The organism is Paenibacillus sp. J31P13 (genome assembly GCF_056269295.1).
On record NZ_JBWDNR010000001.1, the window covers coordinates 1,153,432 to 1,211,102 of the forward strand.

Genomic DNA, 57,671 nt, shown 5'->3' on the forward strand with positions numbered 1-57,671 from the left:
TTTGATTTTGCACAAGTCGACGAACTTTCTCAAGCAGATATAGTCATAGATGACTTACTTGAGCTAAAAACAATAGTGTCACAGTTGAAAAAATAGGTGTTCAACTAACGGGAATCGCTAGTTCAATAGGTAAGGAGAATATAACCTTTCTAACTAGAGGGCAGAATAATTGTAGACATGAAATATAATCTCTATAATTGAAATAATAAAATGAAGTATTAGTCACCTGAATGTAATATAGATTCAATAAATTGGGGAATCCTAATTTACTGGAGTTTAGGCTCATATTAGCGTCAAGCAATATATCATCCCAATCAAATAAGACATAAAGGAGATAGAGATATGACGGAATTCTGGGAATCAAGTTTTATAGAAAAACAAACGATGTGGGGATTTGAACCTACAGACTCCGCAATCGTGACAAAGGACTTCTTCCTTGAAAGGAATGTTAAGGACATACTGGTACCAGGTATTGGATATGGCAGAAATGCTAAGGTTTTTGTTGACAATGGAATAAATGTAACAGGTATTGAGATTTCAAAAACAGCGATTGATTTGGCAAGGCAAAATGGGATTGATTTTAATATTTTTCATGGTTCAGTAACTGACATGCCTTTTGATAACAAACTCTACGACGGTATATTTTGTTATGCACTGATTCACTTATTGAATAATGATGAGAGAGATAAGTATATTAAGGATTGCTATAATCAGTTAAAGCCAAATGGATATATGATTTTTACAACTGTTTCAAAAGAAGCCCCAATGTTTGGAAAGGGCAAACAATTGGCTAAAGACTATTTCGAGATAATGGATGGCGTAAAAATGTTTTTTTATGATTCTGATTCCATAAAACAAGAATTTGAAAAATATGGACTGGTAGAGTTTTCAGAAATAGACGAGCCAAGTAAGCACATAAATAATAAACCTCCAATAAAATTTATAATGGTAAAATGCAAGAAAGAACTATAAAGATAATAATATCTTCAACACTATTTTTAAAAAAAGCCTTATAGAAAAAAGTATATTACACTAAAGAGCAGGATAGTTGTAAGAACATTCAGAATTAAAACATGTAATTTATGAATGGGAAGTGCTATTTAAATTTATTAAGTAGGTGGAAGAATGGGATTATTCGATTTTTTAAAGAAACAGAAAAATTCTGAACTTGTAGCAAGTAAAGTAGATTTACAAGATGTTGAGAATTTTTTATCTTTACAAGAATTATTAGAGCGATACAGTGGTATTGCTCTTGAGAAACAACTATCAATGACCGAGTCAATCGGCAACCTCGATTGGAATGTTGATATGAGTGCAGGAACAGCGACATTTGGTAAGCATTTAACGTTCCCAATTCAAATGTTGGGTAGTGTTTCGCATCAATCAAACACTTGGTTATGGGCTTGGGCAAACGCTCAGGCACAGATTTCCTCGGATTGTTTGACACAAGCACTTCAATTGAAAGCTTATGGTAATAAGAACAACATTCCTGAACTGACAGAAAAAACAATCTCTGCGACCGATAATGAAGGACATGTAATTGCAAGTATTGCTTCTGGAATGTTTAAAAACCGGTTTTATTATGCAGGCAACTATGGTGCAGGAACAGCATTTTTCACTATTGATGTAACAGAAGAAGATCTAATGGAACAACCCGAATCTGTATTGACCGTATTTCCACAACTGATTATGGCATTTGAACTCAATCACAAAAAAGCATTAAGCTTTTATCTGAAAGACAAAAACTTTAAAGTTTTTGAATCGAATGACAGTCTAAAAGGCGTTTCTGCTAAACTTACGATTACAGCACATTTCGATGAGCTGAATCGAATGACCAACCTAGAAGCATCTCATAAATAAAAGTGTTGGTCATTGAACTAACGGGTAACGAAAGCTCCACGATTGATTACTCAATGAACATAAGAAATGTCGGAGGACAACAACATATATAGATAATAATCCGTGCCCAGCACGGCTTTTTTTATTTTAACCATATAAGTTCTTGTCTTTTACTAGCTGGATAAAGCTTTATCCGAAAAACAGGCGAATCGAAGTACTTGAACCTTACTTCTAAATGATGTATAGTATTTTTTACATTGACATTACAGCAGGTCTAAAAAAGGAGGAGCCATGTCACCACGTACCAAAGAACAGAATGATGCGATCCGGGAGATGCGGATGAACCAAATTATGCAAGCGGGTGCGGAAGTATATTTGGAGAAGGGCATTCAATTGGAAATACGCGATGTTGCGGTCAAGGCAGAGCTCGGCTACGGAACCGTGTATCATTACTACAAAAATAAGCACATGCTTTTGGAAGATTTACTGTGGGATGCCCTGAATCGAACGGAGTCGGCAGTACTGCCCGCTATGATGGGGGACGGCGGCGGTTTGCTTAAAGCTGAGTCGTTCTCCAGGCTGCTCCTGCGGAAGTGTATCCAGGATCCTTCCGTGTTTATTTTGCTTAAAACAGTTGCGGATAATTTTCATCACTTCCCGGGAAACCGGTTCATCAAGCTATTTGACGATTTTCAGGAAAGGGTCTATTTGCCGTTTGTGGAAATGATTCGTGAAGGAATCGGTTCCAAATCACCGGAGAAAACAGCTAATTTGATATTTGGTTCGCTTGTTGGCTGCACAGCATTGAACATCCACCACAATATGCGGAACGAGATGGATGTGGATGGGATCGTCAATATGATTTTTTCAGGCATACAGTCAAAGGAGAGATAAATGGAATGGTCATCCTGAAATCAAGAGCAGAAATTGAAGAAATGAGAAAAGCCGGCCGAATTGTCGCTGCTTTTCATAAAGCAATCGCAGGTATGATCCGGCCGGGTGTCACGACGCTCGATATCGAGTCGTTCGCAGTGCAGTTCCTGAAGGAGAATGGCGCCAAGGCTTATACGATAGGCTACAACGGCTATCCGTTTGCGACATGTGCATCTGTCAACGACGTCATTGCGCATGGTTTTCCGAGCCAGAAGCCGCTCAAGGAAGGCGACATCGTCAAAATCGACATCGTCGCGGAAGCGGACGGCTGGATCGGCGATTCAGCTTGGTGTTATGAGGTTGGCGAGGTGTCGGAAGAAGCCCGTAATCTGATGCGGGTAACGAAAGAATGCTTATATCTTGGTATCGAAAAAGCTGTCGTCGGAAACCGGATCGGCGATGTGATGCACGCGGTTCAAACCCATGCCGAGCGAAATGGATTTTCGGTGGTGCGCGATCTGCTAGGTCATGGCGTAGGAAGGGAGATGCACGAGGAACCTAATTATACCCACGTTGGGAATCCGGGCAAAGGGTTCCGTTTGAAGGAAGGGATGGTTTTTACGATCGAGCCGATGATAAATGCCGGAAAAGCGTTAATGACGATTGATGCAGACGGATGGACCGCCAGAACCGCTGACGGCTCGCTTTCCGCACAATACGAGCATACGCTCGCCATTACTGCGGATGGCCCGATTATACTGACCGCACAATAGAATTCAATCCTTTTATTAGTTCAAATTTGATTTTGAGCAGTGATTTCCTCTTCCAGATTTCAAGTAAATAAAATCGGCCACTGTTCGCGGTTTTGAACACAACAAGGCTGCCGATTGATTCTTGCTTACGGCAGCCTTCTGTATGTTACGGTCTGGGGCCTTTGTTTAATTATTTATTGGCTCTTCGTAATACCGTTATGTTAGGGTCGACGATGTGGATGGAATGATTGAACGAATCTTGAAGCGCGACGGTAAAATAGGCAAGCGAGTAATTAACCTCCTTGGCTCACACAGAAGGAACGAGAATAAATCGGTTTAACGCCGATCCCTTTGCAAATAGAGCTGAGCAGTGAGCGTTATTATATAATTGCTGGAGCCAAATAGCTAATAGAATTCAACACGATGTAAGACGTGAAAATGATAAGTAAGGTGTCCCCTTGAGCTGATCAACCAGCAGCTTTGAGGGGACATTTTTTTTATAAATGAATGAGTCAGAAGTTGTTCGAGGCTATATTCAGTTATAATAATGATATACAAGTGATAAGCAATTTGATGTTATTGGAGAAGGCGAGGTAATGATTTGAAGAATAGCATTATTGAATACTGTTTAAAGAAGAAAGGAGCGACTAAGAATTATCCTTTTGGATCCGATCCTATGGTGATCAAAGTTGCAGGTAAAATGTTCGCACTTATTTTTGAGAACAAAGGGGATTATTCTTACATAAACTTAAAATGTGACCCGGTAATTGCAGAAAATTTGAGAGAGCAACATGAGAACGTTAAACCAGGGTACCACATGAACAAAAAACACTGGAATACGATTACAATGGATGACTCATTGCCAGAGTCGGATATCTTTGTAATGATTGATCACTCTTACGATATGGTTATCAAAAACCTTCCTAAGAGTCTCCAAGAATCTATATCGACTACTACTAAAACATGACGCTGATATAAATGCTCAATGTGAAGGTGAAATACGACGAGGCTTTACACCATTAGAATATGCTATTGAGCGAGGTATCATCGAAATAGCAGATACCATAACTCCTACAAAAAGAGTATAGGAAGTGAAGTGCCTTGAGGCTGCCTGTAATTAATCAAGAACTTGCTGAAAAAATCCAACAATCTGAAATCGATTATTTATCCTCAAGAATCAACTCAATTCGCGAACGTGAGGGGAATCCAGAGGGGGTTGAAATCGTTAAATTCGGCCGAACTACAGCGTATTACATAAATACAATGCCTTGGGGCATATTTAATTCAGTAAAAGGCATCTCTGATGACGATATTGACAAGCTAGGAGATATAAAACAGTTTTACCAGTCAAAAGATAGAACATTTCAGATTGATGTAAATCCAATTCATTGCAGCGCCAAGCTTTTTCAAAGCTTATCCGAGCATGGTTTTTATCAAAGTAACTTTCATTCCGTACTATATGGGTCCCCTATAGAAGAACTTCCTAAACTACCTCCCCATATAAAGATTGTGCAAATCGATAACGAAAAAACGTTTGATTCATATGCTGAGATACACTGTCTCGGTTCTGGCATGTCATTATCCGATAAACATCATTTTATAAAAAACAATATAGGTTTGTTGAATAGATCTGGATGGAAGCTATTTTTAGGATACTTGAATGACATCCCAGCTGGGGTGGCTGTCATGCACATAAACAACAACATTGCATCTTGCACATTAGCTGCTACAACTCCTCAATATAGAAAAAGTGGATTGCAAACTGCACTCTTACAAAGAAGGATGTTCGAAGCTTACAAAGCAGATTGTAAACTTGTAGTAGCACAGGCGAGTTTCGGGTCTACGAGCCAAAATAATATGGAACGAGTAGGTTTTCAAATGGCTTGGACAAGATCTATTTGGGTGCCTCACTCAAATAGTTAAGAGAGTGGAATGTGAAATCCTAAAAGTTTGGATTTAATAATCCGCGCTTAGCGCGGTTTTTTTATTATAAAAGGAAGGTCGGACCAGGGAATTGACAGGACACCAATTGGTGTCCTATAATCAATATGACTACAAATGGTGTCCTATTAGGTTGTTATGGCGTTTAATCGGTGAAACAACAGGAAATAATTATGAAAAGGTGGGGGTGATTTTGAAAGATAAAAGTCAAGTGAGGGATGTTTATGACGCTATTGCCGATCCAACAAGGCGGAAATTAATTCAAATTTTGGCAGATGTTAAAGAATTACCCCTACATGAAATAACAATTCATTTTCAAATGGGTCGAACAGCAGTATCTAAGCACTTGAGTATTCTTAAAGAGGCCGGACTGGTACTTGATCGAAAAGTCGGAAGAGAAACACGATTTAGACTAAACGCCTCTCCACTTAGAGAAATTCAAGATTGGGTATCATTTTACGAAGGATTCTGGAAAGAAAGAATCGTTAAATTAAATCTATTATTGGAGGAAAATAAATGAAACCAGATGTATCATTAGATTTTCAATTTACAAGCTCAATTGAAAAGGTGTGGAACGCTTTAACCGATTCGGATACTCTTGCGAAATGGATTTGGGATAATGATTTTAAACCGGTCGTTGGACATAAGTTTCAGTTTCGCTCAGTGCCATCCGAATGGTGGAATGGAATTGTAGATTGCGAGGTACTCGAAGTGGATGAGCCTCATACATTATCTTACACATGGTTAAGTGCTGGAGAAAGCACAACGGTTACATGGACTCTGAAAAAAGGTTCAGATGGAATTATTCATCTACATCTTGATCAATCTGGATTTAGTGAAGAAACGAAAGCCCGTCAAGGGGCGATCGAAGGAGCTAAATACGCTTGGATGAATATGAGTGGCCAGCTCGAAAAAGTGTTAGCATAGGCATATAATTATTAACTTTAATCGGTTTATACAAATAATTCATTATTAAAAAAAGAGTACAATTCCTTAGTAAGAATTGTGCTCTTTCTTTATGAGAAGGGCGCATCTATGAAGAAAGATAGGCACCCTATAAGTTTAGAGGATCGAGAGGATATCACTATGAAGATAAATCAATTAATTGCAAATAATATTAATAAACTAGATACAGTTCTGCCTGTAGATAAATCATTAGGAATTGCTGGTTTGTCTGGATCTGGTAAAACAACTTTTTGCCAAGCAATTGGAGAAGAATCCAAGAAGCGCCTCGTTTCTTTATTGCCAAAGGCTGAATATCAGTATTTATTTCCGAATATTATGGAAACCAATTTCAGTGCCATCAAGATGGAAGAAATGCCACTTGTACTTTTTCTAGGCAGATCATCCATTTCCTCAAATCCACGTTCAACAATTGGCACACATACTGGCGTGTTTACAGAGATTCGAGTTACTCTTGCTGAAAAATATAATCTTTCTCCAGAAGTTTTTTCATTTAATAATGAATTAGGCTGGTGTCCAGATTGTAAAGGTCGCGGAACTACTAAAAATATTGAATGTAAAAAGTGTAAGGGCAATCGCTACAATCAAGAAGTTGAACAATATAAATTTGAATTATTTGATCAAGCACAGAGTATTTCCGATATCAACGACTTAAGCATTGAAACCATTTTTTCACTAGCAGAAGTTTTAAAGATTAGTGAAGGTAAACAACAAATTCTAAAAAATATAATCAATATGAATATTGGTTACTTAACATTAAATCGCATTATGGGTACATTGTCAGGTGGAGAAGTAACACGACTTTACTTGGCAGAATTTATGGCAACAAGTGAAAATACGGTTATTATCATTGATGAAATCTCTGTGGGTCTCGATCACCAAACACTATTGAAAATATTAGCAGAGATTAGACAATTAGGGTTTAAGAATCAAATTTGGCTTATTGACCATTCTGACGCGGTACTCGACACAGCGGACAAGCATTTGTTCTTTGGACCTGGTAGTGGTAAATACGGCGGGAAAATTGTTGAAGAATCACCACGTCCAAAACCAATTATTGGGGAACGCATGAAGGAAACACCAACAGAATACTATCAATTCCATGATCTTTACTGTCGCAACATTCAAATGACAGAAATTCAGATTCCCAAAAATAGACTCGTAACTTTTACGGGTGAGTCTGGATGTGGTAAATCTACACTTGTTAATGAGTGTATGTCCAAAGATTTTTTGAAGCGATATCCCAAAGATAAACTGGTAATGGTTGGGCAAGATCGAAACCAATCGATTACAAGTCGGTCAACTGTTGCGACTTTTCTTGATATTAAAAAGAAGCTCACAAAATACAGTGAAGATATTGATGATATTTTTCAGCGATCGATTGAAGATATTATTGATGAACTGCCAAATGAAGATATTGCTCATAAACGCTTGAGCTTATTGATCAAACTTGGGCTTGGTTATTTGACGTTGGAAAGAAAAACACAATCCTTATCAACAGGTGAATTTCAATGTGTCCATTTAGTTTCAGAGCTGTTTGCAAACTCAAGAAACCCACATACACTTTTTATTTTTGACGAGCCATCAAAAGGTTTATCACAAAACATTTTAAATCAATTCATTGATAGTGTTAGGGTCATTCTACAGGATGAATCCGTCTCAATGATTTTGATTGAACATAACTCGTATATGCTGGAAAGCTCTGATTTTATCGTTGATTTTGGTAAAAGACAGCTTGCGCCTGTGGAGCATCTTGATGTTGTCAGTCATGATGATTACTATCGTCAACAAAACAGTACAGATAGTGTGGCACCATTGCAAATTCCTTCAATTCTCAATCAACAAAATGGAGTTAACTACTTAAAAGAAAAACACATTGCCTATTTTAAAAATGCAGAAAACGTCTATAAGGGCGGCATCTTAAAAAGCTTATCATCGATGGCCCGTCTGATTTATGGTGAATACGAATCTGAAACCATTGCACCTGTCATCGCCATTGATCTGGAACGGCACCTGTATAGTCAATATAGTTTTCTCTTCGAAATTGGTGGCTTGATCAACCATATGGTGGCGGCGCATCCAAACAATAAAGATACCAATAGCTTCGATTTCTATAATCAAGAAAATCATTGTCCATGCTGTTCGGGACGCAGAGTGATTGAAAAATTTGATTTTGATATTGTTATTCAGGACAAAACCGTACCATTCTGGGATGGCTTATTGCATCCGGATGCGATGGAGATTTTAAAATTTTATCAATTTCCAAAAATAAAATTCATCTTTGATGAGATTAAAAATGAGCTCGGTCAGGATTTAAGCAAAAGTTATAATGAGATGACAGAAGCAGAAAAGCATACCTTCTTATACGGGTATTGGGAAAAATCATTCTATGATAAAGTAGGAAAAGCAACAAGGACCTGGGAAGGCTTTAATCATATCATTGGAATGTATATGGTTGTATCGAAATCGATCATTAAAGATCATATAAAAGAATCCAAAGTAAAAATTACCTGTCCAATTTGTCAAGGAACCGTACTAAAGCATCATAAAAAGTTGAAATTTGGCGATACGGATATTCGAGAGATTATTGGGCAGCCTCTTGATCAAGTCATCAAAACCGTTGGAAATCTACAGGTTCTAGAAAAAATGAAGGCCATTGTCGGCGGAGATATGCTTTTGACAGAAGATGTCTCTCTATTGCCTAGGGAAACACAAGCTGCTCTGAAAATGCTTGAACTAGAGATGGCAAGCTTTGCGAACTATGAAATGGTTTTACAAAATGTCTTGCCGTTCTGGGGCAGTATTCGCGGCAGTATCGAATCCATCAGCATTCATAATCGGATTACCATCTGTGATTTTGCCAATATCACCGAAACAAGAGAAAACATCATTGATAAGTATTTCACCAATGGGAAATACAAAAAACTAACTTATGTCTATGAAGCGTTTGGTTACAAAAAAATAGTCACCTTAATTAATAAGATTAAAGCAAGTCATCCTTGCCCATTCTGTAAAGGGAAGAAAGTTATTTCGGAAGATGGGCTTCATGATGGCGTGTATAAATTATCGGTACCATGTGTTAGTTGTTATGCAAGTGGCATCAATAATGAAGGGCTTAAGGAAATCGTCGATGGCATAGACGTGCAAAGATGGCTAACTGGAAAAGTAAGTGATGTTGTTACTGAAGGCTTTAATATTGAGGCTGTCGCAGATATTCCAATTTTTAATCGTATTCGTGAGTTGAATAAACAAGAAATGATGAGAATTTACCAATTCCTTGAGCAAAATAAATAAATGAGAATGATAAAATAAAGCGAGCTGTTGTTTGGATTGTTCTATACAAGCAGCAGCTGATCGATGACCTCTTTTACAGGTACACCCGCTAATCTCAATTTAATAGTTATCATTTTCACTTCAACAGGATAACTCACTCTTGTTCACACGTAAAAACACCTTCAAGTTGTACGATTATTTTACAATAGTCGCATTTTCAACTTAAAGGTGTTTTATTTTGCTTCATATTTTGGGTCAGTTCCCGTTCAGTTAATAGGGCTTTTTTCATTGTCTACAATATTGGAACATGACCAGAATATTCTCGAGGTCTTATTTCTATTCTCTAAGCTTCCACGGTTCTGGGCAATGGAAGGTGCTACATTCTTGCTGTAATATAGCCAATCTTAACCGAAATTCGGTCTGCCACCTCTATTAATATGCTCGACAATTCCCGCTCCCGCTCCGGCAAACGGATTTCCGAAAGGGGTCCCGACAAGCTGATTCCCGCAACGACCTTGCCGCTTCTACCTCTTAGAGGGGCTGCAATACAAGCTCTTCCTAGCGCAAGCTCTTCCAGCTCCATGGCATAGCCGCGGTTACGCACAATCTCCAGCTCTTTCATAAGCAGGTCGCGGTTTGTTATGGTTTTTTCTGTATAGGCTGCCAGAGATGTATGGTCAAGAATCATGTTCACTTCATCAGCACCTAGATGCGCAAGCAATACCTTCCCGATGCCAGTATTGTAGAGCGGATTGCTCCTTCCAAGGAGGGTATACATTCGAGGGGAACGATGGCTGTCTACATGAGCGAGATAAAACATATGCTGAGCATTCAGGACGGCTAAGTTCGCGCCGAGACCCAGCTGGCGTTCTAGATCATATAAGTCAGGAAGCGCGTGCTTTCGAATTTCGGAATTGTTTAACGCAATACCGCCTAACGTAATAATCTGATGCCCTAATCGGTAAAGTCCGCTATTTTCGTCCTTCTCCACATAACCTAAGCTAACCATTGTCGTTAGCAAACGAGATACATTGCTTTGTGTTAAGCTAAGCTTCTTAGAAAAATCGATGACTCTTAACTCCGGCTGCTCATCGGAAAAACAAGATAATATAGCAAGCGCCCTTGTCACGCTTTGAGTGATCATAGGGTTTGCGTTATCGGTCTTCATCATTATCCATCCTTCATCTTATTAATGAATCCATTGTACCTTATATTGCTCGAAAATTCTCATTGCCCCTCTTGCGCTAAGACGATCCGATTCCTCCTCCGATACAGTAACAACTATAAGATTCGGATACCTTTCCTTTACTATCGGTTCGAATAAAGCGGGATATAAGGACTTTCCATAAAGCACAAGACTTGTCGTATTCGGCGTTATCATATCATTTAAAAGAAAGAAGTCGAGTGAGAGTAAAACGCCAAGAAAATAGCTCGTCGCCCTCTGTTTTCCGCATTTCACCATTGTTTCTGCGACACGCACAGAGAATAAGGCTCTCCCGAAACCAGCCGATTCCGCAGTTTCCAAGCCCTTGCGTACCCAGACCTCATCTGGTTCGAACTCCGTAAGGGGCAGAAGGCTGCTCTTTAAGATCGTATTCTGCATGAGGGTCATCATTAATTCTCCGGTAATGGAAGTACGACATTTTTCAATTTGACTCTGCTTCAGAAGAATACATTTGTGATGAGACCCATAATGCATAAACAAGACATCACCTCGCAGCTGCTCCTGCTTGAATTCCTCCAAGTAACCGAAGATTTCGGCTTCCTCTCCCCGCATCATATCGTTTTCTACGAGCTCAGAATCCGCTTGAAAGCCCGTCTTCACACCCGGTATGAAATAGATCGGTTTGTTTGCAATTGTAGGGAAAGTCTTGGAAACAATTGCAGAAGCGATGTCCACGATGCCAAGAGGCGCTTGCTGATGAGGAACTTCAAATAACCCGATGTTGGAGGAAATCATCCCTGATGCCACGATGGCATCAATGTCATCCAAGGAGTAGGCATGCACTTCCAATAACTCCGTGATGCATTCCCTTAACGCATTCATGATCACATGAGTGTCACCGGTGACGGCAACATCTTTAGCACCTACTTGTCTATGAGCACCTCCAAGGATCTCTTCTCCTGCATATAAACGAACTCTGCTCGAAGTCGTACCCGAATCGATAACAAGTATGTTCATGGAATACCCTCCAATAAAATGAATTAAAGTATTGTATTGTAATATCTTCATTCGCATTATAGAATGTGATTGTGTAATATGCAATTAAAAATTTACAAGACGAGAAGGAGACAACCAAAATGACGAAGTCACATCTCGCTTTAAAAGGGGTTTATCCGATTCTTGCTACTACTTTCACCGAAACAGGCGAAGTGGATGAACAAAGCTTGCGCGAGCTCGTTCGTTTTCAGCTGGCAGCGAAGGTGAATGGAATTGCCTTATTCGGTAATGCAAGTGAAATGTACACGTTATTAGAGCGAGAGCGTGAAATGATTGCGGACATTGTCATTGATGAGGTGAAAGGGCGAGTTCCCCTTGTATTCGGGAGTGGTCATACTGGGCTTGAAGGAGCAGTACAGCTAAGTAAGTGGGCGCAGCGAGCAGGAGCGGATGCGCTGATGGTGTTGCCTCCATATATGGTGAAGCCAGATGGGAAGCGGATGATTGAGTATTTTGCTGCAATTGCCAAAGCAGTGGATATCCCAATCATGCTTCAGGATGCCCCGATTGCTAGCGGAGTCAGCATCCCTATCTCTACAATGGTGAAGCTCGCAAAGGAATATGATAATATTTCTTATGTAAAGGTGGAAGCGCCTCCAACGACAGTGAAGATCACGGAGGTTATCGAGCAATCGGAGGGTCGCTTAACCGTTTTTGGCGGTCTAAATGGAATGTATTACTATGAGGAATTATGTCGCGGAGCGGTTGGGACGATGCCAGCATGTGAATTCCCAGATGTGTGTGTGCAAATCTATCAATTGTTCACGTCGGGTGAGAAGGATGAAGCAAGAGCGCTATTCTATCGATACTTGCCATTCATACGCATTGGCACGATTGCTGGTTTCGCCATGTCGGTGCATAAAGAAGTATTGAAAGCGGGTGGAGTTATCCAATCCGCTTATGTTAGAAATCCGAATGCCCCGGCCGATGAAATCTTACTGAAAGAAGCGCTTGAGACATTGAGCGGTCTTGATCCACTCGTCCTAAATTGGAAACGGTGATCAAAGAGCAATAAGATAGACTCTATCAACAGTCTTGATGGATAGGAGTTGCAAGCCATGTTATTAACAGGAAGGAAGGCGCTGATTACTGGCGCGGGGGGAACCTTAGGAGGAGCGATCGCCGAGCGATTCGCAGAGGAAGGCTGCTGGGTCAAGCTTGCAGATGTGCATGCGCAGAAAGCAACGAATGCAGCAGAGCGCCTGATTGCAAAGGGCTATCAAGCAGAGGCCATTACCCTTGACGTAACCGACGAGGAAGCCGTAAAGCGTGTGTTCGCCGAGATTGATGAGTTGGATATATTGGTCAATAATGCTGGTATCACCCGTGGCGGCTCGATTCAGGAGCTTACAGTTCTGGAGTGGAATCACATCATAAATGTAAACCTGACGTCTGTCTTTATTTGCAGTAAATATGCGCTTCCACTCCTAAAGCTATCGAAGGCGCCGTCCATTATTAACATGTCCTCTATCAATGCACTGCGTATGAACCCTGGACTCCCCGCCTATTCGGCAGCCAAAAACGGAATCATTACTCTTACTGAGCAACTCGCATTAGAAGGTGCCGCTGATCGAATTCGCGCCAATAGTATTTCACCGGGGAGAACGATGAGTGAAGCTGAACAAAGAAAGCGTGCAGGCAGGCCCGACTTTGATATTGATCGTGACTGTTATCCACTCGGTCGTCTCGGTTACCCAGTGGATGTCGCGAATGCTGCCGTTTTCCTTGCCTCAGATCTCTCCGCATTCGTGAACGGACTAAACCTGGTAGTTGACGGAGGCATGTCCTTGCAAGCCGTCAGCGGATTGGTACGTCCGGATTTGCGGAGGAGATGGAAAGATGGGGTTTACAAGCTTGAGGTGGAGGAGTAGTCGGTCATGAGCGTCTATGATAACGCTTGGATTGATAGAGAAGGGGAGAGAATACATCAATTGCGTGATCACCTTAGGGATGTCGAGGTCGATCTCGTAACCACCTTCGGAATGAATGTCATTCGATTCGTCTCAAAAGGCAAAGATGTCCTATTGCAACCGCCTTCCTTATCGATTCTACGGCAAACGCCATTCCGATATGGACTCCCCATGCTTAGTCCTCCGGGGCGAACGAGTTATGGGAAATTTTCCTATCGCGGTAAGGACTACCAGCTTCCGATTTCGGTTGGTAAGCACAATGTGCATGGTGAGATCGGTACCGTTCCCTGGGAGGTCATACAATGGGGAGAGGACGCAGACAAAGGAGCGTTCCTCCAAGCTGGTTATTCGTATAAGAAAGATCCCGAGCGGTTCGCTTATTTTCCATTTGACTTAGAGTATCTTGTTACTTATCGCTTAAAAGAAGGGAAGCTATATCTTGAAGGCTCTGTGCGAAATGCAGGACTAGGATTCGCTCCATTTTCACTTGGTTATCATCCTTATTTTTCACATAGCCATAACCATGCATCGCTTCAGATTCCGGCATCCTCTCAATGGTCCATAGATGGAGTTGGAAGGGCTAGCGTACTGCCCAAGGTGACTAGATTATCAGAGCAGCTACGCCAGGGAAAGGATCTTACCAAGCTCGAGGGCAACCTCCACTATCTTCAGTGCTCCGACTTCCATTCGGTGAGGGAGCAATCTTACGCTTGTCTGCTTACTGATAGAGGTTTCGATCGACGCATCTACTATCAAATGGATGGACTTTTTTCAGTGATGGTGCTGTTTATCCCTCCATGGGGGGACGCTGTCTCATTGGAGCCGCATACTTGTATTCCGGACGCTTATAATCTTCCGTGGGAAGCATCCCAGACCGGGATTCTGGAATTAGCACCCGGGGAAGAGAAACAGTTTGGTTGGCTCATAGAGGTTGAGAACAATATATCCGCACGAGGAGGAGAATTGCTATGAAAGTTGTCAATATTGAAGTGTACATTGTAAAGCTGCCGCCGACGGGTCCTGTTCAAAAGGATGGTAAGCGCTTTATTACACCGGACTATTTTGTAGGAATTAGTGATCGTCGGTCCTGCGTTTATTCCGTCAATGCGGAAACCGTATTCGTGAAGCTTACGACAGATGATGGTATTGTAGGCTGGGGCGAGATTTTGGCGCCGACGAATCCGGAGGTCGTTGCGACGATTCTAAAGCATCATCTAGCACCGATGGTTCTCGGAGAAAACCCGATGCAAAACCAATACCTATGGGATAAAATGCTCGACACCTTACGTGAGCGCGGCTATACCGGCGGCTACTTAGTCGATGCGATGGCAGGCCTTGATATCGCCTTCTGGGACATTAAGGGTAAAGCGCTAGGGCTGCCGGTATATATGCTGCTCGGAGGGAAATACCGTGATAAGCTTCGTTGCTACTGCTCCAGTGTGCCGGGAGCTGATGTGAAGGAACGTTTGGAAAATGTAGTTCGGCTGAAGGAAGAAGGCTTTGATGCGATTAAGTTTCATACCTTTGGCAAAGGCAAGAAAGCGGATTTGGACGCTCTTTATGCAATCCGCAAGGAATTTGATACAGATCAACTGGATCTGATGCTGGATGCTCATGGAAAATACACCCATTCAGAAGCCTATTCGGTTGGTCGTGCATTAGGTGAGCTTGATGCTATGTTCTTCGAAGCACCGATTACATTTGAGGATATGCAAGGGCATCGCAAGCTAGCTGAAGCGATTGATACAGCTGTCGCAGTAGGAGAGCCTCTACGTACAATCTATACCTTCAAGGAATGGATATCCTCAGGTGCTGTAGAGGTGGTTCAGCCGGACATGGGCAGGAACGGAATCACCGAGATGATGCGGATTGCTCATCTGGCAGAGGCGCATCATATCACCTTCGCCCCGCATCTGAGTGCTCATCAGGCTGTCGGTCATGCTGCATCCATTCATGTTTCTGCAGCAATCTCGAATTTCCTGATCTACGAATACCAGCCTAACGCCTTGAAACGAAGCGAGGACTATTCGAACGCAAGTTTCCGATTGGAGAAGGGGCAAATGATTGTTCCTAATGAACCGGGTCTAGGGGTCGAAATAGATGAGAAAGCGATGCGCAAGTTCGTAACAGAATATTTTGAAATCAAGGGTTAGACTAAGCGATTCTAACATTGTTGGCGGAGAGAGGGGGGCGAGATCGCTCCTCTTTTCTGTCCATTTATTGTTTTATTCAGTAATAGGTAAATTTTCTAGTTGATGATTCCTTATCATGTGTGTCAAGCTAGGAAGGAGAAAGCGGAAAATAATGGGAGGGTTGAACAACATGAAGATGGCCTATCAAATAGTAATCGTGGACGATGATGATGTAGTCAGGAATGGACTTGCTGAGATCGTGGATTGGAAGCGCTGCGGCTTTCAGGTAGCGGCTGTTCTTAAGGATGGATTGGAAGCGATTACTTACCTTGAAGAACATCAAGTGGACGTCGTACTCTCGGACATTCGAATGACTTTCGTATCCGGACTTAGTCTTGCTAAACATATTTACGAAAAACAGATTCCCGTCAAGGTGTTACTCATTAGCGGCCATCAGGAGTTTGAATTGGCAAAAGAAGCTCTTCGGTACAACGTACAGGATTATTTGTTAAAACCAACGGATTTGGATGAGGTGTACCGTGTATTTAATGCCCTTAAGGAACAGTTGGATCAGGAACGCTCAGAAAAGAATCGTATAGCGCAGGACAAAGAAATGTGGAGTCATATGATGCAGTATTTGAAGGACCGTTATTTACCTCACTTATTGTTCGATACATTCGCTGACGAAGAGGAGCTCATTCGGCAATTCGAGATGATCGGCATAAATATCAACCCTAAAATCAACGCGTGTGCCTCTATTAGCATCACTTGGACATCGGCTTCCCCGGTTGTGTCCGTGCAGCGCGCACTACAACATAGCTTATCTGAGCACTCGTCGGCTGTTACTTTGCTTCCGTTCGGTCCGCCTGGCAATCCACTAACCTTTCTTGCTGTATGTGCTGATTCGGAAAGAGGTGAGCTGGCAGAAGAAATCGGCCGCATCTTCGATCAAGCATCATCCCGGTTAACTTCCTTAATCGGACTTATAATCAATTGGCATGTGGATTCCGTGCATGCTACGATGATCGATTTTTTGGTAGAGCACAGAGCCGCACGCAAGAGAATAGGACCGCAAGCAGTTGCTCAACTACAGCAGTGGAAGGAAGATAAGAGAAGATGGACGGCTTGTCTAGAGGCTGAGGATTATGAAGAAGCAGGGCGACTTCTTGAGCAATATCTCGTCAGCTACGGCGGAGAGCAGATCGATACAGTTAAATCGATGCTTATCCAATTATTTGGAAGCATGGATGCCGTGTATGCAGCGGACAGCGGCAGCAACCGTCTTATGCAGTTATGCAAATCCGAGGACATAGGCGAGATCAAAAAGATTAGCAAGTCACTGATAGAGGAGATGAGCCGGAGAGAATCGGAGGGACATTACGAAACGGAAAGAAAGGTTATTACTCAGGCTAAGCAATACGTGAAGACCAATCTTGGAAAAGATATTACATTGCAGGAAGTAGCTGACCATGTGTATCTTAATCCCGTCTACTTGAGCCGATTGTTCAAGAAGGAGACAGGGAAAAGCTTCACTGATTACGTGACGGAGCTACGGATGAATCAGGCAGCGCACCTGCTGCGAAATACGAATATGAAAATATATGAGATTTGTGAACAAGCCGGCTATAGAGATGTGAGGCATTTCTATAAGCTGTTCAAAAAATACAGCAGCTGTTCTCCTAGCGAATACAGGGAGCGCCAGGGATAAGACGATTGGAATGAGGGGGACGCATGAAAGAAAAGGCAACATTATGGGCGTATATAAAAAACTACAAATTTAACAGCATCTTCATTAAGAATTTCATCGTCGTCTTTTTTCTACTCATGGTACCCTTGGTGTGTTTACATTATCTTGTATTTTATTATAATGATTCGACGATGCGTGAAGAGGTTAGCCGCGCAAGTCTTAGCGAGCTAACACGAATCCGCGACACTGGGGACATCATGATGACAGAAGCGGAAAGCCTGAGTCTCCGATTAGGAACCGATCCGGATGTACGACTGTTCTTGACGGAGAATCTTATGAATTATCCGTTAGATTTCTCAATGATTTCAAGAATCCGGAGAATTCAAGACATTCTCGGAATTTCTAATTTGACGAACCCTTATGTGGACAGTATACAGCTTTACTCCGGGTCTGGGATGAACAATTATTTGCTCTCCGCGTCGAATGCCGGATCCTTGGACAAGTATGAGCATCGGTGGTGGTACGATGAGTATACGAAGAATAGAACAGAAAAGAAATTTTGGTTCAGCACCTTGAAGCAGTCGGAGGACTCGGAATATTCAATCGTATTGTTCAGACAGCTTCCCATAAGCGAGCTGAACCAAGATGGCGTATTGATCGTTAATATCGGTGCTGCACAGCTAAAGCCTCTGCTAAAAGAAATTACGCCGGAGCAAGAAGTCTATATCGTAGATCGAGATGGAACCATCGTATATACACAAGAGCAAAGGCTCATCAATCAGTCCATTGAAACCTCTCATCCCAATTTGCCAGCTCCTTTATTTGGATCTACCTATTCTAATATCATCCGTTATTCAGGTATGGATCGTGTTGTATCGTCGGTTCCTTCCTCACGCGGGGAGTGGTCCTATCTTTCCATAGTCCCCCTTAAGCATTATGAATCCAGACAAAACCAGCTTCGTTCCTTTATTGTGCTCCTCATTACCATCGGGGTGGGATCCAGCTTGCTTATCTCCTTTCTTGTATCCGTAAAGACTTATCAACCGATTCGCGGAATATTGAATTTGCTGGAAAGCAGTCATCCGCCGATGAAGGATTTCAACAATAAAGCATCCAGTGCTGTTAATGAAATAAAGTACATTGCAGCAACGATTGTTCATTCTAGTGAGCAGAAAAAGGAAATGGAAGTGGAGCTTAATCGTCGATACGAGATGATGAGTAAAGCACAGGCCATAGCGCTTCAATCGCAAATCAACCCTCACATGCTCTACAATACACTGGAAGCGATTAATTGGAAGGTCATGCGGCTTACAAATGGAAAGAATGAGGCTTCGGTGATGATTCATACGTTATCGCGATTGCTTCGCCTAAGCTTATCCACTGGAGATAATATCATTCCATTTCGGTCAGAGATGGAGCATGCAAGATTATATATTGAGGTCGAACAACTTCATTACAAGGATCAGTTAGAAGTGATCTGGAAGATTAACGGCAACATATTAGACTATTTAACGGTGAAGCTGACTCTTCAGCCGATTATCGAGAATGCAATCTACCATGGAATTAAGCCGTCCGGAAGATCAGGTGTGATCACCATTGTTGGTTATGAGGAGAGGCAAACTGTCTTTCTGAAAATCAAAGACAATGGTATAGGAATCAATCAAGCGTTAGCAGATAAGATCAACCAAGGTTTTCAATCCGACGAAATCAAGGAAGATGCTCATATTGGACTCCGAAACGTCAATCAGAGGATAAAGCTTATCTTCGGTGAAGCATATGGAATCAAGATTTACGGGAAGGAAGGAGAAGGAACGATTGTTGAGATGCGAGTCCCCAAAAAAACATAAAGTTAATTGCTTCACACCAAAGCTATAATTATTCCCACTATAATGAAAGCGTTAACATTAAATCGTTTACATCCCCTCACCATTTATATACTGAGGGGAATTTTTATTTTTATGACCTGCTTTTATACTAAAGGTAAGTAATCAATGTAGAGAGAGGAGAGACACAAGTGCCGCAATCTAGTACCGAGGTTAATCAAGGTTCCATTCGTCAGATGAAGCCGTTGAAGAAAGAAAGCTTCCTATCCTACTTTGTTCGAAATAAATGGCTATACATCTTTCTGATTCCCGGATTCTTGTACCTGCTAGTGTTCAAATATGTTCCGATGTTTGGAATCGTAATCGCTTTCAAAAATTTAAACCTCGTACGAGGCTTATGGGGCAGCGATTGGATTGGTCTACAAAATTTTCAGATATTATTCGAATCTCCCCATTTCTATAGGGTGCTTAAAAACTCTCTATTGCTAAGCATCTACCAAATAATATGGGGGTTTCCAGCTCCGATCCTTGTTGCGCTCATGCTCAATGAAGTGCGGCAGATGGTGTTCAAGAGAATTGCTCAAACGGTACTGTACTTGCCTCACTTTATTTCATGGGTTGTACTAGGCGGTATCATTATCAATTTCCTTTCTCCGACATCTGGATTAGTGAACTATATCGTTACCTCATTTGGGTATGAGCCCATTAAGTTCTTAATGAAGCCAGAGTACTTCAGATCCATTCTCGTCAGTGCAGAAATATGGAAGGAAGTCGGTTGGGGAACGATCATATACTTGGCAGCTATGTCGGGGATAGATCCTACCTTGTACGAATCGGCTACGATAGACGGTGCCTCCCGCTTACAGCGGATTCGTTATATCACGCTCCCGGGTATTGCGACGACGGTTGTCATCTTGTTACTCCTTAAGCTTGGCAACATATTGGACAACGGCTTCGAACAAGTCTTCATGCTTTATAATCCGTTGACATACGAAACAGCCGATATCTTTGAAACATATACGTACAGGATCGGATTGCAGGACGGTCGCTTGTCCTACGCCACGGCTATTGGTTTGTTTAAGAGCGTAGTTGGCTTCGTATTGATCATTTCAGCCAATTATACTTCTCGCAGAATTAGTGGAAAATCGATCTGGTAGGAAACCGAAAAGATAGGAGGTTAGCGAATGCGTCTTCGCAAACTAAATTGGTTTGATAGTATAAATTATACGCTCATATGTCTTATCAGCTTTCTTATGCTATATCCCTTTCTCAATGTAATGGCTGTTTCTATCAGCTCATACTCCTCTTATGTGGAAAATCCGCTGCGCATTTGGCCGAAGAATATCTCGTTCCAAGCGTACAGAGAAATTATGGATCACCCAGTGCTGTGGTCTAGCTACTTGAACACGATAATTATTACAGTTAGTGGTGTTCTAATCGGTATATTTCTATACATCCTTACGGCTTACCCTTTGTCCAAGAAGCATTTGAGAGGCCGCAATCTATTTATGCTAGCAATCGTCTTTACAATGCTTTTCAACGGTGGTCTCATACCAAACTATTACTTAATTCGTTCACTTGGACTGTTAGATACATTAGCTGCTCTCGTCCTTCCAATGCTTTTTTCTGGATTTAATCTCATCCTGATGAAGACGTTTATGGAATACATTCCGGAAGAACTAGAGGAGGCAGCGAGAATTGACGGTGCTTCTGATCCTTATATTCTATTCCGTATTATCGTACCGTTATCGAAGCCCATAATTGCTACACTTTGCTTATTTACAGCCGTTGCCTATTGGAACAACTTCTTTAATGCCATTATCTATATTCGTGATGTAGATAATTGGCCGCTAATGCTATTCCTCCGCGAAATTATAGAAGGAGCAAAGCTAGATTCCATTACAGGCGGCGGTAATACGGCGGAAGCTGGGAATATTGTCGTGAATTCTGAAACCCTTCAATATGCAACGCTCATGATTGTAACCATCCCAATCTTGTGTGTATATCCCTTTCTTCAAAAGTATTTTGTTAAAGGCATCATGCTAGGCTCTGTGAAAGGTTAATGGTCCGTTAGTAGAGGCAAAAGCCTTTATTATAAACAAATAAATTTCAAGTGAGGGGTGTAATACAATGATTCGTTCATTCAAACGGATGTCTAGCTTTGGGATTGTGCTTGTATTGATCTTATTGGTCGCTTGCTCCGACAATAAGAATGGGAAGAATGAACCAAGTTCGACGACTGCTAACGGAAGTTCTCCTACTGCAAGCGCTACCAGCAGCGCCGCTCCTGATTCGAAGGAAAAGGTAAAAATCTCCATCATGGCTAATTTCTCGACGGCAGATATAGCCCCAGCAGATCAAGCACTCTTCGATAAGGTTGAGGAAGCACTAAATGTTGAATTGGAATTTATCGTCCCACCATCTACAGGATATAAGGAGCAGCTGCAATTGTCGCTCATCTCCGGAGATTATGCGGATCTAGTATTCTTCCCATCAGAGACAGATGATTCGTTCTTGAGCGCAGTGAACGACGGAGTGGTCATTCCAATCAATCCTTTCTTAGATCAATTGCCTCATATTAAGGAATATACGTACGATATCTCGTGGGAAGCTCTCGATACGAAGCGTGACGGAAACATTTACGCTGTACCACGTACTTCGGTTGCTCGTAATGACGGTTTTATTATCCGCGAGGATTGGCTCAAGAACATTGGTTTCCAGATGCCGGAGAACCGTGAGGTTACCATCGATCAATTCACAGACATTTTACGTAAGTTTACATTCAATGATCCAGATCAGAACGGTAAGAACGATACCTATGGATTTGCTGGTTATTTGAATGGAACGAAGATGATAGATCCAATTCTATCTCCACAGTTCGGAAACCTGGGCTGGCAGAAGGCAACAGGCGGCGAATACGAGTATATAACACCAATGTATGATCAGAGCTCTACGGTGTATAAAGATGTGCTCGCCTATACACAAATGGTGTTTAAGGAAGGGTTAGCTGATCCGGATTCAGCTGTTATTGACAGGAACGCATCCATTGATCGTTTCAAACGCGGATTAACTGGCATTCGATACGAATTCGCAGGAAATGCAATTGGTGCGGAGAAAGGTGGACAAGAGCTCGATCCGAAGACTGAGATTTCATATATCTTTATCCAAGATGATAAAGGTGAGCTTAAAGGTGTTTCTTACGGAACAGCCACCTTCGGTGTTTGGGGTGTGACTGCTAAAGCGAAGCATCCGGAACGCGCACTTCAAGTCCTAGATTGGCTGCTATCAGATGAGGGCTGGGAGCTAGTGAAGTATGGCGTAGAAGGCGTCGAGTACAATTTGGTCGATGGAAACCGGGAGTACATTCCTGATGTGTTATCACCTTGGAGAAAAAGCGTTGTAAGAAGAGCGAATGACGGAGATTTCTTCATCGATGCTAAGCATTCTAACGAAAATAGAGAAAGAGTTAGACCGTGGGTCGACAGATCGATTGAGACAGTAGCCTTCTCTATGGATCAAGGATTTGTTCCTCCAGCAGCTAAAGAACCCGTATTTATGGATTTCAAACTGATCTGGGATGAAACGATAACCAAAATCATGATCGGTGATTTGCCAGTCGATGCATTCGATAAGCTGCTAGCAGATTGGTATGCGAAAGGCGGCAAGGCTTACGTTGAGCAAATGAATGAATATATTGCCAGCACTCAGAAATAGAAAATGGTTTGCATTTGTTTGCCGCCTCTTCAGCAGGGCGGCAAACAGGTTTTCACAAATAAGGAGGGGAATAATGAAAAAGTTACTAGCTATGCTCGTGACAATCTGTCTCCTAGTACCCCAGTTAACCAGCGCTGCCGTTCAAGCAGAGGAAATTACGACTCCAGAGGCAAGCCTTTCGGCGGATAATCCGATGAAGCATTTCTATCTCACTCCGTTTACCTTCAAAACGTTCGGGTCATGGTCCTTGACGGGTGATTTTCTGACTGGACGGTCGACGGGTTCAAACCCTGAGGAGGCAAACGGCTCAGGTGGTGAGCCTGCTATTGCAGAGGTGAACATTACCAAGGAAACCGACTATAAACTGTGGGTTCGTGATCGTGACTATGCAACTAATCAGCCGGGAACCCGAACCTTTCATGTAGCTGTTGATGGTGTGCAGGCTGCTGAACGGTTTGGTGATCATGGGATGGAGGGATTCCGCTGGTCTGAAGTCGGTATTTACCATCTAGAGGAGGGCATTCATGAGCTTTCACTCGTAGACACCTCTGGTTTTTTCGCTAGAAGCGAAGGATTCTTCTTGACAGAGGATCTATCCTTGGTTCCACCTGAGAATAAAGAGGAGCTGCTGAAAATTGCTCAACCGATGAGTCTATTCGACTTACTTCCGTCTGCAGACTTTCCGGTTTGGGCGAAAGAGGATGTGACTCCCATTAAAACCGATACCATTGAGAATGATACCGTCAAGGTTGTCTTTCATCAAGGTGTAGGAGAAAAGGCTACTCTCGTTCAGAATGAAATCTTCGTGAAGGATGATGGTCAATGGTTACCTGTTAAGGGGAAGACGGAAGAACTCGGATTCTTAATGATGAGCGCTTTGCATAGCGAGATGGCCGGTGAGAACGAGCAATTTGCGATTATTAAACAAACAGCAATGGTTAACGGAACTGAAGTCACAGCATTTGCAGATAACTTCTTCAAATCTGGTCTGCCCGTGTGGTTTATCCCATCAGCTTATACAAAGGTTGCCGACAACAAGATAGAATTGACCTTTCCGAATACTGAAGCAGATTTGAAGGTGACCTTTGAGCTGGATTCGCTCGCGGATGATCCGAAGGTTACGCTTAAAGCTGATTTCCATCAGGCTGGAGCTTATTCCTTCATGCTATACAGTGGAGACAGTGTTGCCTATGAGGATTACGAAACGGTGACTGCTCCTTTATTGTACGTGAAAAAAACAGTCCCAACCAGCTCCTATATGATTCCGGAAAGCTACTTATTTACACCAATGGCAACTCTGCATTATACAGAAAGCCAATCGAAGGTACCAGGCAAGCAGCTGACGTCTGGGATTGTAATGGATCCAACAAGCGTGCCTCAAGGCTTCACGTATCCGGATACTTCCCATTTCGGATTAGTGCTAAGAGATCCTGACGGGAAGGTAAGGCCGCAGTTTATGGCTCCGATGTTCGGTACAGAGCACAGCTTATTCGAAAGCGGTGACAACTACGAGGTATCTTTCAGAATCGTAAATCACTTGAATTCTTGGTATGACACTTTAACACATGTATCTGAGAAGATGTACAACTTCAAGGATTTGCGTACGAATTATTTTCATTCTGTGAATGAAGCAATTTTCAACGCAACCGACCTCATGATGGATGACGATTATGGCGGTTGGGATCCTGTCAACATGGCTCACTATAATATGGAAGAGAGGCATCTGACCACTACCTCCAATGCGATGACGGCGGTGCAGCGATACTTGCTGACTGAGAACGAAGAAATCTTAGATGAACGTGCTATTCCTACATTAGCGTTCATGCTCAGCAGACAAAACTATCATTTCAAAATCACGGATAGTCAGGGTGGTGGAAATTATATTTCCAACCTACCATCGCCACTTGGTGGAACAGTTGCCAATTATTCAGCAAGCGTATACGGCGGTTTATATGAAATGACGCAGGGACGCATGCCATATTTGATGAATACAGCCATTCAGTCTGCAAAGGAAAGTGGGAATTTAGCTGGGGTTACAGATCAAGCAGCGATGCATAAATATACGGGTGATCCAGCTTATTTAACTAGGGTGAAGACCTTGGCAGATCAGTATTTAGCGAATAATCCTAATTCACCAAACAATAGAGAATCTCGGTTTGTGAGCGGTTTTATCTATGGCGATTATATCCCTATGGTAACAACCTTCCTAGCTGCATATGAAGCAACAGGGGAACAGAAGTATTTGGATGCTGCCGAGGAGAGCGGTCAGCTGCTAGCAACGAGCTTATGGACGACTGGTTATCATAACGACTATGCGACGACCGATTATACCGTTAACCCTGTGGAAACGGCTGAGAGACCTCTCGTCGCTGACCGGTTCACCTTCTGGTGGCACGGAGATCAGCAGTGGAGACTAGGCAATCCGGACGGTGAGGCAAAGCCTCCGCAAGAGAGTGGTCCACCATTGGTAGAAGAGACGGCTCCCGGTTGGCTTATCGCCAAAGCGGGTATGGGAACCGAGCACCCGAGAACACCAGGACATGGCAATATTATTTATATGAACAACTGGGCAGGAATGCTGATTAAATTATCAGAGTATACAGGAGACCCTTACTTCGAGACGATGGCGCGAAATGCCATGATCGGCCGTTTCGGCAACTATCCGGGATATTATCAGGACAGACCGATCTTCCATCAGATGAAGGCAAATTACCCTTATGAAGGTCCGGATTATACATCGGTTTACTGGCATCATATTCCTGTATTTATTTCCATGTTAGAGGATTTCCTTATTAATAGCACCTGGTCGAAATCCGAGCAGAATATTTCATTCCCATCGATCTATCAGTCAGGGTATGCCTACTTTGCCTCGAACCAGTTCGGTCATGCACCGGGCAAGTTCTATGAGGAAGAGGATATGTGGTTATGGTTAGATAGAGGAATTATTGAACCTGACACTGTAGAGATTGACTATATCACAGCTAGAAAAGACGGTGTTCTAGGTCTAGCTTTAATGAATGAGGGGAATGAGTCCATAACCAGCACAATTTCCTTAGGAGAGAAGATTGAGGGCGGTGCTAGCTATTCCGGAACCGCTACAGTATATGAGGCTAACGGAGCTTCCTCCTCCATTTCAGTAGTAAACGGTCAGTTTACAATTGATATTCCTGCTAAGGGAATTTCATCGGTCGTTCTAAACATACCAAGTGTCCGGGCACCGGCTTTTGCAAAAACGGACTATGTATATTCCAACAATTCGCGCAGCACGGTGACGGAGCATTCAAGAGGTAAAGGTCATGTGATCCAGATTTCCCCAGACAGCTATCACGCTTATGTTTATACTTCTGATATGGATGACACGACAAGCAAATTGACTATGACCTATCAAATCGGCGAAGAGCAGTTTACGGCAGAAAAAGTTGGATATCCTTATGAATTTCTAATTAAGGTGGATGATCCGACTAAGAGATTTACCTACACGCTCGCAGCAACGAAAACCAATGGTCAGGTTGAAAGTCTTGGTGGAGGAATGTTAGCGCCTAATGATTATGTTGATGCAGGTATTACGATGCCCGGCACAATAAAGAACTTCGAGCCATTCAATACGACTGTTTCCGTTAAGGGAATGAATGCCACTGATATTCGATTGGTTGTCCCTGTAGAGGATTTCCCGTTCCAAGTCACGGAGAATCTCTTGATCGGCTTGAGAGTTACGGGCACATTTACACATAAAACAAATGGATCGATATTGGAGCTAGACAGTCTGATCAAAAGTAATGAAGTGCGTACGAATGGTACAACCGTTCTTGTGGTCTACCCGACAGCAGCAGTACCCCTAATGGATTATAAGGATTATAACGTTGTACTCACTCTTTACCCTTCGAAACCATTAGGTGATTTTGACGCATTTGATGTAACAGTAAGCCAACCGGGTATGAATCCAGCCGAGGGCGTCATTCGATTGGTCGTTCCCGTTGCGCCTTTCCCTTTCCCGGTCACGGAAAACTCTCTGAAAAATTTGAGAATTACGGGGACTTTAACGCATAAGACCGATGGTTCAACGCTTAACTTAGACAGTATTATTTTAAGGAATGAGGTACGTCCTAACAGCACTACCGTACTGGTAGTTAATCCTAACGAAGCTGTTCCACTCAGGGATTACAAGGATTACAGAATAGTCATCAGGATTCATCCCAAAGATGTAACGCCGCCGGCAACAATGGTCGATATTGTGCCAGTGAGTGAAAGCGGGGCTAATGGCTGGTATTCGAGTCCCGTTGTAGTGACCATACATGCACAAGATGAGGCCGAATTGAGTGTGACGGATACGGTTTATCGTGTGAATTTGGGGGCGTGGAGCACTTACAATGAACCGTTCACCATTACGGATGATGGGATTTATACGCTGGAGTATTACAGTACGGATTTAGCTGGAAATACAGAGGTCATGAAGTCGGAGGTTATTCAAATCGATAGAATGGCGCCTGATCTGTCACTCGAAGCGAGCCCGTCAACGATCTGGCCGCCTAACAACAAACTGGTGCCAGTTCAAGTGGGAGTGGAAACGTCAGACGATGGATCAGGGATCGCAGCTGTAAGATTGGTTTCGATAACAAGCAATGAGCCGGCTGCTCAAGGAATAACCGATATTCAAGATGCAGTATTTGGCACTGACGACCGAGAGTTCTTCTTGAGAGCTCAGAGGCTGGGGTCAGGCACCGGTCGAATTTATACGATTACGTATTCAGTAACAGATAGGGCTGGGAATGTAAAGACAGCTAGCCTTCAAGTCATTGTTCCTCATAATAAGTAAATAACATGTGGTGAAGAGGCTGGTCGGCATAAAGCCGACTAGCCTCTTGTGTAATGTAAACCTAGAGGTATATCAGAAGGAGGCACAGACCTTTGAAGCATAACGAGTATTCCCTGTTGATTTGCGGTGCTACATTTGCTGGACTAGGCGCGGCTGTTGCTGCGCATGAAGCGAATCGGAGTGTTATCGTGGTAGAACGGACAGCTATGGTTGGTCGTGAATTCATCGATGCGTTTAACGCGGGAAGGCTATGGGGAAAACCAAAAACAACCCTTGGATATAAATTCCGGGATGAATTATTGGCTCGAAACCTGATGGTGGAGGATGGGAATGGAGATGGGCCTGTTCATCTACCTGCGCTTCACCCTGTCTTATGTCATTTGATTAAGCAACGAGGAATGAAAGTTAAATTCCTTACAGAGATTATCGAGGTTGCTGAGCATAACGGGAATTATCTTGTAACTCTTCTCGATGCTTCTGGCATTCATCAGGTGATAGCAGATGAAATATGGGATACTTCCACCCAGCGTCTTACACAGCCTGGTCACCTGTTCGTTCCGACTCACAAAAGATTGAATGCATATCTACATCATCATGCCATACAGGAAGCGACCCTGCCTGCACCAATTGATCATTCCATGTCGATCGCTAGAGGAAGGTTCCATTCTGAGGTCATTTTGAGGGTTTGTGTCCCTCCTAAATACGATTGGCTGCAAGCCAAACAATGGCTGCACCCCTATTGGGAAGCAAGATCGGAGGAATGGGAATCGTGGACGATCGCAGCTGTGGCAGGTGCGTTCGAATCCATCGTTCGTCGCGGACCGCAGCTGCTTGCAAAGCGGTGGATCTGGCTTCCATCCGAAGGCTTCGATCATCCATTGGAGGCAATGGACTCCGGATATGAGCAGCTTGTGAAAACGGAGGGGTTACTTGATGAAGCATCATTATGATGTCATTGTCGTTGGATTAGGTACTGCGGGTGCGATCGCCGCTATCGCCGCGGCTCGTAAAGGACTTCGCGTATTGGGCATCGACAGGCATACCTGCTTGGGGGGGATCGGGACAGCCGGTGGTGTAATTGGCTACTACTTCGGCTCTCGAGGCGGTATCTTTGAAGAGATTGATCGACAAGTACCTGCAATGGAGCACAAGGTATACACCCCGTCCTATGGAGTAAATGCGGAAGCGAAGCAATATGTACTGGAGCGGGAAGCTCTAGAGGCTGGAGTCACCATCCGATACGATACGACGGTCATCAGTGTATTAATGGAAGGAAGAACGATTAAAGGAGCAGTGTGCTTCTCACCAGATACAGGACAGTATGATGTGACAAGCAGTGTCGTGATCGACAGCACGGGAAATGCCGATGTGTGCCGATTAGTCGGCTGCGAGCTTCGCGGTGGGCGAGAGTTTGACGCTCAAGCGCAGCCTTTCTCCAATGTATGGGTTAGATTTAAAGAGAATCGTGTTCAATCCGCATATACCGATTCCGGATATGTGTTTCCAGAAGACCCAGAGGATATGTCGAGGGCGATCGTCGATTCCGCGCTTCTTGCCACTCACTTAAAGGAACGGTATGAGGAAGAACTGTTATTGTTACGTGTTTCTCCTCAGCTTGGTATACGCGAGAGCCAATTTATCATCGGTGAAGAGAACGTTACACTGGCGGACTTTCTACAGGACCGATATACAAGGGAGCCCGTGTTTATGGCGTACTCGAACTTGGATAACCACAGCAAAGATCTCGCCTTCGAAAGCGAGCTGCAGCGGGACTGGACAGTAGCATCCAGCCTTTGGGGACTTAAATTTACAGTTCCAATACCGCTCGGCGCATTGATTCCTAAGGGCTTCGATGGGCTGCTTGTTGCGGGAAGGTGCTTGGCAGTAGATCACGATATGGCAGCATGCGTTCGAATGAAGCGAGATATGCAGAAATGCGGAGAAGCCGCAGCTTATGCTGCTTATATATCCATTACTAAGCAGCTTCCATTGCGAGAGGTTCCATACGCAGAGTTAGCGATGCTTCTTCAGGAAACGGGTTGTCTTGCGGAGTGTAATGACGTTTACTTCGAACATAGACTTGCGATGGATGATCGGTCAAATCCATATATCCAATGGATAGAGGACATTGAAGTGTTAAAATCGGGGCTTTCTAGCCTTAAGCCAGGAGTGGCGCTCTGGTCGGCCAAGCGCTGGGGTAATGCTATTCTCCCGAGTCTCAGAGAGTGGCTGAATCAGAGCGAGTCTGAACATCTGCACAAGAACAGTGCAATAGCTCTAGCTCTGCTAAATGCCTCAGAAGCTGCGCCAGTTCTGCGTAAAATTGTCCAGGAACGTGATCCGTTCGTCCCGCTTAGCAGCTCTAAGTATAATCAAGGTCGCGGTTATGCCGCTATATACTTGTTAGGAAAGCTTGCTGACAAGGACTCGATTCCGGTTTTGAGAAGCATTATTACCGACCTGGAAGGCTTTACTTTCATCGATGCGAACAGAGAGTTTATTTCGGATGTACAAGAACTAAGATTTCAATATGTATCTTATGCCCTGATGGCATTAACTCGGATCGGAGATCATTACAATGAAACTCGCAAAGATATTATCGAAATATTCGATAATTATTTGCCATTGCTGGACGGATCTCTTGTCATCTCCTTTAAAGGCAGCTCTGACATTCATAATGTAATGGATGATAAGATACGTCAGCTAATCAGTCAAGCTATCTCACGTTGGAATAGCCAGAAGAAACATCATGATACGAAGGAGGCTTATTTATGAATCCATTGGATTGTGTGCGAACGAACGATGAGAACCTATCCAAGCTGATGGAGGAGTTGAAAGGAGAACAATATACAGGGGGTAAAGCTATATGAATGAGAAGATAAAGCTTGGTGTCGTAGGTACAGGGAATATTTTTAAAGATTCCCATCTTAGTGCATGGATGGAGCATCCGGAAATTGAGGTAGTAGCTGTGTGCGATACGAATTACGAGCGAGCCATGCAAATCGGTGAACAAATGGGAGTCAGTCATGTATTTACGAATTATAAGGAGCTGCTGCAGCTAGAAGAAATCGATATGGTCGATATTTGTACACCGAATCTGTATCATTCAGAAATTGCCATAGCCTCATTGAACGCGGGTAAGCACGTATTCTGTGAGAAGCCAGATGCGGTCAGCCCATCTGAAGCCCAGAAGATGGCGGATAGTGCTTCAGCTAACGGGAAGCTTCTGATGATAATGCGAAACAATAGGTTCGCTCCCGCTTCACAATTCCTTAAGCGGTTCGCGGACGAAGGTCATATGGGTGACATTTATACAGGACGCTGCGGATGGGTGAGACGCAGAGGGATACCGGGTAAAGGCGGCTGGTTTACAACGAAGGAATTGTCCGGCGGCGGTCCATTGATAGATTTGGGCGTTCATATCATTGATCTTGCGATGTGGATAATGGGTAATCCCAAGCCGGTTGCTGTTAGCGGTGCAACGTATACGAAATTCGCCAATAACGAGATTTCCGATTCTATCCATAGCTCATTCGGTGAAAAGAAAGCAGATGGTATTTTCGACGTAGAGGATTTGGCAATCGGATTTATCCGCTTCGAGAATGGAGCAACCTTGCAGATCGAATTCAGTTGGGCATCTAATATTGGTGAAGAAATGAGTTTTGTTGAGCTTCGAGGCACGAAAGCCGGTGCCAGTTTAAAGAAAGGAGAGTTGCAGATTTTCTCCGAGGTTGCAGGGCAGCTTACAGATACGACGCCTATAATCAAGAATAGACAGGTCAAGCAGCACACCGAGAACATTAAGCATTTCGTTGATTGTCTCCAAGGCCGAGCGGAGCCTACCATTCTACCGGAACACGGCGTAGATATGATTAAGATATTATCCGCTATTTATGAATCTGCGGAAGCGGGAAGAGAAATTCGATTATAGTTGGTTTGTTTGTTTCAGATAATATTACTGCTAAAATCAAATAGCAAAAAAGCCATCGTTCTTGAACATACTTTGTTCAAACAATGGCTTTTTATTTCTCTTTTTCATCAGATCCGGTTCAAAATGGAAGAAAGCATCTTTGCGAGTTATAAAGTAGAGATGTCAATAACGAATCGATACCGCACATCGCTTCTGAGGACACGTTCATACGATTCTTCGACTTGGTCTGCACTGATCACTTCTATCATTGGGACAATGCCGTGTTCAGATGCGAATTCGAGCATTTCCTGGGTTTCGCGAATTCCACCAACCAGTGATCCTGCAATGCTGCGACGACCCATAATTAATGAAAATACTTGATACTTATCTGGTTCAGCCGGAGCACCAACATTTACAAGTGTCCCATTAACGCGAAGCAGTGATAAATACGCATCAACATCCAAATTGGCAGACACGGTGTTTAAGATTAGATCGAAACGACTTGCTAATTCGGTAAATGTTGCGGGATCACTTGTCGCAAAGTAATGATCCGCGCCAAATTTCAATGCTTCTTCTTTCTTATTAATAGAGCGACTCAATACAGTTACTTCAGCACCCATAGCATGAGCAAATTGGATCGCTACATGGCCAAGACCTCCCATTCCCACAATGGCAACCTTCTTACCTGGACCAGTATTCCAGTGTTTCAAAGGAGAGAAAGTGGTAATGCCTGCACATAATAGTGGGCTTGCCACATCCATATCCAGACCGTCTGGAATACGGACAACGAATCCTTCCGTTACAACGATTTTTTGGCTGTATCCACCGTAGGTTGGATTTCCATCGTAGTCTAGACTGTTGTATGTGTTGATAACACCTTTCGTACAATATTGCTCCTCACCACTGAGGCAGTATTCACATTCTCCGCAGGAGTCAACAAAACACCCAACTCCAACGCGGTCACCAACGACAAACCTGGTAACTTCTGTTCCAACTGCTTTTACGACTCCGGCAATTTCATGACCTGGAACCATTGGAAAGATTCCACCACCCCATTCATCGAAAGCACTGTGAATATCAGAGTGGCAAATGCCACTAAACTTAATATCTATTAAGATATCATGTGGACGTAATTCTCTCCGCTCAATAGTAGTCTTTTCAAATGGTGCTTTTGCACTTGGGACACTTAGAACACGTGTCGTAGTCATGTTTTTATGATTATTGCACATAAAAGATAACACAATCCTTTCTTTTGTAAAAATAATAAGTTGACTGAAAAAGTAAGTCGCATCATCTTATTTTTAATGTATTTAAAAGCTACTAGAATAGCTTAATCCTTAATGTTGACTTTAAGGCAAGTTTTTTTGAAAAATAATAATAAAGAATGATTAAGGCAAGTTCTTAATTAACCTTTATATGACATGCTTTCTTTGTGGTACTTCTTTTCTAATTCATCATAGTATTCTATTTTCGTTTCAATTTTGATAAAAGCGTTATCCAAGTCTTTTTGTTTCTGCATCATTTTCTCTTTATGTTTTTCAAATATTTGTTTACGTTGCAAAGCTGTACTGTCTCCTTCTTTTGTTAATTCCACGATCTCACGCAACTCCGAAAGAGGTATGTCCGTTTTACGTAAACATACAATGAGCTCTAACCACAATAAATCTGCTTCGTTAAAAATACGATTTCCATTATCATCTCTTTTTATAAAAGGTAGAAGACCCTCTTGTTCATAATATCGGAGTGTATGTGCAGGCAAGCCTATCTTTTCTGCTGCTTCTTTTATATGAATTTCCATTGTATCCTCCATAAACTTTTTTATTATTTTGTTCTTATTACTATGACTGAGATCTAACCCTTAGGTTTTATTATAGATCTTAAAGTACACTTTAATGCAACTTCGCTTTTTTCATCTTCTACTGGGAACTTAAGAATGTTTCTTGACTTAAAATCAACTTTAAAGGGTATTGTTGCTTTGAGTTAAAAAATAAAGATGAAGTTAGGAAGGTTGGAGTTGGATTTTTATGGGTAAACGAAGTAATTTACTTATCTTTATACTGATCGTAGGAGTTTTCGGTATTTTAAATACTGAAATGGGTGTTATTGGTATACTGCCTTTGATTGCTGATTACTATGATGTTAGTGTATCAAGAGCAGGGTTGTTTGTGAGTCTCTTTGCACTTGCTGTTGCAATATCCGCTCCAAGTATGCCGCTATTATTTTCGGGTATGAATCGCAAGAAGGCAATGTTACTTGTACTCGGTGTTTTCGTTCTGGGTAACATTGTCTCGATATTTGCATCTAACTTTACAATTGCATTAATTGCTCGTGTGATACCAGCTATTTTTCATCCGATATATTGTTCAATGGCATTTACAGTAGCTGCAAACTCAGTTAGTCATGAAGAAGCTCCAAAAGCTGCTTCTAAAATCATGTTAGGCGTATCTGCAGGTATGGTACTTGGTGTGCCAATCACTAGTTTAATTGCAAGTGGAGCTTCGTTTGAAATGGCTATGTTTTTCTTTGCTGCGATTAATGCTATAACATTTATTGCTACATTACTATTTGTACCATCACTACCTGTCAAGGAAAGACTTTCTTACGGTTCACAATTAGGCGTATTAAAAAATTCAGTAACTTGGCTATCCATTGCTGCTGTTATTTTTATAAATTCAGCAATATTTGGGGTTTATAGCTACCTTGCTGAGTATCTTGAAACCATTACTAATATTTCGGGGCAAACGATTAGTTTAATGTTAGTCGTATACGGTGGGGCAAATGTTATTGGAAATATTGTGGCAGGGAAGCTGCTTACTAAAAATGCCATTAAAACGGTATCGATTTTTCCTTTCGCATTAGGAGCAGTTTACATCGTATTATTCTCATTTGGGCAGTTCACTGTACCTATGGCTATCATTACTTTAATTTGGGGAATATTAGCTGGTATTGGAGGTAATATCGCACAATATTGGATCACGTCCGCGGCTCCCAAAGCTCCTGATTTCGCTAATGGATTATTTTTATCATCCGCTAATATAGGAACAACAATGGGTACAGCTGTAGGTGGATTATTTATATCGGCAATCGGTACACCATACATCGTAGTAGGGGGATTACTATCGTTGATATTGAGTGTGGTATGTATTTTAATAAGAAACAACATATTTAGTCCTAGAAAAAAACTTTCTATAGAAAATAGGAATTAACAATATTATTCCACAGAATGGATACAGGGGAGACCGAGATTTCAGAAGCTCAAAGGGATTCTTCTCCCTAATGTTTGATTGACATAACCAATGAATTTATGGTAGTTTTACAAAACTTAGAATCCCAAATAAAGAAGAGAACAAGCGGTCTTGCTGCTCCTTAGTGAACGTGTCTGAACAGTCTTTAGAGGAGTTTTAACGACAAATGATTTTGAGCGATTTCTCTGAACAACATCATTATTATTTTAAGGGGGAACATCATGGAAGTTTTTGCAGAATACTTAGCACATATTGACAACCCGGACCATCGGATCCGAACGGAAGAAGTTTTGACTTGGGTAACTAAGAAATTTCCAAATTTGATACCGAAAATTGCGTGGAATCAGCCTATGTTTACCGATCACGATACATTTATTATTGGCTTTAGCATAGCCAAACAGCATTTGGCTGTTGCCCCTGAAAGGGCAGGGATTAATCATTTTTCTGATGATATTGTGCAGGCAGGATACGATCACACCAAGGAGTTGGTACGTATCAAGTGGAATAGTCCGGTTGATTTCTCATTACTTGAGAAAATGATCGAGTTTAATATTTTTGATAAGGCAGATTGTTCGACTTTTTGGCGAAAGTAGAAAAAATAGGACTGACCATCGAGGCATATATTTACGGTATTAAGCCATTTGATGCCTCGATGCTCGGTTGTAAGACTAAGCAATGGTCCCTTAATTGACGCTGGTTTATCAAAATGACTTAAAGGATCCATGATGCAAAAGGATTGATTGAACGATCAGTCTACAGCATCCCATCCTCAAGCTGCTCCATCACATAACTCCACCACAAGCTTACTCCGTCCAAACCGGCGGGGTTTGTTTCCTCCAATAAAGCCCTTATATGACCTCTAGTTGTTCATTTTTGTTTTAGATGAATTCCTGTCCGTTCTCATTCTCTGTATAGATAGAGATCAGTACAATTGCCGTTTCCATTCCTATATTTCTAACTAAATGGGGCGTACAAGCATTCCAACTAAAGGAATCACCCTCACCAAATTCAGCCCCATCTTCCCCTTGTTCCGCGTATATTCTCCCTTTAATGACCAAATGTACCTCTTCGCCTTCATGCGCATGAGGAGAATCTCCAGTCATAGCACCAGGAGGAAGCTCTACGATCATCATTCTTACGTTCTTTGTGGAGCTCAGGTGTTCCACCTTTAGATTTTCTGAGCCGCTTGTTGTGATTGTTCGCTCGTCTTTCCGAACAATACGCATTCGATCTTCTTTCTTTAATAGCAAATAGGCTAGTGGCACTTTCAGGGCGTGGGCAATGTTTTCTAGTGTTGAGATGGACGGTGAAGTCTTATTCGTTTCAACTTGACTCATAAAGCCTTGGGATAGGCCGGTTGTTTCGCATATTTGAGCGATGGTGATATTTTTCCGTTTCCTGATCGCTCGGATAGTAATGCCAATATCCATCAGGTCACACCTCCAAAATATTTGTAATACTAAAATTAATTTCATATTATCAATTTCGGTATTGACAAGTCAATGTAATCTACGTTAAATTACTCATATAGAAAATATATTGCTATAACTAATATTTTTGGAGGAGAGAAACGAATGAATAAAACAGCTATTGTTACCATTATTATGCGAGTGGTGTTAGGCATCATATTTGTATTTCACGGTGTAGATAAGTTTCAAACGGGACTTAGCAATGTAGAAGCATGGTTCAACTCAATCGGTATCCCGGGGTTTTTAGCTTATGTTGTTGCGGTGCTTGAACTTGTCGGCGGTATTATGCTGATTTTGGGGTTATTTACTCGCTATGTATCAGGATTGCTTGTCATCATGCTCATCGGTGCAATTTTGACAGCAAAATTATCGGGTGGACTTCTTGGTAACGGTCAAACGGCTGGCTATGAGTTGGACCTCGGATTTATTTTGGTTTCGTTGTATCTGGTTGTTGCCGAACGATCACCGCTTTCAGTTGACCATATTATTAGGAGCAAGCGAAGTGAATAACATAAACCATGGAGGAGACTAGGATGAATCCGAATTATCAATATGACTTTCACTTACCGGTTAATATGGAGCAAGGAAAGAAATATCAGACGATTTTCACCTTCCATGGCAAAGGATCAAATGAACGGAATATGTTCGGTTTGGTCGCTCCTTTGGTTGAAGATTTCATCATCATTGGGATTCGCGGTAATTTACCGCTTGGTGCGGGATACCAGTATTACGATTTAAAAAGCCTAGGAAACCCAATTCGGGATATGTTTGACCAAGCAGTTAAAGATCTCGAAGCATTCATTCATTATGCGACGGAGAAGTATCCCATCGATCCTGACAAACGTTATTTGCTTGGCTTTAGCCAAGGTGCAATTCTATCCATGACGCTTGCGCTTACGATGGGAAAACAGCTAAAGGGAATCGTGGCGTTGAACGGATATATTCCTGAGTTTGTGAAAACGGACTATTCACTTCGGAGTATCAAAAACGTTTCCGTATTTATCTCACATGGAGAATACGACTCCGTGTTCCCGGTTCGTATAGGGTACGAGACAGCTGCCTATTTAAAAGACCAAACGGAGCACTTAACTTTCAAATTATATCCGACCGACCACGGTGTATCTGAAGAGAACCAGTTCGATTTTTTGCAGTGGTTTAAGATGAATGCCGAATTAAAGAATTAGGCTTTGTTAAACCTTAATGTTGATATTTGAAGAATACGAACGAATGTTCTATGATAAAGGTATGACCTTACAAACACACCTCTTTAACGAACGAGAAAACCTCATATGTGGGTTCGTTTTATTGAATGCATGAATTCTGCTAAAATGTAGTTAATGTATAATGTAGAGATCCCTCATGAACAAAGGAGAACTGAAAATGAGAAAACTCGTTCTATTTCTGCACGCATCGCTTGACGGTTTTGTAGAAGGGCCGAATGGTGAAATGGACATTGGCTGGGTTTCCTACGATGCTGATTTGGAGAAACATGCGAAAGAAATTCTGAGTACTGCCGACACTGTCATTTGGGGACGTGGGACTTATCAGATGATGCACAGTTACTGGCCATCTGTGCCTTCGAACCCATCAGCTACGCAGCATGAACGGAATCATGCCGAGTGGATCGAAAAGACAGCCAAAATCGTTTTTTCCACGACGCTGGAGAACGTCGAATGGAATAATTCCAGACTCGTGAAAGAAGATGTCGAGGAAGAAATCAATAACCTCAAACAGCAGCCAGGCAAGGATATGGTCATCCTCGGCAGTCCTAGGTTCGCACACCACCTTATGCAGCTTGATTTAATTGATGAGTATAAAATTACGGTTTCTCCTGTCCTGATCGGTAAGGGATTGCCGTTATTCCAAGGTCTCAAGGAGAAAATCAATCTTAAGCTAATCGAAAACAAGACCTTTGATTCTGGAGCCATAGGTCTCGTTTATGAGACGGTAAGATGACCTTGTCACTTAAGGTGATTACGCTAACGGGAGACGATAGCTCAATTAACCGCCTTTTCACAAAGGCGGTTTTCTTATGGTCACAAATCAACATTAGAATTTAACATAGCCAAGAATTAAAGAGTGAGAACGTATGCCAAGACCGAATGTTAGTGGAGCAGCTTCTGACATGGGAACGGGTGTCACCAACTACTTACTGAAAGGCCATTGGAAAAGTTCATGAGGTAAAGATAAAGCAAATTTTCTTGGATTTCGAGGAAAATTTTGCTTTTTCTTTGTTTAATTAAGGTACTAAACGGCAAATCAAGTCAATTTACTTGAGGAAACTTTTGAATTTAAGTGGTTCTGGTAGCTTAATTGCGACGAGGCGACAGAAGATAAGTGTTGTCCTACTAATTTATGATAAGTAAAAATAATGAAAGCGATGTAAATAAATTGAAATTGCAAGCGCTTTCTTTTGTGATTACAATACGTATATACAGCTTTGCTCTGGGTTGCGCGAGGTAGTAACTTCGTAGATCGAGAAGGGTGTGATGAGGATTGAGGATGAACTTTGCTAAAAATAAGCACATCAGTAAGAGAAGGCTGATTATAGTGGTCTTTTTGATTCTTACATTCGTGCCGGTAACCATTATCTTTAACCGCATCATTTCTAAAAAAGATCCGGCTGACAATTATATGGCGCTAGTAAACGGCGTTCCAATAAGCACTAAAGAATTTGATAACGCTATTGAGGCCAACAAATCCCAAATCAGCGATTACTTCTACATAAAATACGGCGCAGAACAGATAAGTGGATTCTGGACGACATCATTTGATGGTGAAATTCCAATGGAATCTATTATGAATAAGGCGCTTGAGGACACCGTTAAGATCAAAATTCGGCAACTGATTGCGCAAGAACAGGGATTGTTGTCAGACATCAGCTATAAAGGCTTTATACATCAGTTAAGTGAGGAAAACAAGAGAAGACAGAGAGCCGTCCGTAACCATGAGGTCATCTACGGACCTCGCCAATATGATGAGAATGCTTATTTCGAATATGTGTTAAGTAATACGACCCGATTAGTCAAAAATCAATTAATGAAGGATGAGTGGAAGCCGGACGATCAAGAATTAAAACGATTTTACGATTTGCAAAAAAATCAATTGTACATTTCGCACGGGTCTGTGAAGGTTGAGCTATTATCATTATCATTTTTGGATTCAAATCAGAACGTTGACGAAGAGCTCAAGAAGGATGCTGAGAAAAAGATGGAAAATGCACTGGCTATGGCGGTTTCTGGGATTGATTTTGAGGATATAGCGAAGGCATTCGATGTAGACCTCCAGATGATGGAGAAGGTCTTTAACTCGAGTAACGTCAGGAACAATTCTAGAAGTCCTGTCGCACAAGCCGCTGAAAAACTTTCGTTGGATGAACGGAGTGTCATTATAGAAGAGAATGGACGTTTCTATCTGATTAAGTGCATCGAAAACCTAAAAGAGGGATCAGACTTCTTGGATTTCGACAGCAACAAAGGACAAGTACTAGCAGATTTTGCCGATTACAAATATGAGGAGCTTGTCAAGAAGCGCGTTTCAGAAGTGCAAATTGAATTGAACGAGACCGAGTATTCTACCTATCAAAAAATGAAATAGGAAGTTTTCATGCATTGATGTTAACGCTTCAATAGGGCCCGATTGAAGCATGACATAAATCAATTCATCATGTAAATGCACAATCCTGCAAGCACATTCTCACCAATGCTGCCCAATACTTGCTCCACGATGCTGAATCGCTACAAATTGAGGAGGATAAGCGTTATGAAGAGTTCAAAGAAACTCATCGCTATATTGGCCATACTAACCATGGTTTGCAGTTTTGAAATCACGGCTCCATCGAGGGCCCTTGCAGCCGGAACAAACTACTACATTGATAATATCGGCGGGGATGATGGCAATAACGGAACAAGTTCCAGCAGCGCATGGAAATCGCTCGACAAAGTAAATGTCACGACATTCGCTCCCGGCGACAAAATTTTATTCAAAGCAGGGGGAAGTTGGAACGGCAGGCTTTGGCCCAAAGGATCGGGAGCTAACGGGAGTCCCATCATTATCGATCAATACGGTTCTGGGAGCAAACCTCTGATCGCCGGTGTTACATCTGAATTGGAAGCGGTATTCTTGAAAAATCAAGAGTATTGGGAAATTAACAATCTGGAAGTCACAAACCGATCATCCTTGCCTTTTAGTCGTGATTGGCAAAATCCTCGCGGCCAGCGTCGGGGTGTCTACATTTTGAATGAAGAAGCTGGTATTTTACATCACATACAATTGAGAAACCTAACGATTCATGATGTTGACGGATCTTACACGACTCGCTCTGGAGGCATTATATTCGATTCTGTCGGCTCTGTCACTCCAAGTGCGTTCGACGGCATTCTCATTGACGGCAATACGTTGACGGATGTAGATGCTTATGGGATTTACATCGGTTCCAATTGTATTTTACGCTATGGAATGAGTGACTTATGGCCTTGGGTACAGAAACCTTACGGACCATGGACCCCTTCTACCAATGTGAAAATTTCCAACAATTCAGTCATCAGAGCGGCAACAGGCGGGATTACATGGAATGTAACCGAAGGAGCAATAGTCGAACATAACACGGTTCAACAAGCTACCTATCTAGCTACCAACGCTTCGATATGGTGGGCATATGCAGACAATAACCTTGTTCAATTCAATGAATCATTCGAGAGCGTTAACGGCGCTGAAGACGGGCACGGGTTTGACGTGGATGCAGGGAACATCGGTTCGTTAGTTCAATATAATTACAGTCATAATAATGCGGGCGGATTTATGCTTTTTGTTAATGACACTTATTATACGACTGATACGATTGTCAGATATAACATCAGCCAAAATGATAAGAAAAGTATCTTCCGGTACAGCGGATCGATTAATAACGTGACGAATCACAACAACACGATTTATGTCGGAGCCGCATCAGGAAATCCGGTCATGAGTGATTATTTCACCAAGACTTCCGGTTCACCGCAAAATATTAGAAATTATAATAACGTTTACTACAGCGTCGGTGATGGAGGATGGAACCTAACGGGACAAACGTTTGACTATAATGCCTACTTCGGGGGGAAAACGCTAGTGAGCTCGGATCCGCACAAGGTGACGGCTGACCCGAAATTCATCAATCCTGGAGGTGGGGGAAATGGCATGAATACGGTTAATGGTTATCAACTGCAGGCAAGCTCACCTTTGATTGGTGCAGGTATTCCCATAACAGATCATGGGGGACGCGACTACTTTGGCAATCCACTTTATAATGGCAACCCTGATATAGGAGCGCATGAATATCAAGGCGCGGTAGCTACTGCCGGGAATATGGCTTCCGTTCCTTACTCTCTCAGCTCCCAATCTCCAGAATTCAATCTGGCATCGGCAGCCAAAGCAAGCACAACATTCGTTTCTTTGAACCAAACGACTGCTCACATTCAAAATATTAATGATGGTTATTACGATTACGCATGGTCAAGCCATACAACGCCGACGTTCCCGAACTATATTACGCTCGATTTCGGCACATCTCCCATAACCGCCGATACATTGAAGTTGAGTACGAAATTCGGTCAAGGTCAAGGAATTACGAACTTCGATATTGAGTATTTTAACGGGACATCGTGGCTGCCCATTCAAACGGGAATCAATCTGAACTGGAATTTCAATACGGCGGAGGAAGAAATTAAGATTATTGGTTTTACGAAAACAACTTTTTCTAAAATAAGGTTGAAAGTGAATAACGGTAACCGTCAATGGGGTAATATCGCCGTTAATGAGTTGGAATTATACAACTCGCCGGTCAGCACACCGGTCAATATTGCACCAACCGCGACGACAAGCACTACTTTTGGTAATGCAGGATCAGTCTCGTTGATCAACGACGATCGGAAATCGACATCATGGGCTAGTCCCACATCAATAACATTCCCGCAATATATTAATCTCGATTTTGGAAGCACCATTACGGCGAATAAAATCAGTTTATTTACCCACTTTGGAATCGGTCAAGGCATAACGAACATCGACGTGGAGTATTTCAATGGTTCCAACTGGGTGACGGCATTATCGAATGTACCAATTACTTGGTCGCTAAACAATAGTACAGTCGAAACTAGAGATATTTTGTTTAGTCCAATCACTGGGAACAAAATGAGATTAAAGGTCAATAATGGAAACCGTCAATGGGGCAATATAGCGCTCAACGAACTGCGCGTTTGGACTAATTAAACTAAAAAATACACCAAATAAGAGGTCGAATTCATCTCATTCGACCTCTTTTTGGTGGTTCACCCAGAATGGGAGGAGGGCTTTCAAGGTATCCCTTACAGAGGCTTACTCTATGTGAAAGGCTAAAGACCTTCAGCCGAATGAATATTCTGTCGGAACGTGCGAGGAGAACTTGGTTTTACTTCCATTCAATAATTCCCAATTAGTGTTTATAAAAAAGATGCGAGGACATAATGATTTTAGTGAACTACGTGCAAGAACATTTCCATGCATAATCATACTAGTATAAGAGGGAGATGCGCTTAGTTAATGACAAATAAAAAGAGCTACTATGCATTCGAGGATCCATCTGGCACCACAATTGAATTTCAAGCCACCAGTTTACAGCAGGCCATGGTGATAAAGAAGAAAAAGGCTTTAGAACTAGGGATTCCTAAAGAGGCTTTTGAGCTAACGAGCATACGCAAAAAACCAAGCCAGAGCGCATAGCCTGGCTTTTTATTATTTCGGACAATGTTCTTATCATTTAGCATGACAAGCACGATAGTACATATTTCGGATGACAAGAACTATGAGCCGATTGCCAATGAGCTACTTGGACAAGAACATATAAGTATTGGAAACCGCCTAAACAGCGGTTTTTTTGTTGTAAGGATATATGTTCATGTCCATACCTGAAAACTGCCATGACGGTAATCATTCCATTTAAATCAGTATTCACCGTGATATCGAGGAAAATCTTTTAAATACAGGATACATCTGCTCTAATCTTAGCACCATGAAATATTCCATCTCTATGCTCCCGAATCCGATAAAAATAAATTTAGTGTTTTGATTAAAATAGTACCTTGACAGTCACAGTAGTGTGTCGTATTATACAGTTGCGGGGTGATTAAATGAACGAGAATAAAATTACATCAGACCTGCTGCGCGGACATACCGATACGATGATATTGCGACTCTTATCCGAGGCAGATCGCTATGGGTACGAAATTGTCAAGTTGATTGCGGAGCGCTCAGGCGGTGAGTATGAACTAAAAGAAGCAACCATGTATTCCAGTGTTCGGCGACTTGAGGTAGACAGTGATATCGAATGGTATTGGGGTGACGAGTCGCAAGGCGGTCGTCGCAAGTATTTTAGAATCACTGAGAAGGGCAAGGATACTTACGCCCGTAACAAAAGCAACTGGGAGTATGCACAGCGAGTGTTAGATAACTTACTATGAGGGGATTTGATAGGATGAATCAGAAATTGACGAACTATTTGAACGGCGTATTTACGCCATACGATGGGGTAAAAAGCGTCACCGAATTAAAAGACGACCTACTCACCGATCTACAGGAGAGGTACCGTGAACTTAAAGCCGAGGGCAAAGACGATGAAACAGCGTTTAATATGACCATTGAGGGCATCGGGGATATCGAGAAAACAATACTAGAGGTCGCCAATCTCTCCCGCTCGTTGGAGAGGCAAGTACTAACAAACTTTAGCGGGAGCAATTTGCCAAAGAGCGACTTTGCGGGGGTTATTGCGCATAAAGGGAATTTTACATCGAGCGCGTTACGCGGTTCCGACTTTGCGGGCGCAGACTTGACCGGCAGTTCGTTTAAGTCCAGCGACGTACGTGAAGCCAATTTTGACGGCGCGAATTTGACTGACTGTAGCTTATCCGCCTTAGACCTTTCGAATGCGAGCTTCAATGAATCGATTCTTGTACGCACTAACTTCAGCATTTCGGGGATGGACGGAGCAAAGTTTAAAGGCGTAAAACTGACCGACGTCACGCTAACCAAGACCGACCTTAGAAAAACAATCTTTGAGGGTTGTATCTTTGACGGCGTGAACTTTATATATTCCGACCTGAGCGGGCTGCGTCTTGACGGGCAAACCTTTATCGGAGTTAAGTTTGACAAGTCGACATTAAACGGAGTTTCGTTTAGGGGCGCTACACTCAAGAATGTGTCTTTTCAGGCGTATTTTTCGTTGACCAATAAGTATTATCGTTCCATCAAAACGATCTGCTTTGAGGGCGCAGTCATGGATAAGCTGACTTATGCTGCGCTTAAAGGCATGGGGGCCGATTTATCCAAGGTTACAGTTCGATAACGAGGGGGGAAGTTATGCAAAATAATTCGATTCAAGTCATTGGATTGCAAAAGTCCTACAAGCAGCATCAAGTCCTTAAGGGCGTTGATTTCGAGGTGGAAAAGGGCAGTATCTTCGCCCTGCTCGGCTCCAATGGGGCGGGTAAGACAACGGTTGTCAAAATCCTCACTACGCTGCTAAAACAAGACAGCGGAACCGCCACCGTAAACGGATTCGATGTTGCGTCAAAACCCGAGAATGTAAGGCAGGCGATCAGTCTAACCGGTCAATTTGCCGCCGTAGACGAAATTTTGACTGGACGGGAAAATCTGATCATGATTGCCAAGCTACGATACCTCAAAAACCCGCGTCAGGTTGCGGACGATTTGCTTAAACGCTTTGGCTTGACAGACGCCGCCGACCGCAGGGCGTCTACTTATTCGGGTGGTATGCGCCGCAGACTCGACATTGCCTTGAGCCTTGTTGGAAAACCGCAGATCATTTTCCTCGACGAGCCGACCACTGGGCTTGATCCCGAGGCGCGCATCGAGGTTTGGAAGATTGTCAAGGAGCTTGCCGACGGCGGCACGACGGTACTCCTAACCACGCAGTATTTGGAGGAGGCTGAGCAGCTTGCCGACCGAATTGCCATTCTTCACGAGGGTAGGATTATCGCCAGCGGTACGCTCTCGGAGCTAAAAAAACTGTTCCCATCCGCAAAGGTGGAGTATGTTGAAAAACAGCCGACATTGGAAGAGATATTCCTCTCCATTATCGGCAAGAAGGAGGGAGCGTAAATGGAGACGATAAAAAAGCATTTTTTTAACGATTTGGGCGTTATGCTTGGACGTTCCATGCGCCATATTTTTCGTAGTATGGACACCATCTTAACGGTCTGTATTACTCCGATAGCGATGATGCTGCTTTTCGTCTATGTGTTTGGCGGCGCAATCCAAACCGGTACAGATAACTATGTGAACTACCTGTTGCCTGGTATCCTGCTGATTGCGATTGCAAGCGGTATATCCTACACGGCTTATCGACTGTTTCTAGATAAGCAACGGGGTATATTCGAACGGTTTCACACCATGCCGATTTCACGTTCCACCTTACTGTGGGGGCACGTACTGACCTCTTTGGTATCCAATGCCATATCGGTTCTCGTCATCATTCTCGTAGCGTTGATTATGGGCTTTCGTTCGTCGGCCGGGATACTAGACTGGCTTGCGGTAGCTGGCATACTCATGCTGTTTACGCTGGCCTTAACCTGGGTCGCGGCGATTGCCGGACTGTCTGCCAAATCTGTGGATGGTGCAAGCGCCTTTTCCTACCCAATCATCTTCCTTCCGTTTATTAGCTCAGCGTTTGTACCGACCGAGTCGATGCCGAAGGTCGTTCGCATCTTTGCCGAAAACCAGCCGGTGACTTCGATCGTCGAAGCTATTCGCGCGTTGCTGTCAGGCCAGCCTGTAGGCAATGATATATGGGTCGCTCTTGCTTGGTGCGTTGGGATTTTGTTCGTAGCTTATTTCTTTGCTATGAGGGTATATAAAAAGAGAGTGTGAAGAAGGAAATCATGGTCCGAACGAGGTCCGCGGAAATCGCGGGCTTTATTTTGTTTTCTTTTTATACTAGGATTTGTTTTTTTATGTCATTCATTAAGAATGTTCGTATGTTTTAAATATTTATGAACGAATGTTCTTATGTAACTGAAGTGAAGGATGAATTTTCTTGGTATGGCTGTACAGTTTATTTACACCGATCGAAAACAAGTCAATAGAACACACGTAATTACATTCCTGAACTGGCACTAGCAGTTAAATGGGAGATCAGTCAGATCCAGAAGTCACTAGTTTCATGGATGGCAGCATTAAGTAAGAAGAGTACAGCTCTTTGATGATCAGCGGCTGTGATCATAAATGTAGTTGAGAAGCAAGGTGAGATTAAACACCGTTTTATTTGCTAATGGGTAACAGTTGCTCAATGAACATTAGAAACGGCAGTCTACATAAGCGGTTCTTGTCAAAAGCGATTGACAAGAACATATATTGTTTGCCTATTATGGAAAAGAACATATATTGTTATAAGTAAATAAGGACGAAATTCAATTAGAATGAGGTATGAGGGCGCTTCTATGTCGGGGAGACGTTATCAGTTAATGAAATTTTTTGCGTCTTTAACAGCCATTTCCATGTGGAGAGCCTGCTATATATTGTTTTACATTTGAATCAGTAAATCAACTAATTTGGTCTTTGAAACTTCTATATTAATAGTTGTTCGATTACAAAAATAATTTTGATCACTAAGTTTAGAGTGACACATATAAGAGGAGGGTAACTTTGTTAAACGAATTTATCTCTTTCTCCATTGGATTTGAAGATGTAGATCGGGGTAAAGAAGATGATCAAGCATTACAATGTTTAGCGAATCATTGGTTATAACCTTCAAACTGAGAATTTTTATGAGGCTTCTCCAAATTGGTCTAGGAAAACTTTGATAAGTGTAATATAAGGATTCTCTCGTAGTGATTTCTTCACTCTAGGATTCGTAGATTTCCACTTGTCACTAAAGGCTTCTAATTCTGTTTTTTGTTCTGGTGTTTCTATAAGAAAAGATAATACTCTAATAGAAGTTGGGTGAAAAGAAGTGAATAAAATTTATTCTCTTATACAGCATTGGATTGAAAGCAAGCTAATACCGGATGCAGTTATTCAAATTCAATTAGGTGAGAGCATCATAGGTCAAAGGGCATTTGGGAATGCTACTATGGATACGTTGTTTGATATAGCTTCATTAACAAAAGTAACAGCAACTCTTCCATCTCTTTTAATGCTTGAACAAGCTTCTAAGTTATCCTTAAATGATAAACTCGTTACTTATATTACTGAACTAGTTCATTCAGAGGTCAGGATTTTACAATGTTTACAACATACTACTGGATTGCCGGGATCTCTTCCTTATCCTCAAAATCGTTATTCTTCTAAGGATGTTTGGCAAGAAATATTTGCTCAGCCACTACTATCAAAGCCAGGTGAGGAAACACGCTATAGTGATATAGGGATGATTTTAGCAGGGCTAGTAGTTGAAAGAGTGTCTAACGATTCCTTATCATCCTTTGCGAAAAGAAATATTTTTCAACCACTAGGGATGAAAAATACACAATTTTTGCCTGATAAGCAGCAATTTTCATCGATTGCACCTACAGAATGGGATGAAGAGAGACAGCGGTACCTGCAAGGAGAGGTTCACGATGAAATTAGCTTCCGATTAGGTGGTGTTTCAGGAAGTGCAGGCTTATTTTCTAACGCGGCAGACTTAAGTATTTATGCTCAAGCATGGCTTTATCCGGACCGATATCCATTACTTACATCACAATCCATTAAACAATGTATTTCTTCACCAATAGCAAGTCGAGGGTTAGGATGGCAGGTACAAGACTTTACATCAGCGCCATTAGCATGCGGTTTAATTTGGCCCCAAGGAAGTTTTGGACATACAGGATTTACTGGAACGAGTCTTTGGATTGAACCTACTTTAAAACTTTCGGTTGTATTTTTAACGAATGCTGTTCATTATGGTAGAAACTCAACCATAATGGAGTTAAGAAAAGTATTACATGAATCCATTTACGAAACGATTAAGAATGACTGTTTTTAGAGTAGTTAAAATGTGGATACCTTATGAATCAATACGAAATTATCCAACTGATTTTCGTGTACGCAATAGATTTTTCACTGCGATAGAAGGGGGCAGGAAGCATTTACCTTTCCAAGGATATAGAAGCGATTTCGCAGTTGATGATGATTTTTTAGGTTCTAATATTGATTTAAGAGTTATTCATCCAGAATTTGAAGGCGAGAATGGGAATCTTATTTTAGACTCGACAATTCCTGTTCCAAGATCTGGAGTTGCAAAAATGTGGGTGTTATTTGAAGAATCAAGAGTTAGACATCTGCAGCAGAATTATCCCTTTTCCAGATTATCCATGCGAAAATCCCCATCGATACGACTCCACCAAGGAAACCTAATGCCATATCTTTTTGCGTATCGAATATATCACCTTGCAAACCAACAAACTTAGCTTCACCACCAGATCCAGCCACTAAGGCGGCTAACATTTCAAAGATCTCGAATAATACGCTAAAACCAAGTACAACGAAAATTGGAAGAACATATGTCCAAATCCCGCGTAGGTTGTTTTTGGATTTTAATATTTCAAGAAATGGAAAAGCAAATAATAATCCGAAAGAGAAATGTACGACTCGATCGTAATAGCTTCTTTTTGTATGAAAGGATGCTTTAAGCCAATAGTCAAATGGTGTACCTTCATATGTATAATGAGCCGCATAAGTATGGAGACAAAAGAAAATAAACATCAGAAGATAGGACAGATTTGAAAAACGAAACCATTTATAAGTGAAGACAAGGATAAGAATTACTACGATAAGTGATAATCCATTAGCGAGCCATTGTGATCGATTAGTAGGTGAGTTTGACATAAGACCAAAATATATAATGAATATGAATATCATTAATTGCAATGGTTTATTTTGAGAAAAAGGAATGTTTGTACTTGTCCAATTAAGTCGTTCATTAGTCATGGGAATTTCACTCCTTAAATAGTTGACAATATGGTTCCCTGTTTTAAGATAGTAAATACAATCCTTCGTATAGAAATAAACCTACTGATTTTATCCTAGTGACCTTAGATTGAGATTTTCAGATGTTTTAACTATTTCCGAACTTTCTTTTTGGCTCAATTATTCACCGAACCGAAAGGATATATCTGTCCTCGATTCATTGATGATGTTATACTAATTGATTTTTAGGGGTAGTGTTAGTGATGAATCACTAAAGCAATCTTTATTTTCATTCACTTTCGTAACGAAACCTAGATTTGATCAACTGTGAATGTCCAATCATTTTTTCATTATACTTAATTTATTTACGGTCCCGAACGAGTGGATATTGTGAAGTATATACTTCCAGGCTCAAAGGAAAGCAAAATTTATACTTTGTATATTTAATGGACAGAAGAAACCAATCTCTATATAAATGGCTGCTTGTACCTCCATTTTAATGAGAATAGGTTTCTTTTTATTTGTGGGCTGATTTTCTGGGATTATTACTTGGTAAAGCCTGTTTTTGTTAAACATTATTGTATAGTAGAAAAACTAAAGAAATAACCATGTATCTTACTAAAGTTTTAGGTAAATCCTAAAACTGTAATTTCTTTTACATCCACTCCAAGGTTTCAAACTAATTTATCATGACAGGATGATTTTCTATGTTTTCATTACTTAAGCTGTTGTTAAGAGGTAAGAATTCCAAATATCGAAAAATAACCAAAACCCCAGCTTCTGTTGATGCGGTTCTTATTAAAAGTGATTTATCTGCTAACATCAAATACCTTCAACAGCTATTTAATTTAGCACCTGATTTTTATATTCGTAAGATTCAAAAAAATGACCAGAAACCTTTTGCGGCTCTTGCTTATTTTGACGGTATGGTTGATCAGAATGCTATAGACAATAATATTTTGCAAGAATTGATCCATAAAGCCCTAGATACTCAGTTTGATGTGAATTCTGCCGTAAGTATGGGCGATATTCGTGTGGAATTTGATTTGAATCAGGTTGAAAATGCAATTCTCCAAGGAGCAAGTGTGCTTTTTATCGATGGGCAAAAACAAGCCTATATTTTTGATACAAAAGAATGGCCGCAAAGAGCACTTGAAGACTCTCCTGTTGAAAAATCCCTTCGAGGGGCACATGTAGGCTTCGCGGAAAATGGTAGCCAAAATATTGCCTTGATTCGTAGATACATTCCCAACCGCAAATTGAAAATTAAAGAGCACGTTGTAGGAGAACGCGGTAAAACTAAGGTTTCGATCCTTTATTTAGATGACGTGGCTAATAAGGACATACTCGAGGAACTTGAAACGCGAATTAAGCATATCGATGTAGATGCCATCTTAAATACAGGGGAGTTATCTGAATTCATCGAAGATAATCCCTACTCACCTTTTCCACAATTTATATTGACAGAGAGACCTGACAGTGCTGCTTCCCATATTCTTCAAGGTAGGTTCGCTGTCGTTGTGGATAAATCTCCTACAGTGTTGATTGCACCTGCAATCTTTGTATCTTTTTTTCAAAGTGTTGATGATTACAGTAACCGATGGCTGATCGCTTCATTTATTAGAATCTTACGGTTTTTAGCATTATTCATAGCTTTGTTTCTTCCTGCAGTATATATCGCAGTCATTTCTTTCAATTACGAAGTTATCCCTCTACAGCTCATTTTGTCAATTGCGGAGACAAGAACCCGCGTTCCCTTCCATCCGATTATGGAAGCCATTCTAATGGAATTAATGCTTGAAATGATGAGGGAAGCTGGTATCAGGCTACCTGCGACAATCGGACAAACCATTGGAATTGTGGGGGGCATCATAATCGGTCAAGCGGCAGTACAAGCAGGAATTGTGAGCAATATTATGGTAATTGTTGTTGCCTCTACTGCAATCGCTTCTTTTATCATTCCAAACTATGATATGGGTGCCTCAATTCGGCTACTTCGATTTCCAATGATGCTTCTAGCCTCCATGTTTGGAATGGTGGGTATTGTTTGCGGTGCGATAGCCTTAGTAGGTCATTTTGTTTCGCTTGAATCGCTGGGTACCCCATATGGAAGTCCACTGGCTCCTTGGAGATTTGTGGATATGAAAGATGTATTTATTCGTATGCCATTATGGACGATGACTAAGCGGCCTAAAAGCACTAGTGCAGTACAATCCGCCAAACAAGAAAATGCTCAGAAAAGGGAAGAGCCATGAAAAAATACTCCTTAAATAAAATTACCTTTATGCAGTTTATATTTATCGTTCATGGGGCGCAGGTAGGTATAGGCATATTCTCACTGCCTATGGATTTAGCACTTATAGCAGGAACTGATGGCTGGATATCCCTCCTTATCGGCTACTGCTGTAATATGATCGCCAGTATTATTATCGTATTGACTTTTAAAAGATACCCCGACGATTCATTGCCAGATCTCTTTAATCGATTATTTGGAAAGGTCATCGGGAAGATATTAATCATCCCGGTCATTGCATATTTTATATTATTTGTTATTGCTATACTTACAATCACCATGCTCTTCGTGAAGCATTGGTTTTTGCCGCTAACACCAGACTACCGAATAATGATTTTATTGATTGTCCCAGGTTACTTTGTTGCTCGCAGCGGTCTTCGTGTATTAGGACGATATAATGAGCTCATTTTTTATTTAGGAATCTGGATGCCATTTATCCTAATGGTCCCTTTGAAAGATAGTCATTGGATTCACATGTTTCCTCTAATTAAAGAAGGATGGATGCCTATTTTCGAGGCAGTTCCTACGACAGTATATTCTTTTCTGGGTTTTGAGATCTTGTTTTTCATTTACCCTTTTCTTGAGAAAAAAAAGCTGGCTATTCGTGGAGTCCTTATTGCCAACACGTTGACATTGCTCGTTTATCTAGGAGTCACCATAATCTGCTTCGCTTATTTCAGCCCTAACGATATCATAAGCCATAATCAACCACTGTTGAGTTTTTTAAAAGTTATTGAATTCCGTTTTCTCGAACGTTTTGACATGATATTTTTAGTTCTTTATCTTTTTGTCATTTCAACCGCATGGCTTCCATTTATGTATGGAGCGGTCTTTAGCACAGGAAAATTGTTTGAGAAGGAAGCTCCGCCTCTGTATGCTGCTTTATTCTTTCTATTAATTATTGCATTCATTGTTGCTGTCCATCCTTCATGGAATCAGGCGGAACAATTACAACAATTCTTAAGTAAATTAGGTGTAGGCTTCGCCTATGTGTTTCCAATGTTTCTATACTTTTATGTTCTTCTCTTTAAACGTTTTGCGAGGAGCGAATCCAGATGAAACTTGTTTACTTTTTTTGTTTGTTGATTTCACTCTCAATCCTTTCGGGCTGTGTGGATCAAGTCAATATTGAAGATATCACACTTTCCTTATTACTAGGTATTGATCTCGATGATGAGAATAACCTCGTCATTTCATCAACTAGTCCTGTATTTAATTCGGAAGCGAAAGAAAAGGAAGAGACCACTTTCGTTAAAGCCATTACACTTCGTGAATCCAAACAGCACTTTGATGCCACCGTAACCGCTTTAACGAGTCGAGGTAAGCTACAAATACTGCTCATTGGCAAACGTGTTCTGCAGCATAAAGATTGGTACCCTATTATAGATAGCCTCTATAGAGATGGTAAAAACACAGTAATGTCTCGAGTTGTTATGGTAGACGGTACTGTTTCAGATGTTATAAAGTTCAAGCCTAAAGATAAACCACGTCTACCTATCTATTTAACAAAGCTGATAGATACCGCATATAAAAGAAATATTACAGTAGCAACGAGCATACAAGATCTTCGCCGACAATTTGCAGACAATGGAGTAACTCCAAGCATTTCAGAGATTAAAAAAGATGGAGAAATTATAGTGACAGGCACGGCTCTTTTGGAGCAGTCCGGTAAATATAAAATATCGATTACTTCTGCTGAAAATCAACTCTTACGAATTATGCAGCATGAAACCACAGGGGAATTTACCTTTACAATTAACGTTCCCGAGATGTCGAATGAGGGTATTTTCAATAAGAACAGTTTAAACATTTTGCCAGAGGCTACTTCGGTTAAAACAAAAACAAACTATAAGGATAATAAGTTTATATTCGATATTGGAGTTAATATGAGAATATCCATAAAGGAGCGCTTGTTTCCTTTTGACGTAAAGTGGGAAGCATCTAAATTGGAAAAGGAAATTGAAGTCGAACTGCAAAAGCAATTTCTACAATTAATAAAGAAAATCCAAAAAGCCAAAATCGATCCGATTGGACTAGGTTTGTATGCGAGAGCCTATCAATATTCTCATTGGAAAGAAGTTCAGGATAGTTGGGGCGATGCTTTATCGGAAGCGGACGTTAAAGTGAAGGTGAAAGTTAAAATCCAAGCAATGGGATCGATTAAATAATCGTATTTTGATGAAAAATTCAGCTGAAAAACACGCAAAAAGCTCCTATATACACTAGGAGTTTTTTATTACTTATATTCTATAAAATGCACATCGTATATATTTCCATGTATTTTCACGAATATTTATATTAAGAACATGAGAGCAGCAACCATGCAGTTAATGATACTTGCACATACTGAACCTTTATCAGTACATATTCTTTGCCATAAGCATCCGTGCGGACACCTCACTTGGGCTTTTCTATTTCAATAATAAAGGCTTTTTTGGAGGCATAGTTCCATGTGTAGAACAATGATCAATTTGTAAATGATTACCTAAAACGATCAAACCACCAACGGCTACGAATTTCTTTTCCCCATTTATGACCATGAGCTCTTAATGTATTTACTCGCCAGTACATCGGTGGGTGATCCATCATTTGAAATTCCAAGAACCTTAAGAACCTAGGTGACCTTGCAAGAGAGGACTTAATTTCTTTCAGATCATTTTTTTTCATACTATATTCTGCTGTTTTTTTCATCGCTTCATCTTGGGATGTAGCAAGAGTCGCTAAGCTATTAGCCATTTGTATCGTTCCTCCATCAAGAAATGAAGCGCCTAGATGATCTGCCCTTACTTCCATCAATTGAGAACAAAAAGATTGAAATACTGGAAATAGTATTAAGAGGAACCAAACTAAAAAAAATAAAGGAATAGCAAAAGCTTCAATATCAGAAACTTGTTTGTAGATAAATGAAAGTGCAACAACTACAATTAACATTAATAGAATTCTATACAGTTGCCCATACAGGATATCTCTCTTTTTCACATGAACTGCTTCGTGGGCTAATATCCCTTCAATAGCATCTATGGGCAATTTTAAAGTAGCGGTTGTTAAAGTCACCATTGACCGTCCAATATTCATACCTGTTGCTAGCCCGTTGTATTGTGCGGAGTCAGTTTCAAAAACTTTCACGTTTGGAATACCAGCTTTAGCAAATACCTTTTCAGCTGTTGTTATCACTTTAGGATCGGTTACAACCTTAGCATCCATGGCAACCTTTAGTACACGATCAGATATATATATATTAAATAACCAATAAATAATCGCTATACTAACCATCAGCCACGCAGGAGTTCTAAAGGTATATAGAAGCAATATTATTCCTGTATATGCGGACACCCCCTTTACTGTTATCGCAAAATAGAACTTGCCAAGGAGCCGTTTGATATTCCTTTTATGATAGAAGGGTAGAACAGAAACCTCATTTTCAATAGTACTTTCAAACTTCTTTTCTCTCCCAAATTCGGTTTTCCACTTTTCTGTTTCTTTAATTGTCAGGTATACTGCTTCTCCTGGTAATTGAAGTCGTAGTACTTTATTAAAGCTAGTTGTGAAGTCAGTATTTGATGTGAATAGGGTAAGATATGGATGAAGTTTTAACAGATCTACAGTTGATTCAATAGTTATATCCTGTATATCTTGGATTGAAAATTTTCTTGAGTCCAAGCGTGAAATGATATATATGTTGCCTTGTTGTTTAGAGAAATACAGGTTAGTTGTAAAAAAGATCACAAAACGTTTGATCATTTCGGTAATTGCCATGAGAATCCCGTATACAATAAAATATTTTAAGAAGCTATATTCTGGTCCGTATATCAAAAATAAAGTGGCACCAGCAAATACAAGGATTGAAATTCCTAATTCCCCAAGTAAACGTTGATTATTTCGAATAATCCCTATTTCCTCGACTTCCAGTTGGATGACTTCTTCCATTAATTCTTTAAACTTTCCCTGACCAGTCATTAAAAGAGACATTGATAAGTACCCCGCCGAAACAAACGCAAAATAAATGAAACCTTCTGGAAAGCCCTGTTGATAAAAGATGAATCCAATTGCTAATATAGCTCCTGTAAGTTCACTTGCATTACCTAATTTACTACTCCATCTTCCTGTTAAGACGCCAACAATATAAATAATACAACCTAATAACAGATATAACATAGATTCAAAGATACTTGGGAACATATAATTACCTACCATCCTAATTGATTTTCTCATTCCTACTAATTAAGCAGCACTTTTGTTTGATGTGACGGTTAACTACGTTTCTTGTTCAGAAGTGTACCAAATAACGAATAGAGAATGATAACAAGGCTGAATGCAGCGGTAATATAAGCAGCGCCATCATGAAAAATAAGATTTGGTTCAGTAGGCAATATACGATCGGATACAAGAAAGAACCCAACATATACGAGTGAAATGATCATTCCCAGTCCGTACATCATCACGAAAGATATTCGCTTAGAGGAGAAAGAACCAGCTCGAAGAATAGTGAATAAAACATAGGACATAGTAAGAGAGAGCGCTAAATACACGATATTCTCATATAGCGGAATGGTTAGGTGTCCACTGAAACCGGTTAGAAAACGCCAAAAAAGAAGTAAAGGAACTATGGGAGCTATTGTTTTTATTTGTTCCCATTTCGATGATTTAGGGAGCTCCTTGATGATCTCATTACAATAGGACTTAGGATCTTGGCCAAAGACTTGTTCGAAAGATTTCCCCTTACGCTGAGCCATTAATAAATGATCTTCGAGTTCCATGAGGATCTCACTAGCTTTGGTAACCGGAACGGCAGAGCTACTCTGAATGTAGAATCTCATTTCGTTTAATAGGGTTTTATTTTTTTTATTCAACATAAGGCATCATCTCTTTTCAATAATACTATTTACCGCATTACTTAGTTCGTGCCAATTTCCACGGAATAATTGAAGCTGCTGTTTTCCTTTAAGAGTTAGGCGATAGTATTTGCGGTTAGGTCCCGAAGCAGAGGGACGTTGTGTACTTGCCACAATATTTTCTTTCTCTAATCGAAGTAAGAGTGGGTAAATGCTCCCTTCCTTTGCGAACACGAAGCCACTAAGAGCAAGCTTCTCCATAATTTCATATCCGTATGTTTCCTCTTCATCAATGACGGCAAGAAGGCATCCCTCAAGCACCCCTCTAACCATTTGAGTGAACACGAGCATTCCTCCAATCGTAGCTACTATCTATATTGCGCAACAAGGTACCAAGTGAATAAACAGCTAGCTTGCAATACAAGCTAGCTGTTTCATACTACCCAATTGTTACTAGTAATGCAAGTTAAGATATTATAATTTCAAAAATATTGCATTTCATATTTCGGGAAAATTGTCATTGATATATTTGGAAGTTCCTCGTTGATTACGTCAATGGTACAAGGAGTGCAATATAGTCATTGTACGATCGGTTTATCAATTGTCGGCACAGCAGGATGACTGTTGAGGGCAAGATTCGCATTATAGAAGATGATGACTTTTTGCTGCGAAGCTCTAAGCGCTGAACCGAATTAAAGATACAATCGAATGGAAATTTACTATTTTCCAATATTAACGTAAATAACCAACAAGTAAACAAAAGAAAAGAAAAGTAAAAATTGTTAAATTGTTATGCAAATATCAAGGTGCTATTATCTGGTTATGCAAAATGGAGAGATCTATTTTAACTGCTTAAAAAGAGATTTTCATTCAATAAGGATTCCAGTAAAGAGGAGGAGTTGGGAATAGCGGCACATAAAAACAACGGTTATACATGGTACTACATTACCGGGATACTAGTTTTATTGGTCATTATCATCATTGTCATTGAGGGTTCCGTCTTTTCCGAATCGAGCCGCCGAAACCATAATATTGCAACGGTGAACGGTACTCCAATTCATGTCAATGA

At 41.4% G+C, this 57,671-nt stretch carries 49 protein-coding genes and 1 pseudogene (2 of these 50 only partly in view); 40 read left to right on the top strand and 10 right to left on the bottom strand.

The window, feature by feature from the left end; genetic code table 11:
• The 10 genes from AC0YOD_RS05260 to AC0YOD_RS05305 all read left to right on the top strand — a co-directional run.
• A protein-coding gene (locus tag AC0YOD_RS05260) for an HAD family hydrolase (protein WP_475798168.1) crosses the window boundary here: on the top strand, positions 1-96 show its final stretch. The gene continues 564 nt to the left of window position 1, outside the view; 96 of the gene's 660 nt are visible here — the last part of the coding sequence; the start codon falls outside the window, past its left edge; its stop codon occupies positions 94-96.
• 246 nt (positions 97-342) lie between these two features.
• Positions 343-972, top strand: a complete 630-nt coding sequence (locus AC0YOD_RS05265) for a class I SAM-dependent methyltransferase (RefSeq protein ID WP_475798169.1) — start codon at positions 343-345, stop codon at positions 970-972.
• A gap of 153 nt (positions 973-1,125) precedes the next feature.
• A complete protein-coding gene (locus AC0YOD_RS05270) occupies positions 1,126-1,860 on the top strand; it encodes a DUF6882 domain-containing protein (RefSeq protein ID WP_475798170.1) in 735 nt (244 codons plus the stop codon).
• Positions 1,861-2,130: 270 nt separating this feature from the next.
• Complete coding sequence (locus AC0YOD_RS05275) at positions 2,131-2,733, top strand: TetR/AcrR family transcriptional regulator (RefSeq protein ID WP_475798171.1); 603 nt, start codon at positions 2,131-2,133, stop codon at positions 2,731-2,733.
• A 5-nt stretch (positions 2,734-2,738) separates the two neighbouring features.
• Positions 2,739-3,485, top strand: coding sequence for a type I methionyl aminopeptidase (gene map / locus AC0YOD_RS05280; protein WP_475798172.1), 747 nt, complete (start codon positions 2,739-2,741; stop codon positions 3,483-3,485).
• Between the two features lie 580 nt (positions 3,486-4,065).
• Entirely contained in the window at positions 4,066-4,431 is a 366-nt protein-coding gene (locus AC0YOD_RS05285; RefSeq protein WP_475798173.1) for an MmcQ/YjbR family DNA-binding protein, read from the top strand.
• Positions 4,432-4,565: 134 nt separating this feature from the next.
• A complete protein-coding gene (locus AC0YOD_RS05290) occupies positions 4,566-5,387 on the top strand; it encodes a GNAT family N-acetyltransferase (protein ID WP_475798174.1) in 822 nt (273 codons plus the stop codon).
• A gap of 211 nt (positions 5,388-5,598) precedes the next feature.
• Positions 5,599-5,925: an ArsR/SmtB family transcription factor gene (locus AC0YOD_RS05295; RefSeq protein ID WP_475798375.1), complete on the top strand. Its 327-nt coding sequence runs from the start codon at positions 5,599-5,601 to the stop codon at positions 5,923-5,925.
• A complete protein-coding gene (locus AC0YOD_RS05300) occupies positions 5,922-6,332 on the top strand; it encodes an SRPBCC family protein (RefSeq protein WP_475798175.1) in 411 nt (136 codons plus the stop codon). The genes AC0YOD_RS05295 and AC0YOD_RS05300 overlap by 4 nt, the downstream gene beginning before the upstream one ends.
• Positions 6,333-6,491: 159 nt before the next feature.
• The gene (locus AC0YOD_RS05305) at positions 6,492-9,662 is read left to right on the top strand and encodes an ATP-binding cassette domain-containing protein (protein WP_475798376.1); all 3,171 of its coding nucleotides are present in this window, start codon (positions 6,492-6,494) and stop codon (positions 9,660-9,662) included.
• A gap of 355 nt (positions 9,663-10,017) precedes the next feature.
• Here AC0YOD_RS05305 and AC0YOD_RS05310 read toward each other — a convergent pair whose 3' ends face one another.
• Positions 10,018-10,809, bottom strand: coding sequence for an IclR family transcriptional regulator (locus tag AC0YOD_RS05310; protein ID WP_475798176.1), 792 nt, complete (start codon positions 10,807-10,809; stop codon positions 10,018-10,020).
• A gap of 21 nt (positions 10,810-10,830) precedes the next feature.
• A complete protein-coding gene (locus AC0YOD_RS05315) occupies positions 10,831-11,823 on the bottom strand; it encodes a 2-dehydro-3-deoxygalactonokinase (protein ID WP_475798177.1) in 993 nt (330 codons plus the stop codon).
• A gap of 119 nt (positions 11,824-11,942) precedes the next feature.
• Here AC0YOD_RS05315 and AC0YOD_RS05320 point away from each other — a divergent pair, with 119 nt between their 5' ends.
• From AC0YOD_RS05320 to AC0YOD_RS05380, 13 genes are all read left to right on the top strand, one after another.
• Complete coding sequence (locus AC0YOD_RS05320) at positions 11,943-12,863, top strand: dihydrodipicolinate synthase family protein (protein ID WP_475798178.1); 921 nt, start codon at positions 11,943-11,945, stop codon at positions 12,861-12,863.
• 57 nt (positions 12,864-12,920) lie between these two features.
• Entirely contained in the window at positions 12,921-13,733 is an 813-nt protein-coding gene (locus AC0YOD_RS05325) for an SDR family NAD(P)-dependent oxidoreductase (RefSeq protein WP_475798179.1), read from the top strand.
• Between the two features lie 6 nt (positions 13,734-13,739).
• On the top strand, positions 13,740-14,744 hold the full coding sequence (locus AC0YOD_RS05330; RefSeq protein WP_475798180.1) for an aldose 1-epimerase: 1,005 nt from the start codon (positions 13,740-13,742) through the stop codon (positions 14,742-14,744).
• A complete protein-coding gene (locus AC0YOD_RS05335; protein ID WP_475798181.1) occupies positions 14,741-15,925 on the top strand; it encodes a mandelate racemase/muconate lactonizing enzyme family protein in 1,185 nt (394 codons plus the stop codon). The genes AC0YOD_RS05330 and AC0YOD_RS05335 overlap by 4 nt, the downstream gene beginning before the upstream one ends.
• Before the next feature lie 175 nt (positions 15,926-16,100).
• On the top strand, positions 16,101-17,612 hold the full coding sequence (locus AC0YOD_RS05340) for a helix-turn-helix domain-containing protein (RefSeq protein WP_475798182.1): 1,512 nt from the start codon (positions 16,101-16,103) through the stop codon (positions 17,610-17,612).
• A gap of 23 nt (positions 17,613-17,635) precedes the next feature.
• Positions 17,636-19,438 carry a sensor histidine kinase gene (locus AC0YOD_RS05345; RefSeq protein ID WP_475798183.1) on the top strand — a complete coding sequence of 601 codons (1,803 nt, stop codon included), beginning with the start codon at positions 17,636-17,638 and terminating at the stop codon, positions 19,436-19,438.
• 167 nt (positions 19,439-19,605) lie between these two features.
• Positions 19,606-20,571 (top strand): ABC transporter permease, encoded by a 966-nt coding sequence (locus AC0YOD_RS05350; protein ID WP_475798184.1) that lies wholly within the window; start codon positions 19,606-19,608, stop codon positions 20,569-20,571.
• 27 nt (positions 20,572-20,598) lie between these two features.
• The gene (locus tag AC0YOD_RS05355) at positions 20,599-21,477 is read left to right on the top strand and encodes a carbohydrate ABC transporter permease (protein WP_475798185.1); all 879 of its coding nucleotides are present in this window, start codon (positions 20,599-20,601) and stop codon (positions 21,475-21,477) included.
• A 67-nt stretch (positions 21,478-21,544) separates the two neighbouring features.
• Positions 21,545-23,128, top strand: a complete 1,584-nt coding sequence (locus AC0YOD_RS05360) for an extracellular solute-binding protein (protein ID WP_475798186.1) — start codon at positions 21,545-21,547, stop codon at positions 23,126-23,128.
• Between the two features lie 73 nt (positions 23,129-23,201).
• The gene (locus tag AC0YOD_RS05365) at positions 23,202-27,941 is read left to right on the top strand and encodes an OmpL47-type beta-barrel domain-containing protein (protein WP_475798187.1); all 4,740 of its coding nucleotides are present in this window, start codon (positions 23,202-23,204) and stop codon (positions 27,939-27,941) included.
• Positions 27,942-28,033: 92 nt separating this feature from the next.
• A complete protein-coding gene (locus tag AC0YOD_RS05370) occupies positions 28,034-28,891 on the top strand; it encodes a hypothetical protein (protein ID WP_475798188.1) in 858 nt (285 codons plus the stop codon).
• Positions 28,875-30,716 carry an FAD-dependent oxidoreductase gene (locus AC0YOD_RS05375; RefSeq protein ID WP_475798189.1) on the top strand — a complete coding sequence of 614 codons (1,842 nt, stop codon included), beginning with the start codon at positions 28,875-28,877 and terminating at the stop codon, positions 30,714-30,716. The genes AC0YOD_RS05370 and AC0YOD_RS05375 overlap by 17 nt, the downstream gene beginning before the upstream one ends.
• 91 nt (positions 30,717-30,807) lie before the next feature.
• A complete protein-coding gene (locus tag AC0YOD_RS05380; protein ID WP_475798190.1) occupies positions 30,808-31,872 on the top strand; it encodes a Gfo/Idh/MocA family protein in 1,065 nt (354 codons plus the stop codon).
• A gap of 146 nt (positions 31,873-32,018) precedes the next feature.
• On the opposite strand, the gene AC0YOD_RS05385 is transcribed toward AC0YOD_RS05380, so the two are convergent.
• Positions 32,019-33,080: an NAD(P)-dependent alcohol dehydrogenase gene (locus AC0YOD_RS05385; RefSeq protein WP_475798191.1), complete on the bottom strand. Its 1,062-nt coding sequence runs from the start codon at positions 33,078-33,080 to the stop codon at positions 32,019-32,021.
• 176 nt (positions 33,081-33,256) lie between these two features.
• Positions 33,257-33,649: a MerR family transcriptional regulator gene (locus AC0YOD_RS05390; RefSeq protein ID WP_475798192.1), complete on the bottom strand. Its 393-nt coding sequence runs from the start codon at positions 33,647-33,649 to the stop codon at positions 33,257-33,259.
• Between the two features lie 226 nt (positions 33,650-33,875).
• On the opposite strand from AC0YOD_RS05390, the gene AC0YOD_RS05395 reads away from it, so the two are divergent.
• Together AC0YOD_RS05395 and AC0YOD_RS05400 are read left to right on the top strand one after the other, a co-directional pair.
• Positions 33,876-35,057 carry an MFS transporter gene (locus AC0YOD_RS05395; RefSeq protein WP_475798193.1) on the top strand — a complete coding sequence of 394 codons (1,182 nt, stop codon included), beginning with the start codon at positions 33,876-33,878 and terminating at the stop codon, positions 35,055-35,057.
• A gap of 260 nt (positions 35,058-35,317) precedes the next feature.
• Complete coding sequence (locus tag AC0YOD_RS05400) at positions 35,318-35,689, top strand: iron chaperone (RefSeq protein ID WP_475798194.1); 372 nt, start codon at positions 35,318-35,320, stop codon at positions 35,687-35,689.
• A gap of 285 nt (positions 35,690-35,974) precedes the next feature.
• Here AC0YOD_RS05400 and AC0YOD_RS05405 read toward each other — a convergent pair whose 3' ends face one another.
• Positions 35,975-36,526 carry a helix-turn-helix domain-containing protein gene (locus tag AC0YOD_RS05405; protein WP_475798195.1) on the bottom strand — a complete coding sequence of 184 codons (552 nt, stop codon included), beginning with the start codon at positions 36,524-36,526 and terminating at the stop codon, positions 35,975-35,977.
• Positions 36,527-36,670: 144 nt separating this feature from the next.
• Here AC0YOD_RS05405 and AC0YOD_RS05410 point away from each other — a divergent pair, with 144 nt between their 5' ends.
• From AC0YOD_RS05410 to AC0YOD_RS05455, 10 genes are all read left to right on the top strand, one after another.
• Positions 36,671-37,075 (top strand): DoxX family protein, encoded by a 405-nt coding sequence (locus AC0YOD_RS05410; protein WP_475798196.1) that lies wholly within the window; start codon positions 36,671-36,673, stop codon positions 37,073-37,075.
• A 23-nt stretch (positions 37,076-37,098) separates the two neighbouring features.
• Positions 37,099-37,749: an alpha/beta hydrolase gene (locus tag AC0YOD_RS05415; RefSeq protein WP_475798197.1), complete on the top strand. Its 651-nt coding sequence runs from the start codon at positions 37,099-37,101 to the stop codon at positions 37,747-37,749.
• Positions 37,750-37,945: 196 nt separating this feature from the next.
• On the top strand, positions 37,946-38,521 hold the full coding sequence (locus tag AC0YOD_RS05420) for a dihydrofolate reductase family protein (protein WP_475798198.1): 576 nt from the start codon (positions 37,946-37,948) through the stop codon (positions 38,519-38,521).
• 546 nt (positions 38,522-39,067) lie between these two features.
• The gene (locus tag AC0YOD_RS05425; RefSeq protein WP_475798199.1) at positions 39,068-40,162 is read left to right on the top strand and encodes a peptidylprolyl isomerase; all 1,095 of its coding nucleotides are present in this window, start codon (positions 39,068-39,070) and stop codon (positions 40,160-40,162) included.
• 165 nt (positions 40,163-40,327) lie between these two features.
• A complete protein-coding gene (locus AC0YOD_RS05430) occupies positions 40,328-42,811 on the top strand; it encodes a discoidin domain-containing protein (RefSeq protein ID WP_475798200.1) in 2,484 nt (827 codons plus the stop codon).
• A gap of 309 nt (positions 42,812-43,120) precedes the next feature.
• Positions 43,121-43,300: a hypothetical protein gene (locus AC0YOD_RS05435; RefSeq protein WP_475798201.1), complete on the top strand. Its 180-nt coding sequence runs from the start codon at positions 43,121-43,123 to the stop codon at positions 43,298-43,300.
• 407 nt (positions 43,301-43,707) lie between these two features.
• Complete coding sequence (locus tag AC0YOD_RS05440; protein ID WP_475798202.1) at positions 43,708-44,037, top strand: PadR family transcriptional regulator; 330 nt, start codon at positions 43,708-43,710, stop codon at positions 44,035-44,037.
• A gap of 14 nt (positions 44,038-44,051) precedes the next feature.
• Positions 44,052-44,918, top strand: coding sequence for a pentapeptide repeat-containing protein (locus AC0YOD_RS05445; RefSeq protein WP_475798203.1), 867 nt, complete (start codon positions 44,052-44,054; stop codon positions 44,916-44,918).
• A 14-nt stretch (positions 44,919-44,932) separates the two neighbouring features.
• Positions 44,933-45,694, top strand: coding sequence for an ABC transporter ATP-binding protein (locus AC0YOD_RS05450; protein WP_475798204.1), 762 nt, complete (start codon positions 44,933-44,935; stop codon positions 45,692-45,694).
• Positions 45,695-46,462 (top strand): ABC transporter permease, encoded by a 768-nt coding sequence (locus AC0YOD_RS05455; RefSeq protein ID WP_475798205.1) that lies wholly within the window; start codon positions 45,695-45,697, stop codon positions 46,460-46,462. It abuts the gene before it with no gap.
• A gap of 898 nt (positions 46,463-47,360) precedes the next feature.
• Here the strand turns inward: AC0YOD_RS05455 and AC0YOD_RS05460 are convergent.
• Positions 47,361-47,485, bottom strand: a pseudogene (locus AC0YOD_RS05460) (IS256 family transposase); the annotation flags it as partial.
• Between the two features lie 58 nt (positions 47,486-47,543).
• Between AC0YOD_RS05460 and AC0YOD_RS05465 the strand changes: the two are divergent.
• Positions 47,544-48,554, top strand: coding sequence for a serine hydrolase domain-containing protein (locus AC0YOD_RS05465; RefSeq protein ID WP_475798206.1), 1,011 nt, complete (start codon positions 47,544-47,546; stop codon positions 48,552-48,554).
• Positions 48,555-48,841: 287 nt separating this feature from the next.
• On the opposite strand, the gene AC0YOD_RS05470 is transcribed toward AC0YOD_RS05465, so the two are convergent.
• Entirely contained in the window at positions 48,842-49,498 is a 657-nt protein-coding gene (locus AC0YOD_RS05470) for a DUF2238 domain-containing protein (protein WP_475798207.1), read from the bottom strand.
• Between the two features lie 686 nt (positions 49,499-50,184).
• Here AC0YOD_RS05470 and AC0YOD_RS05475 point away from each other — a divergent pair.
• Genes AC0YOD_RS05475 through AC0YOD_RS05485 form a run of 3 tightly spaced genes read left to right on the top strand, consistent with a single transcriptional unit; the run spans position 50,185 to position 53,938 of the window.
• Positions 50,185-51,732 (top strand): spore germination protein, encoded by a 1,548-nt coding sequence (locus AC0YOD_RS05475; RefSeq protein ID WP_475798208.1) that lies wholly within the window; start codon positions 50,185-50,187, stop codon positions 51,730-51,732.
• Positions 51,729-52,829 (top strand): GerAB/ArcD/ProY family transporter, encoded by a 1,101-nt coding sequence (locus AC0YOD_RS05480; RefSeq protein WP_475798209.1) that lies wholly within the window; start codon positions 51,729-51,731, stop codon positions 52,827-52,829. The genes AC0YOD_RS05475 and AC0YOD_RS05480 overlap by 4 nt, the downstream gene beginning before the upstream one ends.
• The gene (locus tag AC0YOD_RS05485; RefSeq protein WP_475798210.1) at positions 52,826-53,938 is read left to right on the top strand and encodes a Ger(x)C family spore germination protein; all 1,113 of its coding nucleotides are present in this window, start codon (positions 52,826-52,828) and stop codon (positions 53,936-53,938) included. The genes AC0YOD_RS05480 and AC0YOD_RS05485 overlap by 4 nt, the downstream gene beginning before the upstream one ends.
• A gap of 313 nt (positions 53,939-54,251) precedes the next feature.
• On the opposite strand, the gene AC0YOD_RS05490 is transcribed toward AC0YOD_RS05485, so the two are convergent.
• The 3 genes from AC0YOD_RS05490 to AC0YOD_RS05500 all read right to left on the bottom strand — a co-directional run bounded on the left by AC0YOD_RS05490 (position 54,252) and on the right by AC0YOD_RS05500 (position 56,953).
• Entirely contained in the window at positions 54,252-55,982 is a 1,731-nt protein-coding gene (locus AC0YOD_RS05490; RefSeq protein ID WP_475798211.1) for a M56 family metallopeptidase, read from the bottom strand.
• Between the two features lie 38 nt (positions 55,983-56,020).
• Positions 56,021-56,275: a hypothetical protein gene (locus AC0YOD_RS05495; RefSeq protein ID WP_475798212.1), complete on the bottom strand. Its 255-nt coding sequence runs from the start codon at positions 56,273-56,275 to the stop codon at positions 56,021-56,023.
• A gap of 354 nt (positions 56,276-56,629) precedes the next feature.
• Positions 56,630-56,953: a PadR family transcriptional regulator gene (locus tag AC0YOD_RS05500; RefSeq protein WP_475798213.1), complete on the bottom strand. Its 324-nt coding sequence runs from the start codon at positions 56,951-56,953 to the stop codon at positions 56,630-56,632.
• Between the two features lie 548 nt (positions 56,954-57,501).
• On the opposite strand from AC0YOD_RS05500, the gene AC0YOD_RS05505 reads away from it, so the two are divergent.
• Positions 57,502-57,671 carry the start of a peptidyl-prolyl cis-trans isomerase gene (locus AC0YOD_RS05505; RefSeq protein ID WP_475798214.1) on the top strand. 919 nt of this gene lie beyond the right edge of the window, so 170 of the gene's 1,089 nt are visible here — the first part of the coding sequence; the start codon lies at positions 57,502-57,504; its stop codon lies beyond the right edge, outside the window.

Excerpts from the sequence above, each read along its gene's own strand:
- AC0YOD_RS05265 (WP_475798169.1), top strand. The coding sequence starts at position 343 with ATGACGGAATTCTGGGAATCAAGTTTTATAGAAAAACAAACGATGTGG.
- AC0YOD_RS05270 (WP_475798170.1), top strand. The coding sequence starts at position 1,126 with ATGGGATTATTCGATTTTTTAAAGAAACAGAAAAATTCTGAACTTGTA.
- AC0YOD_RS05275 (WP_475798171.1), top strand. The coding sequence starts at position 2,131 with ATGTCACCACGTACCAAAGAACAGAATGATGCGATCCGGGAGATGCGG.
- map (WP_475798172.1), top strand. The coding sequence starts at position 2,739 with ATGGTCATCCTGAAATCAAGAGCAGAAATTGAAGAAATGAGAAAAGCC.
- AC0YOD_RS05300 (WP_475798175.1), top strand. The coding sequence starts at position 5,922 with ATGAAACCAGATGTATCATTAGATTTTCAATTTACAAGCTCAATTGAA.
- AC0YOD_RS05305 (WP_475798376.1), top strand. The coding sequence starts at position 6,492 with ATGAAGATAAATCAATTAATTGCAAATAATATTAATAAACTAGATACA.
- AC0YOD_RS05310 (WP_475798176.1), bottom strand. The coding sequence starts at position 10,809 with ATGAAGACCGATAACGCAAACCCTATGATCACTCAAAGCGTGACAAGG.
- AC0YOD_RS05315 (WP_475798177.1), bottom strand. The coding sequence starts at position 11,823 with ATGAACATACTTGTTATCGATTCGGGTACGACTTCGAGCAGAGTTCGT.
- AC0YOD_RS05320 (WP_475798178.1), top strand. The coding sequence starts at position 11,943 with ATGACGAAGTCACATCTCGCTTTAAAAGGGGTTTATCCGATTCTTGCT.
- AC0YOD_RS05325 (WP_475798179.1), top strand. The coding sequence starts at position 12,921 with ATGTTATTAACAGGAAGGAAGGCGCTGATTACTGGCGCGGGGGGAACC.
- AC0YOD_RS05330 (WP_475798180.1), top strand. The coding sequence starts at position 13,740 with ATGAGCGTCTATGATAACGCTTGGATTGATAGAGAAGGGGAGAGAATA.
- AC0YOD_RS05335 (WP_475798181.1), top strand. The coding sequence starts at position 14,741 with ATGAAAGTTGTCAATATTGAAGTGTACATTGTAAAGCTGCCGCCGACG.
- AC0YOD_RS05340 (WP_475798182.1), top strand. The coding sequence starts at position 16,101 with ATGGCCTATCAAATAGTAATCGTGGACGATGATGATGTAGTCAGGAAT.
- AC0YOD_RS05345 (WP_475798183.1), top strand. The coding sequence starts at position 17,636 with ATGAAAGAAAAGGCAACATTATGGGCGTATATAAAAAACTACAAATTT.
- AC0YOD_RS05355 (WP_475798185.1), top strand. The coding sequence starts at position 20,599 with ATGCGTCTTCGCAAACTAAATTGGTTTGATAGTATAAATTATACGCTC.
- AC0YOD_RS05360 (WP_475798186.1), top strand. The coding sequence starts at position 21,545 with ATGATTCGTTCATTCAAACGGATGTCTAGCTTTGGGATTGTGCTTGTA.
- AC0YOD_RS05365 (WP_475798187.1), top strand. The coding sequence starts at position 23,202 with ATGAAAAAGTTACTAGCTATGCTCGTGACAATCTGTCTCCTAGTACCC.
- AC0YOD_RS05375 (WP_475798189.1), top strand. The coding sequence starts at position 28,875 with ATGAAGCATCATTATGATGTCATTGTCGTTGGATTAGGTACTGCGGGT.
- AC0YOD_RS05380 (WP_475798190.1), top strand. The coding sequence starts at position 30,808 with ATGAATGAGAAGATAAAGCTTGGTGTCGTAGGTACAGGGAATATTTTT.
- AC0YOD_RS05385 (WP_475798191.1), bottom strand. The coding sequence starts at position 33,080 with ATGTGCAATAATCATAAAAACATGACTACGACACGTGTTCTAAGTGTC.
- AC0YOD_RS05390 (WP_475798192.1), bottom strand. The coding sequence starts at position 33,649 with ATGGAAATTCATATAAAAGAAGCAGCAGAAAAGATAGGCTTGCCTGCA.
- AC0YOD_RS05395 (WP_475798193.1), top strand. The coding sequence starts at position 33,876 with ATGGGTAAACGAAGTAATTTACTTATCTTTATACTGATCGTAGGAGTT.
- AC0YOD_RS05400 (WP_475798194.1), top strand. The coding sequence starts at position 35,318 with ATGGAAGTTTTTGCAGAATACTTAGCACATATTGACAACCCGGACCAT.
- AC0YOD_RS05405 (WP_475798195.1), bottom strand. The coding sequence starts at position 36,526 with ATGGATATTGGCATTACTATCCGAGCGATCAGGAAACGGAAAAATATC.
- AC0YOD_RS05410 (WP_475798196.1), top strand. The coding sequence starts at position 36,671 with ATGAATAAAACAGCTATTGTTACCATTATTATGCGAGTGGTGTTAGGC.
- AC0YOD_RS05415 (WP_475798197.1), top strand. The coding sequence starts at position 37,099 with ATGAATCCGAATTATCAATATGACTTTCACTTACCGGTTAATATGGAG.
- AC0YOD_RS05420 (WP_475798198.1), top strand. The coding sequence starts at position 37,946 with ATGAGAAAACTCGTTCTATTTCTGCACGCATCGCTTGACGGTTTTGTA.
- AC0YOD_RS05425 (WP_475798199.1), top strand. The coding sequence starts at position 39,068 with ATGAACTTTGCTAAAAATAAGCACATCAGTAAGAGAAGGCTGATTATA.
- AC0YOD_RS05430 (WP_475798200.1), top strand. The coding sequence starts at position 40,328 with ATGAAGAGTTCAAAGAAACTCATCGCTATATTGGCCATACTAACCATG.
- AC0YOD_RS05435 (WP_475798201.1), top strand. The coding sequence starts at position 43,121 with ATGACAAATAAAAAGAGCTACTATGCATTCGAGGATCCATCTGGCACC.
- AC0YOD_RS05440 (WP_475798202.1), top strand. The coding sequence starts at position 43,708 with ATGAACGAGAATAAAATTACATCAGACCTGCTGCGCGGACATACCGAT.
- AC0YOD_RS05445 (WP_475798203.1), top strand. The coding sequence starts at position 44,052 with ATGAATCAGAAATTGACGAACTATTTGAACGGCGTATTTACGCCATAC.
- AC0YOD_RS05450 (WP_475798204.1), top strand. The coding sequence starts at position 44,933 with ATGCAAAATAATTCGATTCAAGTCATTGGATTGCAAAAGTCCTACAAG.
- AC0YOD_RS05455 (WP_475798205.1), top strand. The coding sequence starts at position 45,695 with ATGGAGACGATAAAAAAGCATTTTTTTAACGATTTGGGCGTTATGCTT.
- AC0YOD_RS05470 (WP_475798207.1), bottom strand. The coding sequence starts at position 49,498 with ATGACTAATGAACGACTTAATTGGACAAGTACAAACATTCCTTTTTCT.
- AC0YOD_RS05475 (WP_475798208.1), top strand. The coding sequence starts at position 50,185 with ATGTTTTCATTACTTAAGCTGTTGTTAAGAGGTAAGAATTCCAAATAT.
- AC0YOD_RS05480 (WP_475798209.1), top strand. The coding sequence starts at position 51,729 with ATGAAAAAATACTCCTTAAATAAAATTACCTTTATGCAGTTTATATTT.
- AC0YOD_RS05485 (WP_475798210.1), top strand. The coding sequence starts at position 52,826 with ATGAAACTTGTTTACTTTTTTTGTTTGTTGATTTCACTCTCAATCCTT.
- AC0YOD_RS05490 (WP_475798211.1), bottom strand. The coding sequence starts at position 55,982 with ATGAGAAAATCAATTAGGATGGTAGGTAATTATATGTTCCCAAGTATC.
- AC0YOD_RS05495 (WP_475798212.1), bottom strand. The coding sequence starts at position 56,275 with ATGTCCTATGTTTTATTCACTATTCTTCGAGCTGGTTCTTTCTCCTCT.
- AC0YOD_RS05500 (WP_475798213.1), bottom strand. The coding sequence starts at position 56,953 with ATGCTCGTGTTCACTCAAATGGTTAGAGGGGTGCTTGAGGGATGCCTT.